Source organism: Streptomyces sp. NPDC006510 (assembly GCF_040611955.1).
GTDB lineage: Bacteria > Actinomycetota > Actinomycetes > Streptomycetales > Streptomycetaceae > Streptomyces.
The window spans coordinates 57,672-109,486 of record NZ_JBEXPH010000007.1 but is presented as its reverse complement, the minus strand read 5'-3'; the positions used below and the strand labels follow the sequence as shown (position 1 = coordinate 109,486).

General features: G+C 68.8%; 28 protein-coding genes and 1 pseudogene (1 of these 29 only partly in view). 11 read left to right on the top strand and 18 right to left on the bottom strand.

Features of this window, described 5'->3' with window-relative positions:
• Positions 1-2,744, bottom strand: a 2,744-nt coding sequence (locus ABZY11_RS04345) for a nitrate- and nitrite sensing domain-containing protein (protein WP_356477661.1), incomplete at its 3' end; no start/stop codon positions are given.
• Between the two features lie 282 nt (positions 2,745-3,026).
• Between ABZY11_RS04345 and ABZY11_RS04340 the strand changes: the two genes are divergently transcribed.
• Positions 3,027-3,854, top strand: a complete 828-nt coding sequence (locus ABZY11_RS04340) for a hypothetical protein (RefSeq protein ID WP_356477660.1) — start codon at positions 3,027-3,029, stop codon at positions 3,852-3,854.
• A 15-nt stretch (positions 3,855-3,869) separates the two neighbouring features.
• On the opposite strand, the gene ABZY11_RS04335 is transcribed toward ABZY11_RS04340, so the two are convergent.
• Positions 3,870-5,576 carry a TIGR04141 family sporadically distributed protein gene (locus ABZY11_RS04335; RefSeq protein WP_356477659.1) on the bottom strand — a complete coding sequence of 569 codons (1,707 nt, stop codon included), beginning with the start codon at positions 5,574-5,576 and terminating at the stop codon, positions 3,870-3,872.
• A 297-nt stretch (positions 5,577-5,873) separates the two neighbouring features.
• Between ABZY11_RS04335 and ABZY11_RS04330 the strand changes: the two genes are divergently transcribed.
• The gene (locus ABZY11_RS04330; RefSeq protein WP_356477658.1) at positions 5,874-7,529 is read left to right on the top strand and encodes an N-6 DNA methylase; all 1,656 of its coding nucleotides are present in this window, start codon (positions 5,874-5,876) and stop codon (positions 7,527-7,529) included.
• 56 nt (positions 7,530-7,585) lie between these two features.
• Here ABZY11_RS04330 and ABZY11_RS04325 read toward each other — a convergent pair whose 3' ends face one another.
• The 4 genes from ABZY11_RS04325 to ABZY11_RS04310 all read right to left on the bottom strand — a co-directional run bounded on the left by ABZY11_RS04325 (position 7,586) and on the right by ABZY11_RS04310 (position 13,410).
• Positions 7,586-9,721 carry a UvrD-helicase domain-containing protein gene (locus tag ABZY11_RS04325; protein WP_356477657.1) on the bottom strand — a complete coding sequence of 712 codons (2,136 nt, stop codon included), beginning with the start codon at positions 9,719-9,721 and terminating at the stop codon, positions 7,586-7,588.
• Positions 9,722-9,733: 12 nt separating this feature from the next.
• Positions 9,734-11,023, bottom strand: a complete 1,290-nt coding sequence (locus tag ABZY11_RS04320; RefSeq protein ID WP_356477656.1) for a restriction endonuclease — start codon at positions 11,021-11,023, stop codon at positions 9,734-9,736.
• Positions 11,020-12,828, bottom strand: a complete 1,809-nt coding sequence (locus ABZY11_RS04315; protein ID WP_356477655.1) for an AAA family ATPase — start codon at positions 12,826-12,828, stop codon at positions 11,020-11,022. The genes ABZY11_RS04320 and ABZY11_RS04315 overlap by 4 nt, the downstream gene beginning before the upstream one ends.
• A 132-nt stretch (positions 12,829-12,960) precedes the next feature.
• Positions 12,961-13,410: an ATP-binding protein gene (locus ABZY11_RS04310; RefSeq protein ID WP_356477654.1), complete on the bottom strand. Its 450-nt coding sequence runs from the start codon at positions 13,408-13,410 to the stop codon at positions 12,961-12,963.
• A 173-nt stretch (positions 13,411-13,583) separates the two neighbouring features.
• Between ABZY11_RS04310 and ABZY11_RS04305 the strand changes: the two genes are divergently transcribed.
• Together ABZY11_RS04305 and ABZY11_RS04300 are read left to right on the top strand one after the other, a co-directional pair.
• Entirely contained in the window at positions 13,584-14,465 is an 882-nt protein-coding gene (locus ABZY11_RS04305; protein WP_356477653.1) for a helix-turn-helix transcriptional regulator, read from the top strand.
• Positions 14,462-14,662 carry a DUF397 domain-containing protein gene (locus ABZY11_RS04300; RefSeq protein ID WP_356477652.1) on the top strand — a complete coding sequence of 67 codons (201 nt, stop codon included), beginning with the start codon at positions 14,462-14,464 and terminating at the stop codon, positions 14,660-14,662. Before ABZY11_RS04305 ends, ABZY11_RS04300 begins: the two co-directional genes overlap by 4 nt.
• A gap of 504 nt (positions 14,663-15,166) precedes the next feature.
• Here the strand turns inward: ABZY11_RS04300 and ABZY11_RS04295 are convergent.
• From ABZY11_RS04295 to ABZY11_RS04285, 3 genes are read right to left on the bottom strand one after another with little or no spacing between them, the layout of a single operon-like run.
• The gene (locus ABZY11_RS04295; protein ID WP_356477651.1) at positions 15,167-19,288 is read right to left on the bottom strand and encodes a DNA methyltransferase; all 4,122 of its coding nucleotides are present in this window, start codon (positions 19,286-19,288) and stop codon (positions 15,167-15,169) included.
• Complete coding sequence (locus ABZY11_RS04290; RefSeq protein ID WP_356477650.1) at positions 19,288-22,248, bottom strand: DEAD/DEAH box helicase; 2,961 nt, start codon at positions 22,246-22,248, stop codon at positions 19,288-19,290. The genes ABZY11_RS04295 and ABZY11_RS04290 overlap by 1 nt, the downstream gene beginning before the upstream one ends.
• Positions 22,249-22,304: 56 nt before the next feature.
• Entirely contained in the window at positions 22,305-28,658 is a 6,354-nt protein-coding gene (locus ABZY11_RS04285) for a protein kinase (RefSeq protein WP_356477649.1), read from the bottom strand.
• A gap of 266 nt (positions 28,659-28,924) precedes the next feature.
• On the opposite strand from ABZY11_RS04285, the gene ABZY11_RS04280 reads away from it, so the two are divergent.
• Genes ABZY11_RS04280 through ABZY11_RS04270 form a run of 3 tightly spaced genes read left to right on the top strand, consistent with a single transcriptional unit; the run spans position 28,925 to position 32,159 of the window.
• On the top strand, positions 28,925-30,091 hold the full coding sequence (locus ABZY11_RS04280; RefSeq protein WP_356477648.1) for a DUF262 domain-containing protein: 1,167 nt from the start codon (positions 28,925-28,927) through the stop codon (positions 30,089-30,091).
• A complete protein-coding gene (locus tag ABZY11_RS04275) occupies positions 30,092-31,204 on the top strand; it encodes a DUF3696 domain-containing protein (RefSeq protein WP_356477647.1) in 1,113 nt (370 codons plus the stop codon). It abuts the gene before it with no gap.
• Positions 31,182-32,159, top strand: coding sequence for a hypothetical protein (locus tag ABZY11_RS04270; protein ID WP_356477646.1), 978 nt, complete (start codon positions 31,182-31,184; stop codon positions 32,157-32,159). Before ABZY11_RS04275 ends, ABZY11_RS04270 begins: the two co-directional genes overlap by 23 nt.
• 544 nt (positions 32,160-32,703) lie before the next feature.
• On the opposite strand, the gene ABZY11_RS04265 is transcribed toward ABZY11_RS04270, so the two are convergent.
• From ABZY11_RS04265 to ABZY11_RS04240, 6 genes are all read right to left on the bottom strand, one after another.
• The gene (locus ABZY11_RS04265; protein ID WP_342279330.1) at positions 32,704-32,988 is read right to left on the bottom strand and encodes a hypothetical protein; all 285 of its coding nucleotides are present in this window, start codon (positions 32,986-32,988) and stop codon (positions 32,704-32,706) included.
• 299 nt (positions 32,989-33,287) lie between these two features.
• Positions 33,288-33,728: a winged helix-turn-helix domain-containing protein gene (locus ABZY11_RS04260; RefSeq protein WP_356477645.1), complete on the bottom strand. Its 441-nt coding sequence runs from the start codon at positions 33,726-33,728 to the stop codon at positions 33,288-33,290.
• A 141-nt stretch (positions 33,729-33,869) separates the two neighbouring features.
• Complete coding sequence (locus tag ABZY11_RS04255) at positions 33,870-34,436, bottom strand: polymorphic toxin type 28 domain-containing protein (RefSeq protein WP_356477644.1); 567 nt, start codon at positions 34,434-34,436, stop codon at positions 33,870-33,872.
• A 189-nt stretch (positions 34,437-34,625) separates the two neighbouring features.
• Positions 34,626-35,012 carry a hypothetical protein gene (locus tag ABZY11_RS04250; RefSeq protein ID WP_356477643.1) on the bottom strand — a complete coding sequence of 129 codons (387 nt, stop codon included), beginning with the start codon at positions 35,010-35,012 and terminating at the stop codon, positions 34,626-34,628.
• A gap of 55 nt (positions 35,013-35,067) precedes the next feature.
• Positions 35,068-41,505: an RHS repeat-associated core domain-containing protein gene (locus ABZY11_RS04245; protein WP_356477666.1), complete on the bottom strand. Its 6,438-nt coding sequence runs from the start codon at positions 41,503-41,505 to the stop codon at positions 35,068-35,070.
• A 252-nt stretch (positions 41,506-41,757) separates the two neighbouring features.
• The gene (locus ABZY11_RS04240; protein ID WP_356477665.1) at positions 41,758-45,288 is read right to left on the bottom strand and encodes a LamG domain-containing protein; all 3,531 of its coding nucleotides are present in this window, start codon (positions 45,286-45,288) and stop codon (positions 41,758-41,760) included.
• A gap of 342 nt (positions 45,289-45,630) precedes the next feature.
• Here ABZY11_RS04240 and ABZY11_RS04235 point away from each other — a divergent pair, with 342 nt between their 5' ends.
• The 3 genes from ABZY11_RS04235 (at position 45,631) to ABZY11_RS04225 (ending at position 48,353) form a co-directional block, all read left to right on the top strand.
• Positions 45,631-47,007: an IS1380 family transposase gene (locus tag ABZY11_RS04235; RefSeq protein WP_356477642.1), complete on the top strand. Its 1,377-nt coding sequence runs from the start codon at positions 45,631-45,633 to the stop codon at positions 47,005-47,007.
• A 661-nt stretch (positions 47,008-47,668) separates the two neighbouring features.
• Positions 47,669-48,073, top strand: coding sequence for a DUF6308 family protein (locus ABZY11_RS04230; RefSeq protein WP_356477641.1), 405 nt, complete (start codon positions 47,669-47,671; stop codon positions 48,071-48,073).
• Positions 48,036-48,353 carry a DUF6308 family protein gene (locus ABZY11_RS04225; protein WP_356477664.1) on the top strand — a complete coding sequence of 106 codons (318 nt, stop codon included), beginning with the start codon at positions 48,036-48,038 and terminating at the stop codon, positions 48,351-48,353. The genes ABZY11_RS04230 and ABZY11_RS04225 overlap by 38 nt, the downstream gene beginning before the upstream one ends.
• 237 nt (positions 48,354-48,590) lie before the next feature.
• On the opposite strand, the gene ABZY11_RS04220 is transcribed toward ABZY11_RS04225, so the two are convergent.
• The 3 genes and pseudogenes from ABZY11_RS04220 to ABZY11_RS04210 form a co-directional block, all read right to left on the bottom strand.
• Complete coding sequence (locus ABZY11_RS04220) at positions 48,591-50,120, bottom strand: UDP-N-acetylglucosamine 1-carboxyvinyltransferase (RefSeq protein ID WP_356477640.1); 1,530 nt, start codon at positions 50,118-50,120, stop codon at positions 48,591-48,593.
• A 203-nt stretch (positions 50,121-50,323) separates the two neighbouring features.
• Positions 50,324-50,545: pseudogene (locus ABZY11_RS04215) on the bottom strand (RraA family protein); the annotation flags it as partial.
• Between the two features lie 65 nt (positions 50,546-50,610).
• Complete coding sequence (locus tag ABZY11_RS04210) at positions 50,611-51,219, bottom strand: GNAT family N-acetyltransferase (protein WP_356477639.1); 609 nt, start codon at positions 51,217-51,219, stop codon at positions 50,611-50,613.
• A 374-nt stretch (positions 51,220-51,593) separates the two neighbouring features.
• Here ABZY11_RS04210 and acnA point away from each other — a divergent pair, with 374 nt between their 5' ends.
• On the top strand, positions 51,594-51,815 hold the start of the coding sequence (gene acnA / locus ABZY11_RS04205) for an aconitate hydratase AcnA (RefSeq protein WP_356477638.1). Its footprint extends 2,493 nt past the window's final position; the window shows 222 of its 2,715 coding nt (coding positions 1-222); the start codon lies at positions 51,594-51,596; its stop codon lies off the right edge, out of view.

Genomic DNA, 51,815 nt, shown 5'->3' with positions numbered 1-51,815 from the left:
CGCGGCTCCGGACGTGGCTGCGGGTTCTCCGGCCGGTTCGGCTGCTGCGGCGCGGCGGGCCGGGAGGCCGGGGCGATCCGCAGTTCGTCGGCCAGGCTGGCCTGCCGTACCCGGCGGGGCAACGGGGGTTCCGCGCCGGGGGCGGGGAGGGCGGGCCGGTCGGACCCGTGCTCCACGTCCTGCGCGCGGACGGCTCCCGGGTCCGGCGGGGCCGGGTGGTCGGGCTCGGACACCGGCAGCCGGGCGGGCGGGACGGTCTCCGGCTCGGACTGCCGGGGTGCGGGAATCGGCAGGGACGTGCCGTCCGCCCCGGTGCCGGAGGAGTACGGAGCGGCGTACGGCTGCTGCGGAGTGGCGTACGGCTCCTCGGGCGCCGGGTACGGAGGCCGGTCCACGGGGTACTGGCCGGCGGCCGTCATGTACGGCTGTTCGGCCGGGCCGTACGGGTTCTCCTGCGCGGCGTACGGCTGTTCCTGGCCCGCGAACGGGGTCTCGGCCGGCCGGTACGGCTGTTCCTGCTCCGTCCGGTACGGCTCCTGCCCCTGTTCCGGGGCCGGTGCCGGGGCCGTATAGGACTGTTCGGCGACCGTGTACGGCTGCTCGGTGGTGGCGTACGGGACGCCCGCCGTGTTCAGCGCGGTGACTCCGGCCAGCGCCTGACCCTGTACGCGGGTGGGCAGCGCCTCGTCGTCGGCGGGGGCCGCAGGCGCGGCGGGGGCGGCGGCAGCGGGGGAGGGCACGCCGACCGGACCGGTCCGCGGTTCGGGGACGGTGAGCTCGTCGGGGACGAGCAGGACCACGCGGGTACCGCCGTACGCCGAGGAGCGGAACTCCACCCGCAGGCCGTGCTGGTCCGCGAGCCGGGCGATCACATACAGACCGAGACGGATGTCGTCGGAGTGGGCGAGCACGTCCATCCGGGGCGGCCGGACCATCAGCTCGTTGGCCGCCGCCAGCTGCTCCTCCTCCATCCCGAGGCCGCGGTCCTCGACCTCGATGGCCAGACCGCGGCTCACCTTGGCGGCCCTGACCTCGACCGGGCTCGGCGGCCGGGAGAAGCTGAGCGCGTTCTCGATGAGCTCGGCCAGCACATGGGAGACCGGGCCGACAGCCCGCTCCGACAGCCAGGGGCTGCCGTCGAGGTCCAGCACCACACGCCGGTAGTCCTGCACCTCGCCCTGGGCGGAACGCATCACGTCCAGCAGCGGAACCGGCTTGCGCCAGCGCCGGTGCGGGGAACCGCCCGCGAGGATCACCAGGTTCTCCTCGTACCGCCGCAGCCGGGCGGTGAGGTGGTCGAGGTCGAAGAGACCGTCGAGCACCTCGGGGTCCTCGTGCTTGCGCTCCAGCTCGTCCAGCTTCTTCAGCTGCTGGCCGATCAACTGCTGGGTGCGGCGGGCGATGCGCTGGAGCAGCCGCTCGAAGCCGCGGTGCTGGTCGGCCTGTTTGACGGCCGCCGCCAGTGCACTGGTGCGCGCCAGGTTGAGCGCGTCGCCGAGCTGGGTCAGCTCGTCGCTCCTGCTGTCCTTGCTGTCGTGCTCGATGGCACGCGCCTCGGCCTCGACATCGATCCGCTCGCCCCGGCCGAGCCGCTCGACGACGTCCGGCAGGGCCTTCTCCAGCTCCTCGGCCCGCTCCTGCAGGCTGCCGATCCGGCGGCGGAGGTTACGGGTGAGGCGCCAGGTGGTCAAGATGACCGCGATCACGGCCGCCAGACCGATGACCGTGGTCAGCACCATCTTCAGCAACAGCGACATGACGCTGCCCTTGCCCTCCTCGACCACGAGGGCGGTGCGGTGCTCCAGCAGCTTCTCGATCTGCGGGTCGAGCTCGTCCATCGCTCCGCGCCAGGTCTTCTCCCGGGCCTTCAGGGCGACGAACCCGTCCGCGTCGGCGTCGGCCGGGCGCAGCACGTCGTTCTCCACCCGCGTCTTGGTCTTCCAGGCCGCGCTGCGGGTGATCTGCTCCCACATGGCCTTCTCGTCCGACGGCAGTTGGGGAACGACCTTGGTGGAGTACTGGAGTTCCTGGCCGGAAACAGCCTCCCGGACCTGCTTCAGGTCCTCGGCGCTGAGCTTCCCCTCGGACCAGCCGCGCGCCAGCAGGGCGTCCGAACGGGAGATCATCTCCTTGGTCCAGAACAGGTCGACCAGCGGCTGCGAGAGCGTGGTGATCCGGCCGTTGTCGACATGGCTGAGCGCCGCGAAGAGCTGGAGGTCGACCGCGATCAGGTCCGTGTAGTAGCCGTACACGGCCTCCTGCTGGTCGCTGCCGCCGTCGTCGACGAGGGCGCGCTGGGCAGGCAGCTGGTTGATGGCCTCGCGGGCCTTGCCGACCGCGTCACGGACCTCGGCGGGGGCGTCGTCGGTGGCCACGTCGGAGAGCGACTGGAAGCTCTGCACGGCCTCGTCGGTGCGCTTGCGCTGCTGCTGGAGTTCGTCGGTGGCGCCCTTGTGCCGGGCGAGCACCTCGGCGCTGAGCCGGCGCTCCTGCTGGAGGTTGTAGTACACGATGTTGGACGGCTGGCCGGCCTTCTGCGCCAACTGTCCCTGGGCGGCCTGGCGTTGGAAGTCCAGCAGGGTCTGACCACTGGTGACGGCCCAGAGGGCGGCCAGCGCGACGCCGGGAACGATGGCCAGAACGAGCAGGGCTGTCCGCAGCGACATGGTGGTCGACTCGGTCCGCCGTGAGGCGCGCGTGCGCAGGGCGTGCTCCTTGATGATGCCAGCCTCAGGACTGGTCAAATCCGTTGAGAACTTCGACAGATAGATATTAGTCACAGTGAAAAAATGAAAAGAAAGTGGGCTCACAAGTGCATTACCGATCACGCACAAGTCCGTCACCGTGATCCGTAGGCGCCCGGTCCACCCCGGTCCGCCCCGGTTCGAGCAGCGGCCCGGGGGACCAGGGGGCGCTTGACGGAGGAGAACTGAGACCCCGGAGTCTCCGGGCAACCGCCGCACGAAGCACGAATGCCCCGCACGGGCTCCCGCGCACGGCAGGCCCCCGCGACTAGCCTCCACACCATGCTGCGCATCACCGACACCCGCACCGGCCACCTCGTGGAAGTCCCCGCCTCCCCCCGTCGCCTGCTGCGCACCTGCGTCCACCTGCGCGACATCGGCACGGGCTCGGACACCGGCACCGGGCTCGGCGCGGTGCACCTGCGCGTCCCCCTGATCGGCGACGTGCTGGCACGCACTGCCGAGCTGAACGGCCTCCAGGTCGTCACGGTCCTCACCACCCCCGAGCTGACGCCCGACCGGTCCCGGGCCCTGGACCGGGTGATGGCGGTGCTCGGCATCCACCCCCCTGCCGTCATCGGCCCCCACCGCCCGGAGGCGGCCCTCGGCGGCCCGGCCGACGTGCATGTGACCGCCGCCGGTACCGACCCGGCCGACGCCGGGAGCGGCGCCCTGATCGGGGTGGGCCAGGTCGCCACCGCGCCACCGACGGAGGAAGTCCCCGACCTCGCCGACCTTTCGGACGCAACGATGCCGGAGACCGCCGACCCACTGGCAGTACGCCTGCTGCTGCTCGGCCACCCCTACGGAACCCCGGTCACGGTCACCGGCCCCGCGCTCGCCGGGGCCCGGCGGACCCTGCGCGACTGGCGGCGATCGGTCGCCGACTGGGCGCAGCAGCCGTCCAGACCGATCCCCACCGACCTGCTGCGGCGGTCACATGCGGCGCTCGCCGAGAATCTCGACGTCGCCGCCGTCCTGGCACTCCTGGCCGAGGTGGCGGAACGGTCCGACGTCCCGCCGGGCGCCAAGTTCGAGACCTTCGCCCACCTCGACCGCGTCCTCGGCCTGGACCTCGCCCGCGACGTCGGCCACCAGCGCCGCCCCTGAGGGGCCGACGGGCACTCAGCCGGGGACCCCCGCACCGACCCCCACCCGACACATGGGCAGGGGAACGGTGTCAACGCCGCCCTCCGGGATTCCGATGACCTCGACAGCCACCCCACGTGCTGCCAGGGCCTTCGAGGTCTGGGCAATGGTGATCTGGGAGAAGCCGAAGACGGACTCCGGGGTCAGACTCTCCCGGTTCTTGAGCAGCATGGCAAGGACGATCCGCTTGGGCGTGAAGTCGTCGGGAAGTACGTACCTGCCCCCGCTGAGCCGGTTGACCTTCGCAGTGAACTCTGCGCGGACCTGCGCGGACTCCTGGAGCAGTTCCACGGCCACCCTGGCCTGGCTGAACAGGTGGCTCAGTGGGCCGGAACCGCCTGCGCGCTTGACGAGGACCAGGGTGCCGTCGGGCGTGAGCAGGTCGCAGATCTCGACCTGGTCCCTGGGCCGGAGGGGATTGGTGACGTTCTTGGTGTCGAGACAGAGCCAGCCCGGCCGCTCCTCATCGGCCACCCTGTTGTTGTACGTGTTCTCGGACTCACCGTCGAGCCAGGCGGGCAGCGAGACGGAGGGAACGGGAGAGAACAGGGCCGCCACAGTGGCCCGGCTCTCCGCCACGTAGGCGGCCCCGCCCTCGTACCACTCGCCCTCCAGGAGGAAGAACCGCCTGGAGCCCAGCGAGGAGCCGACCTCCAGCCAGGCCAGTGCGCTGGTCACGGCGAGTGTGTCGACTGCACTTGCCCGGCGGTCCCTGGCGAGGGTCACTGTCCCCTCGCGCAGCACCTTGAGGCGCTGTCCGGGCGGTGCGAGCCGGGCCCGCATGAGTACGTAGCCGAGGTCGAAGTCGTCGGAGCGCCAGGCGTCGGTGCTGTTGATCCGCGTCATGTACACGGTGGCCTCCGTGCACGCGACATGGTGATCGGAGGGGGCGATGGAGGAGATCCGTCCGTCGGCGGGCCGACCGAGACAGTAGTCCAGCTCCCGGTCGAGGGCGTCGAGAACCGTCGGATCGGTGACCGGGACGATGTGGTCGACGAACTCCAGCTCCTGGTGCGGGATGTCCTCGCGGCAGATCCTCGCGATGGTCCGTAAGTCGGAGAGCAGGGCCTCCGGTTCGATCCCCAGCGCGATCCTCAATCCGCATCCGCCCTGGGCACTGACCGCCCTTCCACGCGTGTACCGCGAGCGGGTGAGCGGCAGGTCGTCGAGGTAGCCGCCCAGGCTGCGCACGACACGCGAGTGGTCACGGAGGCCGAGCAGCGGGACCGGGGCGCCGCTCGGAACCAGGGAGATGTCGGTGCGTGTCTGTCCGAGCGACCTTGAGACCGCCCCACGGATCATGTTCGGATCCATCTGCCGGATGGCGAAGGAGAGACCGAAGCGCTTGTCCTTGAGGCGGTCGGGGATCAGCCGGTACCCCTGGTCGCAGCCGATGGCGTACACCGTGCCGTCCACGGCGAGCAGCAGGACGGCGGCGGTGCGGCGGACGCTCTCGGCAACCGTGACGCCGGTGGTGCGTGCCATGGGTTCGCACCACGGGGCCTCGGTGTGCTCCATTCCGCAGGTGATGTACACAGCCGGAACGCCAAGCACGTCGGGGAAGTGCAGATCGGCACCGAGCCTGTCCAGAAGCTCCGGGTCGAGGGCCTCCAGCATGGCCTCCGGGGTGGGCGCGACACCGGTCAGCCGGTAGACGGTGCGTACTGCGGTGTTCGATGCCATGGCGAGCCTCCGTGGAGCAGTGGGCAAATTCTTGAAGGTGGGTGGGATGCACCGATGTCCTGCGCCGTTGTGGCTGTGACGGGGACTACGGGGCGGAGACAGGAAGGTGCCGCAGGCAGGTCCGGGCAGCCCTCCGCCGTGGGGCACGACGGGATGAGGCGGTCGCGGCGAGGACGCGCTGCACGCCGTACCCGCTCGGGACGGACCAGGTACACGGAGGATATTGACACCAGTCTGTGCGCACTGTCAACAGACTTCACTCTGGAGGAGGGGCAGTGGTCCGTGTACGCTGGATGTATGACGGACAACGCAGCTTCACCGGTCGGCCCCCTGGTCACCGGTGCCGAGATCGCTCGACTGGCCGGTGTCACCCGGGCTGCTGTCTCCAACTGGCGTCGGCGCTACGACGACTTCCCGGCACCGGCGGGAGGCGCCGCGAACAGTCCGCTCTTCGCGCTCGCCGAGGTCCAGGGATGGCTGGACAGGCAGCGCAAGGGTCAGGAGGTGTCACCCGAGGTCGAGTTGTGGCAGGCCCTGCGGGCCGCGTACGGGGAACAGATGGTCGCGGGCCTGGCGGAGGTGGCCGCAGCGCTGGCCGGACGGCCTGCGCCGGGACTGCCGGACGACATCGCCCCTCGGGTACGGAAGCTCGCCCGGACCGCGGCGCCCGCCGACCTCGTGAACGGACTGACCGAACGGTTCGTGGACTCCGCTCGGCGTGCGGGATCGGACCAGGTGACTCCCGAGCGCGTGGTGCGCGCCGTCCGTCACTTCGCTCCCGAACTCCCCTCCGACGCCACGGTCTTCGACCCGGCCTGTGGAATCGGGGTGCTGCTCCTGTCCGCCGCCTCCGGAGCGGCCACGCGTTGCCACGGTCAGGAAGTGGACGCCGACAGTGCCCGTTTCGCACAGCTCCGCGCCGACCTTCTGGGCCGATCAGGAGTCCGCATCGTGGCGGGGGACTCCCTGCGCGCGGACGAATGGGCGGATCTCAAGGCGGACCTCGTCGTCTGTGACCCGCCGGCCGGTGTGACCGAGTGGGGGCGGGAGGAACTGCTGCTCGACTCGCGCTGGGAGCTCGGTACCCCGTCCAAGGCCGAGGGCGAGCTTGCCTGGCTCCAGCACGCCTATGCGCACACCGGGCCGGGCGGCCAGGTCCTCATGGTCATGCCGGCCTCGGTCGCCTACCGCAAGGCGGGCCGCCGCATCCGAGCGGAACTCGTACGCCGGGGCATCCTGCGCCAAGTGGTCGCCCTGCCGCCGGGGACGGCGACATCTCACTCCCTGCCCGTCCACCTGTGGTGTCTGCAGCGGCCTGAAAACACCGCGAGCGCGGACACGAACCGTACGGTGCGCATGGTCGACCTGACCGGCAACAGCCCCGACGGCGGTCTGGACCCACGCTCCGACCAGATCGCCGACGTGCCGCTGATCGGGCTCCTCGACGACACCGTCGATCTCACCCCCGGCAGTCACCTCCGCTCCCGGCAGCGCGACTATCCCGGTGAGTACACGGCCCTGCGCCAGGAGATGGAGGAGCAGATCCGCCGACTCGCCGCCCTCCTGCCCGAGCTGACTGTCGGGCGCGGACCGGGCTCGCTGGACGGCGCGACCACCAGCGTCGCGGATCTCGCCCGCGCCGGACTCGTCACATACGAGGACTCGGAGCCGGTCTCCGCCAGCGAGCAACTCGACACGGACTATCTCCAGGGGTTCCTGCGGAGCTCCGTCAACACCCGCCGGTCCACGAGCGCCAGTGGGACGTACCGCCTCGACACCCGGGGGTCACGTATCCCCCGTATGGGCATCGACGAGCAGCGTCGTTACGGATCCGCCTTCCGGGCCGTGTCCGAGTTCGAGGAAGGCATGCGCAAGGTCGACGAGCTGAGCAGGCAGCTTGCCGAAGTCGCCCGTGACGGCCTCGCCACGGGCGCCCTGACGCCGGAGGAGTGAAGCACGGCGCGGGGCACCCCTCGGCGGGTGTCCCGCACCGTCCGTGTTCGAGTCGGTCAGGCCGGGCGTGGCAGGAACGGGCTCGGGGTCCCGCTCCATGTCACGCTCAGCGACTCGCGTGCACGTGTGCAGGCGACGAAGAGCAGGCAGCGCTCCCGGAGCAGATCGGCGTCGTGCTGGAGAGGGTCTGCCTCGCGTGGGGTGACCGCGCGGGCGAACGGTATGGCGCCCTCCTTGACGTCGAGGACGGACACCGCCCGGAATTCCAGCCCCTTCATCGCATGCATGGTCGCCAGCCGTACGCCCTGCGCCCCGGAGACGGACTGTCCCTTGACCCGGAGCACCGGAATACCGGAGGCCTTGAGCTTGTCCTCGGCCGCGTCCAGGGCGAGATTGAAGCGCGCGCACACGCCGATCTCGTGTGGTGCGAGGCCGTCGGCGAGCAGCGCCCGGACGCGCTCCACCAGGGCATCGGTCTCCTCCTGCCGGGTTCCGTACCCCTGGACCAAGGGGCGGCGCCCATGGAGCAGGGAGCGGTAGCCGGTCAACGAGTCCGTTCCCTCGCCCTCCAGCGCATCGACGGTGACGGGCGCGAGGAGCCGCGCCGACCAGGTGAGGATCTCCTCGGTGGACCGGTAGTTGACGCGCAACCGGAAGCTGCGGCCGGCTGTGGCGATGCCCAGGGAGCCGAGCGACACCCGGGAGTCGTAGATCCGCTGGTGCGGGTCACCGGTGACGAACAGGTCATCGGGACCGGGAGCCACGGCGGCACGCAGTACCCGCCACTGCGCGGGGTGCAGGTCCTGTGCCTCGTCGACGACGACATGGGCGTAGGGGGCCGGACCGCCGGCCAGGAAGTCCGCCGCGCGGATGCAGACCCGCAGATGTGTGGTCTCGCCGCGCTCGCGCAGGAACTGCTCGAACCGTTCGACGCCGCTCCACACCTCTCGGCGGCGTGCGGGCCCCATGCCGGTACCGCGGCCCCGGCGGCTCGCACCGAGGTAGGAGTCGAGATCGCGGAGATCCTGGCCGAGTACGACGTGCCGGTATTCCTGGGCGAGGAACTGGGCGGTGTACGGCAGGTCGAGCTGTTTGACGGCCCTTTCCCACAACTGCCGCTGTTCCTTGTCCCCGATCGGACGCGGCGCTGCCCCGGACTTCGCGCGCACGACTCCGTTGGCGCAGGCGTCGACCGTCGTCACATCGACCCGGGCCAGCAGCCCCTCGTCCTCGTCGAGGAGAAGGCCGAGCATCTCGCGCAGTCCGGAGGCGAGCGCGTTCGTGTACGTGGTCAGTAGGATCCGGCCGTCCTCGCTGCGGTCCAGCAGATGCTTGACCCGGTGCAGGGCGGCGACCGTCTTGCCCGTTCCCGGCCCGCCCGTGACCTGGACCGGACCCCCGTACGAGGTGCGGTAGGCGGCGCGTCGCTGGGAGGGGTGGAGAAAGACCCGCCAGGCTTCGAACGGCTTCTGCAACACCTCCTCCAGCTCCTGGGGCCCGGTGACCATGCGGATGCGCGCCGAGGTGTTGGCGATCACCGTGGCCAGGTCCTCGACCGGCTCGGCCGGTGCGTCGGCGGGCCGCCGGACGGCGACGACGTCCCGGTAGACCTCCTCCGGACTGAAGCCCTCGGCAAGGTACTGGAGCACCTCCAGCTGGTCCTCCGGCAGCAGCGTGGAGAACGCCTCCAGTTGGGCCTTGTCGACCAGGGAACGCGCGGCGCGCAGGACCTGGTCGTCGAGGCCGAGTTCGCGCAGGGCGCCGTCGGAGACCTCCGCGAACAGCAGCCTGGGTGCGTCCGCGGCGGCCGTCTCGTACAGCGGGGTCAGCTCGTCCAGGGCGACGGCGTCGCGTACCTCCAGGGCCCTGGTCGCCGTGTTCGCGCTGTACAGCCGCTTCGCCGCCCACGTATAGGCGTCGTCGTGCGGCAGGACGTTGACCAGCAGGAACACATCACTGCCGTCGTCGGGCGCGAGAACGACGCCCCGCCAGAAGTCGGTGATGCGGATGGTCCGCATCCGTGGGTCCCGGGCGTTGTTCACCGACTCCAGGTGCAGGCCCTTGTCCGCGTTGAGTTCGGCGGCGGTCAGGGCGTGGAACTTGCCCATGGCCTTGCGCACGCCGGCCCGCACCGGCTTCTCCAACGTGTCGTAGCCGTCCCAGAAGCTCTGGGCGAAGGCGAGCCGGGGCATGACGTCCCTTTCCTACTGCGTGGTGGTGTCCGACGATCGAGCATGTGGCGTGGCCGCGGCCAGTTTTCCGGCGAGTTCCCCGATCCTCGACAGGAGTTGTTCAGGCGTACGGGAGAGGTCGAGGCTGTGCTGGTACAGGCGCACTCCTCGCCGGTCCTGTCCGGTAGCCGTGCCGTGCACCTCGTGGAAGCGCTCCGGCTGTCGTCCCGCCGCGTACACGAGGTGGGCCTCGCGCAGGCCGAGCACGGTGGCGTACGCGAGGGCCTGGTACAGGTCGGCGTTGAGCAGCCCGTCGGCCTTCTCGATCTTGTACTTGGCGTCGACCACGGCCACGGGGGTGCGACCGTCCCCGGTGCGGACGACGAGATCGGGACGCATCCTCACCAGACCCGCGAGGTCGAGGTGGTGGGGGTCCTGGAGCCGCGCGGTCAGGCCGTGCTTGCGAAGAGCCTCGCGCAGTGCGACCGTGACGAAGTCCTCGAACAGCTTGTTCATGTCGAGCAGGAAGCCGTCCATGGCGAGTGGTTCGGCCCCGGCCGGCCGGTGCTCCGGCGAGGTGCCGCGCAGGACGGCCTCGGCGAGCCGCAAAGCGGGCTGATAGCGGGAGTTGAGACGCGAAGGCTGCCAGAGCGGTAGCTCCTGCCCTCGCACCAGCGGCCGGACGTCGGCGAGACGCAGACGCTGATGGGCGAGGCGCCGACGGACCGGACCGGGGACTCCGGGCAGCCGCAGCAACTGCTCGACGGCGGCGCGCAGTATGCGGTTCTCGGCGGTGTCGGTCGTGAACGCGTCGTACGCGATCTCCACGGGCGGTGTCCGGCCGAAGTGCCGCCGGATCTGTTCGGCCTCGCGTATCCGCCCGCGCACGACCAGCGCGGTTTCCTCCACTTCGCGGTAGCCCTGGAGAACCCCCTGCCGCAGAGCCGCGTCGATCTGCCGCTCCACGGCGTGCGCGAGCGCGGGTACGACGTCGTCGTGAGCACCGGTGTCGACGGTTCCTTCCCGGCTGTCGCGCCAGGCGCGTGCCGGGTCGAGAACGAAGCCGAGGAGGAAGAACAGTCGGCTCACCGGGGTCTTGGGCGTGATCCGCAGGACCGGACCACCGGGAGTGCGTACGGCGCCGACCCGGCTGCCCGCCCGCAGCAGCCAGTGCCCCTCCCGGCGGGGGTCCGGGGTCACGCTCTGCAGGATTTCGGCGGCGGCAAGGGCCCGCCCGGCCTCGGCTGTCAGTGGGACAGAGAGCGCGGGCCCGTACTCGCGCAGCGTCACATCCGGCACGGTCGCGGTTACGGTCGCGGTCACGGGTGCTGCTCGCGCAGCGAGTCGAGTCCGTAGCGGGCGGCGACGTCGAGCCCCTCGCCGTAGTGATGCTCCTCCAGCAGCGGGAGGATCTTCGTGCGCCAGGTGCGGTCGAGACCGCCCTCGCGGTACACGCCCGGCTTCATCAAGTAGGAGGGCCCGATGGCGAAGTCCGGGTCGTCTATACGGGCGTTGAGAGCGTCGAGAAGACGAGCGGGTTCCCCGTCCCTGCCCTCGCTCTCCAGCCACCGCGCGAGCAGCCCGGCGGTCGGCTCGGTACGGGGGGAAAGCTCCACGAACGCGAAACGGCGCCGCATCGCCGCGTCCACCAACGCGATCGACCGGTCGGCGGTGTTCATGGTGCCGATCACGAACAGGTTGGGAGGCAGCGCGAAATCGTCTCCGGAGTAGGTGAGACGGACGGACCGCGTCCGGTACTCCAGCAGGAAGTACAGCTCACCGAAGACCTTCGCGAGGTTGGCCCGGTTGATCTCGTCGATGATCAGGAAGTGCGGGACGTGCCGGTTGCCCTCGCGGGAGGCGAGATCGGCGAGTTCCCGCAGCGGCCCCGCCGTCAGCCGGAAGGCGACCTCCCGGGTCTCGTCGTCCTCCACGGGACGAAAACCCTCGAAGAAGTCCTCGTAGGCGTACGACGGGTGGAACTGCACGATCTTGACCTGCTCGGGACCGCCGCCGAAGTGCTCGGCCAGCTTCATCGCCAGATAGGTCTTGCCCGTGCCGGGCGGGCCGTAGAAAACCAACTGCCGCTCGTCGACGATCAGTTCGCGCACGTCGTCGAGCCATTCCTTCTCGTGGACGAGGAGGTCGGCGGCGAGGGCGTCGGTCACGTCCGGCAGGACCAGCTCCCGGGGCACGGGCCGCTCGGTGACGGGTTCCAGGGCGGGGCCGGCGGACGCGGCGGGGCCGACGAGTCCGTCCAGCGCCTCCAGGACACCGGTCAGGTCGACGACGTCGTGCTGCACGGACAGCTTCTGCTGCACGGCCTCCGGCAGTTCCTCGTACGGGTGGCTGCCGGACTCCCAGACGACCGCCCGCCGCAGATTGGACAGGCCACCGGGGGAGCCGGTCTGCACGGCCTCCCCGGTGATCCGTCCGAGATGGAGCCGGCCGTCGCCTATGGTGACCACCGTGTCGCCGACGCGCATCTGCGTCAGGAAGCCGTGCAACTCGTCGACGAGACCGCGCTTCTGGTTGTACGAGGCCGCGCCTTCGTACCCGTCCTCGACGAAGCGACGAAGCGTGCTCTTGGTCGGATCGCTCTCCTCCAGGGGCGGCAGATGCGCACCGGCGAGCGAGACGATCCCCTCCTTCAGCCACAGCTGCCGTACCAGGTTGTGTCCCGAGACGTTGTTGCCGCGCACCAGCCACGCCTTGCGCGGAGCGCGCCAGGCGGTGGACAGGTAGTCGGCGAGCGGATGGCCCTCGGCGGTCCGCCAGGACTCCGGCCCGGAGGCGTGGTAGCCGTACACCAGCGCGGCTGCGGAGGAGGAGGAGTTGCACGGGATGTCACGCGTCGCCACCCAACGCGGCGGCGCCCCGGGCCGGTCGGGTTCCACCGGGACGTCGATCAGCGCGCCGCTCGCCCGCAGTTCCGCACGGATTTGGCGTCGGTGCGCGTGGAGACTGGGCGATGCCTCCGCCACCACGAACGATCCCTCGTGCAGGAGGAACTTGTTCGTGCCGTTCCCGCCGAACTCGGTGAGCAGGTGCCCGTGCGCCTCTCCACCGTCATTGGGGAGCTTGAGCCGGAAGTCGGGCGCACCGGGGAGACGGTCGGGCTGTGACATGGGTGACCTTCCGTGCGGGGTGAGGTCTGCGTGAGTGTCGCACAGCCTACCTGTTGACACTGTCAATCGATTGTTGCGGTGCCACGCGCGATCGGACGGGGGCGGTTTCCGGACGGAGTCCTGCCGGTGGGCTCATCGGCGGCTCACGGCGGTCAGTTCGGCCCGGACGGTCTTGCCGCTGGGCGGATGGGGAAGTGTCTCCCAGCGGTCGGAGAGCGCGGCGACGAGTGCGAGGCCGCGGCCACCGGCGTGGAGCGCGCCGGACGCGGCGTCCTCATGCGGGAACCGGGGCGGGCGTTCCCCACGGGCGTCGGTGACGTCGACGCGAAGGCGGCCAGGCGAGGCGTCGAACCTGAGCGTCAGTCGAAAGCTCCGGCCGGGCACGAAGCCGTGGAGGACGGCGTTGGCGGCAAGCTCCGCGACTACAAGTTCGGCACGCTCCGTGAGGTCCTGCGGGGCGCCCCAGGACCGCAGTTGGGTCACGCCGAGAAGCCGGGCGAGCCGGGCGCCGCGCCGCGTGGACGACAGCAGCTGGGTGAAGACGTGCTGCGAAACGGCCAGTTGGGGAAGGGGTTGGTTCATGGCGTCATCGTGGCGGCCGGATATGGCCGGATGCGAGCGCCGCACCACGTACGCGGAGTCAGCGTACGGGCACATTCGGTAGGTGGTACGCGGGGTCGGCTGTCACGCTGGGTGGTGAACGTGACGGCGGCGAGGAGCTGCCGCGGGTGCGGGTGCGAAGAGAGGAGCGGCGGATGGACATCGTCGAAGGGGAGGCGGCCGGGGCTGCCGAAGCCGGGACGGCCCAGGCGGGGGAAGGGGAGCGGGAACCCCACCCGTCGGACAGTCTGCGTACGTTCGGCGCGGTCGTCCAGGCCCTGCGCGAACACGCGGGACTCAGCCGGGCGGAGCTCGGCGAGCTCGTCCAGTACTCCAAACACACCGTGGAGTCCGTCGAGCTGGGCCGTCGCATGCCGGACGAGGAGTTCGTCGAGCGCGCGGAGGGGGCGCTCGGCAACACAGGCGCGCTTCGCCGGGCCGCCTGCCACCTCAGCCGCGGCGAGGTCGGCCTTGCGGCATGGTTCAGGCGATGGGCCCGGCTGGAGCGGAAGGCGGTGAGCCTGTGCACGTACGAGTGCCGACTGGTGCCGGGGCTGTTGCAGTCGGAGGCGTATGCGCGGGCGGTGTTCGAGGGCACGATCCCGCTGCGGACCGACGACGAACTGGAGGACCAGCTCACCGCGCGGATGGAACGACAACGGATGATGCGGGAACGGCCCACGGTGCCGTTCAGCTTCATCGTCGAGGAGCACGTGTTCCGGCGGCGGTTCGGGGACGCGGAGGCGATGCGTGGGCTAGTGGACCACGTGCTGGAGCGGAGTGCTCCGCGCAATGTGACGCTTCAGGTGGTGCCGTTGGAGGCGGGGTTGCATACGTGCCTCGACGGGCCGGTGCGTCTCCTGGAGACCCCTGCGGGTCAGCGGCTCGGCTACTCGGAGGGCCAGCAGAACGGTCGGCTGATCTCGGACCGGAAAGAGGTGAGCCTGCTCTGCCAACGCTATGAAACACTGCGCTCGCAGGCCCTGAGTCCCAAGGAATCCCGGGACCTGCTGGAGCGACTGCGAGGAGAGCTATGAGTAGCGGTACGACGGAACTCGCCTGGTTCAAGTCCAGCTACAGCGGCAGCCAGGGCGACGACTGCGTGGAGATCGCAGTCGCCGAAGAGGCTGTTCACGTACGGGACTCCAAGGACCTGGCGCGCCCGGCCTTCGTTGTGGGGCGCGCGGAGTGGGCGCCCTTCGTGAGGTTCGTGTCGGGCGCCTCGGAGGTGTAACCGAGCGCGGCACGGTTGATGAAGCGGTCGCCGAGGTCGGGTTCCGGCCTCGGCGCCGCCATTTTGGGCGCGTCCTTTTTAGCTGCGGTCTTCTTGGGCATGGCTTTCTTCGTAGTGGGTTTCGCGGCCGCCTTCTTCGCGGCATTCTTGGCAGCCGTCGTGCCGCGCGCCTTGAACTTCTTCCGCAGTAGCGACAGTTGCTCTCTTTCCTGGACGGCCTGATCGGTGGGCAGGGCGTTGACGAGAACCCTGGCCCGGTCGAGCTCATAACGCGCCAGGGCCCAACGCTTGCCGTTGATCGCCATACGAATCACATCGAGGCACTGCTGCAACGCCTTGACCTTCCCCGCCTGCCGTCGAGGTATCGGGGACTCCGCCCCACTGCTCCGGCGCTGCCCGGCAGCACGCGTCCCCCATCCCGCGCCCGAGGTCAGAACGACCGACGTGCGCGGGTTACTGGTCTGGCTTCGGCGTACCACGGAGTGCTCGGCTCCTTGGGCGTGATCAGGCGTGGCGGGGGCCGTGGCCGGGGGCCGGGGTGAGGGTGGAGCGGTAGGTGCCGGACTCGCCCTCGGTGAGCGGGGTTTCCAGGGTGAGCCCGGCGGCGGCCATGCGGTCGTACTCGGCGAGGATCAGGTTCTTGGTGCGGTACTCGCCGTGCGCCTTGATGTCGTTGTCGCGGGTGACGTTGAAGGTGTCCAGGATGTACGCGGTGTCCTCACGGGTGATGCCGTAGAGGTGGAAGAAGAGAGCGTCCAGCTCGGCACGGATGACGGCGCGACGGTCGGTGTCCCAGCGGAAGGGGGCGCCGGTGTCGCCTAGGTCGCGGGCGAAGGAGGCCATGTCGGTTGCGGTGTAGGTGAGTTCGAGGAGGCGGGGGGTGATGAACTCTGTGTGGGGCGCGAGCTGGTCGGGGGTGGGGACGGGCGCCTGCTGGATGTACCCGTAGGTGAGGTGTGTGCCGCCGATCTTCTGGCGGACGGAGTAGTCGCAGACCATGGACGACCAGACAGCGGACAGCAGAGGGGCCCGGTCTGGAGAGGTAGGGAAAGCCAAGGGGTAGGGGTGGCCGAAGCCGTGGGCCGGAGCAGCCGCCGCGATCAGCGTGCGCTCATCGCTCGCTCGGCAGATGTCACGCCAGCCGAAGAGCCACTCTCGGTCCCATCCCTTGGCGGCCAGGCGGCTGCGGACACCCGACTCCATGGCGGGCTTTCCGCTCTTGTCGACTTCCCCGGTCGGAACATCCTGCTCCGGCACCCAGTAGCGAGGCAATGGTACGGCGGCGGCGACCTGGTGCTGTTCCATGGTGAAGCGCGGGAGGGTGCCCTTGTTGAGCTGCTTCTCCGTGGCGTTCTCGTACGTGGAGAAGTGGTGGTCGTAGTGGTGCAGCATTTTCGCCTCGTACAGCGGGAGCAGGCGCTCCTCGTCGCGCACGAGCACATTGCCGTCAAGGTTCCAACCGGTCTTGAGGAGGTCGTCGAAGGTCTCGTTGTCCTGGGCGGAGGGACGGAACAGGTGGGAGTCATTCGACATGTGGAACATGGTCATGAAGGAGATGTCCCAGGGGTTTCCGCCAGCCTTTTTGGTCTCGTTGATCAGGACCGGAATCCGGCGGTAGATCCCCAGAGTGATGTCTGCGTCCCGCTTGTGGCTGAACACAGGGCAGGTTCCGGTGTTCGGGTTCATGGCCAGGATGTCCTCAGCTGCCAGCAGGTAGCTCCGATCGGTGATCTGCTCGGGCTGCCGTACCTTGAACACCATCCGAATCGGTTCATCAAGGTTGCCTGAGCCGCGCAGCAAGAACAGGCAGAACCGCAGCTGGTTGTGGACCTCGGGGAAGACCTTGTCCTCGTTCTCGAAGTCGTAGACGGCGGCGAGCTGGCCCTTCGTGACGATGTCCTTGAAGAAGAACTGCGTCGTTGCGTCCGTAGCGATCCCCGTCGGCACAATCACGCCCGTCCGCCCGCGTGGCCCCGTCAGCGCCCGGTCCGTCTCCGTGAAGACGGCGTACGTGTTGATGTCGCCGCGCCCCGTCAACGGGAAGCGGGCGCTGACGCGCAGGAAGTGGCTCTCGCCCTCCGCGCGCCGCTTGGCGGCCTCGAACTCGGCGTACAGGTGCGCGCCGTCGCGGTCGTCACGCAGTTCGGAGATCAGGCGCTTGCGGGCGGCGGCGTTCTTGGCCTCAGCGATGCGTGGGTCACGCTGGGCGAAGAACTCCTGCTCCTGGAGCTTCACGCGCTCCCACGGCGGGTTCCCCACAACCGCGTCGAACCCGCCGGCCCACCCCGTACCGCCCTGCACACCAACACCCGACTCCGGGACGGCGAATACCTCCGGGAACTCCAGGTGCCAGTGGAAGAACCGGTACTGGTCCCGCAGCCGCAGGATCTCCTCGTGCGTCGCATCCGACACCGAGGACTGGTCCCGGCCCCGCAGCGCCCGGAACACCTGGTCGGTCGGGGCCTCCGGCGCACCCGCGTGCTTGGGCCACACGAACGCCGCGCACCAGGCGTCGGCGGCGTGGAGGTCCTGGACATACGCTGACGACTCCACGTACACCCGATACGCGGCCTCCTGGGCGTGCACGTCCTCCAGTGAATCGGCGGGGGCAGCGGTGATCCGGGCGAGCTCGACGGCGTACCGCTCGTTGCCCGGCAGGGGCTCCGTGTCGAAGAGGAGTTCGTCCTGGCCGCCGCGCTGGGCCTTGTTGCGCTTGACGAGGCCGGAGGCGTGCTTCTTGTCGTCGCCCTCGATCGGCTTGAAGGCGTCGTCGGGGACGCCGTCCGCCAGCAGCTTCGGTGTCGCGCCGATGAGGCCGTTGCCGTGCTTGACGTGGGCGTCGAGGAAGCCGAGCGCCTTGCCCGGTTCCATGGCCTCCAGCCACAGGGAGACCTTGGCCAGTTCCACGGCCATCGGGTTGAGGTCGACACCGTAGATGCAGCGGGCGACGACCTCGCGCAGGGCGTGGCGTACGGCGCCGTCCGTCGGCTCCGGGTTGTGCTCGCGCACCGAGGCCACCCGCTTGGCGATACGCCGTGCCGAGGCGACGAGGAAGTGGCCGGAGCCGCACGCCGGGTCGCAGACCGTCAGGGACAGCAACTCGGTGACGATGTCGTCGGCCGGGTCGGGGCGGCCGGCGGCGGTGGCCCGCTGGTCACCCCGCTTGAAGGCTTCGTCCAGCACCGGGTCGAGCGTCGTGTCGAGCAGGCACTCGATGAGCGAGGACGGGGTGTAGTAACTGCCGGTCGTCTTACGGCTGTTGCCCGCCACCTCCACCAGCTCGAAGGAGCGGTCCGCCGCGGAGTGCTTCGGCTCCAGCTCAAGCAGGGACTCGTAGACCGAGCCGAGCTCTTCAGCGTCCAGGTGGCGGTAGTCGACGGGCCGCCAGCGCCGGGCGCCGGGGTCACGGACCTGGGCGAGGTGGCGGACGGCGGAGAGCAGCGACTCGTTGGACAGCTTCAGGCCGTCGAGCGGCGTGTCGGTCTCGGTGTGGGAGAACAGGCCGCCGAGGCCGGGCAGGGCCAGTTCGGGGCGGCCACCTTCCTTGCCGAGGGCTTCGAGGACGATGCGCAGGGTCTCGTACTGATCGCCGTGGGCCGTGCCCTGGCGGCGGCGGGCGCGCTCGCGCAGCCGGGCGGAGGAGAAGTAGCGCTCGTACGCCTCCCGCCGGGAGTCGTCGGCCTCCGGGTCGAGCAGGGCGTCGCGGTCCTCGGCGACGAAGACGAACAGCAGCCGGTAGACGAGGCGCAGCAGGGCGTCCCGGAGGGCCTTCGGGTCGGTGTTCTCCCGCAGCGTGCCGTTGTCCGGGTGGCGCAGGAAGCCGGTGCCGAGGACGGTCAGGGCGTTCTGGACGCCCAGGCGGAGCTGGTCCAGGGCGCGGGTGCCGGAGGTGACGGCCTCGGCGCGCCACTTCTCCAGCCAGCACCCCGATGCCGCCGTCCCCTCCGCCACCGCGAACCGCGACGCGTGCAGCAGGCTGTACAGCAGCACGAATTCGCTGAACAGCTCGCCGTCGAAGAGGGCTTCCAGGTCGAAGTCGACGTAGGCCGCCGTGGAGAAGGACGACGAGTCGCGCAGCAGGCGCAGCCGGCGGCCGTTGGTGACGATCGCCCACAGGTGGGCCTCGGTGCGGTTCAGACAGTCCTGGACCATCGACTGGGGCGGGACCTGGCCGGGGGCCGGGCGCTTGTCGAGGTCCTGGTTCCAGGGGACCTGGTGGATGAGCGCCGGACCGTGGCGGTGCGAGACCGGGAAGCGCTTGTCCGGGTCGGAGTCCGCCGGAATCCCCGCCGCGCCGACCTCCGTCAGCGCGCCGAAGTCCAGCTTGCGGAAGAGCTGGGCGAGCCAGTCCGTGCCGGCGCGGCCCGTCGGGTCGGCGGCGGGTGCGCCGGTGGCCGGGTCCGAGGGCAGCGCGGCGCGCAGGTCGCGCCAGAGGGGCTTGAGGTACTCCCAGGCGCGCTCGGCCTCGTTGCGTACGGGCACCGAGGCGGGCAGGCCGTAGTCGGCGGGCTTGGTGCCCGGCAGGTTCCGGGCCTCCGCGATGCGCAGCAGCATGTCGGAGGGGAGCAGGCCGCCGACCGGGGTGACGGCGGTGAAGGCCAGGGCGGTGCGGGTGGCGGCGGACATCAGGCTTCGGCTCCGGACACGGTAGAGGCGGACGCGGCGGGGGCGGGCTGCTGCGGCAGGTAGACGTAGACGCCGAGGACGTCGGCGGGCTCCTGCGGGACGACCTTCAGGCCGCGGACGATCTCCTCGTTCGCCTTGCGGACCCGGCGGTGCGAGGCGTCGAGTTCGGCGGCCAGACGGGTGCCGTACTCGGTGAGGTGCGCGGCGAGGTCCGGCAGGCCGTTCAGGTCCTTGGTGATCTGGTTGCGGACCAGCTGCTCGTGGGTGTTGGCGGTGGCGCGGGCCGCGAGGAGGGCGGCGGTCGCGTCGTCGTCCAGCCAGCGCGCGCGCGACGGCATCCCCTCGTACGCGAGCAGACGGGCGTCCTCGGCGACCAGCTGCCGCTCGCCGCTGCGGGACGGGAGCGTGAGGTGGAAGCGGTAGCGGACCAGCAGGAGCGTGGTGCGTACGGTGACCGCGTCCGTGGTGACGACGCCGCAGCGGCGGGCCGGCCGGGGGCCAGGAGTGTTCGCGTCGAGGGCCGAGTCCAGGACGTACGAGGCGATGGCGCCGATCACCGGGTCGGTGCGCACCAGGGCGGCCTCGCCGCGCGCGATCGCGGGCGTGGCGCGGAAGGGGATCTCCCGGTCCTCCTCGACGAGCCGTCCGCCGAGCGTGGCGGCGAGCGCGTCGCGCAGGCCGGCCGGGGCGCCACCGGGCTGGGCCGTGAAGTCCCCGCTGCCGTCACGCGGGTCACGGACCAGCGTGTCCAGGCCGCCCAGCGCCTCCAGGGCGAAGTCGCGGACCTCCTCCGCGCCGCCGAGCGCGGCCCGTACGGCGGCGACCTCGCGCGCCACCTCCTCCGGGTGGATCGCGCGCTGGGCGTACTTGGAGCGGGACGTCTTCTCGCGTTCGGCGGCCGAGTTCCACTCGCGCTCGATGCGGTCGAACGACTCCTGGTGGCTGTCCAGTTCGAACAGGCTCTCCTGGCTGCCCTGCCGCCCGTGCAGCAGCAGCCACTCCACCACCGCGTCGGTGACGCCGGAGGCGGTCTCGTCGGGGACGGAGACGGAGATGCCCAGGTCCTTCATGATCTGCCGGTGCTTCATGAACAGCACCTCCAGGACCTTGCCGTCGATGCCGTTGTCCTCGCCGAACATGGTGATGACACGGACCTGGTCGCGCTTCTGCCCGTAGCGGTCGACACGGCCCTCGCGCTGGTCGTGGCGGGTGGGGTTCCAGGCCAGGTCGTAGTGGACGACGGCGTCGAAGTGGTGCTGGAGGTTGACGCCTTCGGAGAGGCAGTCGGTGGCGATCAGGACGCGGCGGACGGCCGGGTCACCGGCCTCCTCGGCGGTTTCGGCGGCGAGCTGCTCGATGCGCTCCAGGCGCTGCTGCGGGGACAGGGTGCCGGTCACCGCGGCGATCCTCGTCCTCTTGCCGAGCTTGCCCTCCAGCTGCGTGGCGAGGTACTCGGCGGTGGGGATGTAGCGGCAGAAGACGATCGGGTGATAGCCGTCGGCGATCAGGCTCTTCAGATGCCGGGTGAGCGCCTTCAGCTTCGCGTCCCCGGCCGGGCCGACGAGCTCGGCGGCCCGCTGGGAGAGTTCGAGCAGCCGGGCACCCGCCTCCTCCGACTCGGCGGCGCCCGGCGCGACGTCCATGCCTTCGAGCCGGTCGTTGTCGGCGGAATCGGCGGCCACCGGGAAGCCCAGCGCGTCCGCCTCCTGCGCGGTGCGGGCGGCGGCGGACTCGGAGCGGGTCTTCAGGGTCTGCGCGGCGGCAGCGGGCGAGGACACCATCGAGCGCAGCAGGGCGATCACCGACCACCAGGCGATCCGTGCCTCCCGCCTGCCCTGCTCGCCCGCGGTCGCGACGCGGTCGCGCGCGTACGCGATGGCGTCGTCGAGCAGCGCCCGGTAGGCGGGCGTCAGCTTGTACGGCTCGTCCTTCGTCCAGCGGTCGGACGGGAAGGCGGTCCGCTCGGCCAGGGAGTCGTCGGCGAGCCCGTCCTCCTTGGTGAGGTAATTGCGTACGTCGGCGCGCTTGCGGGCCACGAAGTGCTCGGCGAGCCTTGCCCGTCCCGCGGGGGACTCCAGGTCCAGCGTCGCGAGTTCGGGCCGCACCAGGCCGAGCAGGTTGCGGAACGCGGACTCCTTGCCGGAGTGCGGGGTCGCGGTCAGCAGCAGCAGATGCCGGCCCATGTCGGCGGAGACCTTGCGCAGCAGCTCGTAGCGGAGCTGGTTGGCGTGGGAGGCGGAGCCCTGAGTGGTGTCGTCGGCGGCCACGCAGGAGTGGGCCTCGTCGACGATCACCAGGTCGGGGCAGTTCCGTACGAAGTCCTCGCGGTGCCGGGTCGACTTGATGAAGTCCGTCGAGATGATCGTGTACGGGTATTTGTCGAACAGGGACTGGCCCAGCTCCAGGCCGCGTTCCAGGCGCGACACCGTGGAGGCCAGGACCAGTTCGGCGTCGATGGCGAACTTCTCCCGCAGCTCCGACTGCCACTGCTCGGCCAGCGCCGGGGAGCACAGCACCGCCAGCCGGGCCGCCTCGCCCTGTGCGAGCAGCTCCTTGGCGATCAGACCGGCCTCGACCGTCTTGCCGATGCCGACGTCGTCCGAGATCAGCAGCCGCACGGTGCGCTGCCGCAGCGCCATCAGCAGCGGGACCAGCTGATAGGCCCTCGGCTCCACGGCGATCGAGGCCAGCGAGCGGAACGGGCCCGCGCCCGAACGGAAGCCGATACGGAGCGCCGTGCGCAGCAGACCGGCGGACCGCTGGTCACCCAGGTCGTCCGGGCCCGGTGCCGCGAATTCGGCCGGGCGCACCTCCTCGAAGGAGGGGAAGACGGCCGCGATGTCGTCCTCGCTCCCGCCCAGGGGGCGCAGCACCAGCATGTCGGGGGCGCTCTCGGGCAGCACCACCCATTCCCGGCCACGGGCGGCGACCAGGGAGCCGGCTGTGTACATGAGGCTCATGAGATGTCCCAGTTCCTTGGATCGAGCGGGGGGTGAGGCGAGCGGGGGTGAGGCGATCAACGCAGGTGGAAGTAGGTGGTGTTGTGCTCGGTGATGGCGTCCCAGTCCGCGTCCGTCGGGAAGCGCAGGACGTCCCAGCCGGCCTCCTCCAGGCGGTAGCCGGCCTCGATGTCGCGGGTCGAATCGGCCGCCCGGCCGGGGACGTCGACGAACACGGCGAGGTTGGCACCATTCAGGCGGAAGACGAGATCCGGGCAGGCCCCCGCCTCCGGGACGAGGACCTTGACCTCGTCCGGCAGCCGGAAACCCTTCGCCCTGAGCCAGCCGAGCAGGTCGCCGCTCGCGACGAGGGCACCCAGATCCGTCTCCAGCGGGGTCGCCGCGGGCGCCGCGGCCCTGGGCGTTTCGGTGTCGCTGTTCGCTGCCGGGGCCAGCCTGCGGAAGCGTTCGCTGCGGGACTCGCCGCGGTCCTCCCGCTCGGTACGGGCGGTGGCCAGCCGCGCGAGCAGTGGCTGCGCGCTGTACCGGCTCAGATTGCGGTGGTGCGTCTGGTTGGCGTAGGTCAGCAGACAGGCGTAGCAGCCGCGGGCGCACTTCTCGCCCTCCGCCGGACCGCCCTCGTCCTCGCCCGTCTCCGGGTCGAAGTGGCAGATCTCCAGGGCGGTCCTGGCGGCCCTGGCGAGGGCGTCCTTGTCGTGCTGGATGCGCCGCAGCACACCGGCGCCGCCCTCGGCCGCCTCCGTGAACAGGATGCGACGCCGCGGGCCGTCGTCCGGAGGCAGCAGTTCGGCGGTCAGCTCGGAGCCCTCCAGCTCGAACGCGGCCTCGATACCCCGCTCCAGCGCGTACAGGAACGACCACGCCACCGGCTCGGGCTGCGGTTCGTCCAGGGTGACCACGAGGATGTTGCGGCGGTCCTCCACATAGGGCAGGACGCGCTTCTTGCGGCGCTTCTCGTTGCCGTCCTCGTCGACCACCGGCATGCCGGTGCCCTCGATGGCGTCCGCGGCGGCCCGGTCGTTGAGCCAGCGGCCGTCGCCGAGATCGAGCCAGTAACCGTCCGGCTCGCCCTCCTTGTCGCGGACCCGGCCGAGGTTGGTGATGCGGACGGTCGCCGAGTCGCCGTAGTCCAGATCGAGGACCGGCGCACCGTCGGTGTCGGTGACGTGCGAGGTGAGGCGTCCCTTGCGGGCGCCGTGGTCCTGGAACGCGTACGAGGTCTCCAGGCGGAAACCGGCCCGGCGGCGCTCCTCCTCGTCGGAGGAGATCCGCTCGCGCGGGGTGGTGTACACGGTGTGCAGGTGGAGCAGGCCGGTGCGCTTGGCCCCCAGGGTCTCCTTGCACATTGCGCACACGTCCACACCGGGCTCGACGACGTGGTGGTAACCACAGCCGTCGCAGCGCCGCGCCTCCGCCGTCGCCAGGTCGCCCGAGGCGTCCGGCGGCAGCTGGACACGGGTGACCTGGTAGCGGGCGCCCTCGTGGTAGATGAGCGCGCCGGGGCCGAACTCCCGGATCGCGAGGAACCGGGGACGCTGCAGATAGTCGCCGTCGGCGTTGCGACGGTTGCCGGAACGCGGGATGTACGCGGCCAGCGGAAGCCGCGGGAAGCTGTAGCCGGGCAGGAACCCCTCGGATGCCAGATAGCGGTACGGATTGAAGTCGCTCATCACCGACTTGCTGTCGGACGAGCGGTTCAGCAACAGGTTCGTCTGGGTCTCGGCCTCGCGGCGCCGGGTGCGTGCCCGGCTCTGCTCGCCCTGCGAGAGCGTGTGGTCGACGACCCGCTTGTTCTGCTCGTACTGATCGACGACGGAAGCCCGGAACAGCTCGCGCCACCGCTCGAAGGATTCGTCGAACCAGTGCGGCGCCCGATCGATCCGGTCCTCGATCCACTCGTCGTACCACCAGGTGGTGGCCGCGAAGTCCGCGATCAGCGGGGCGAGGACGGTACGGGCGGCGGCGACCGCGCGTCGGCGCGCGCCCTCGTCCAGGGACAGGTCGCGGATGTGGGGGAGGAGCGGCAGCGGCATCCGCGGATCGGGGCGGTCGCTGTCGTCGGGGTCGTAGGCCACGTCGACGACGTCAGGGATCGCGATGCCCAGCTTCATCCCGGTCTCCGCCAGCCAGATGCCCTGGAGGTGGGAGCGGACCAGATCCTCGTTCGCGAGGTCCAGACGCGGGGGCGCCACCTGCCCGGACACCATGTCCTGGGAACGGCGGAAGTAGTACTGGTCGTGGCTGTTGCCCGTGGCGCAGTACGTGGTCACCAGCGCGGGCTGACCGGAACGGCCGGCCCGGCCCGATCGCTGCGCGTAGTTCGCCGGGGTCGGCGGCACATTGCGCATCAGCACGGCGTTGAGCGAGGAGATGTCCACGCCCAGCTCCATCGTCGGAGAGCAGTACAGCAGGGGCAGTTCGGCCTTCCGGAACTCCTGCTCGCGCTCCAGCCGGTCCTCCGGGGTGACCTGCGCGGTGTGTTCCCGGGCGAACAGTCCGGCCAGCTCGGCCGCCGCCGTCCGGTACAGATCGCGGAAGAACGGGTTGACGCGCGGGCCCTCACCGCTGCTGTACGTGCGCGCCAGCGGGTCGACCGCACCCCGCTCACCGTCCCCGGCCCGCCAGACCAGGGCTGCGGCCGACACCCGGTAACCGGTGCGCTTCTCGGTCGCCCGGCGGCGGAAGGCGGGGCCGGAGTGCTCGGGGGCCGCCTCCACCTCGCGCACCAACTCCGCCTGGAGCAGCACCTTCAGCAGGTCCCCGATGACGCCCTGGACGTCGTCCAGCGACAGAGCACGCAGCTCGGGCATGTTTCGCCGGAGGTACTTGCCGAACTTGCCGCGGGCCGACAGGAACAGCGCGGAGCGCTCCATGCCCGGCCTCGAACCGTACGGGTACGCGGTGCCGACGGTGGGCTTGTCGCTCTCGCTCAGGACCCACGGCCCGACGAGGCGTTCCTCGCTCGCCCGCTGCAGGGTGTCGAAGTCGTCGCGGAAGTACTGGACGTCGATGGCGAGGGCCCGCCGCATGTGGTCGAGCAGCGTGCGGGCGACCTCCTCGCGCAGGGCGGGGTCGGCGTCGCGCAGGACGGCGTGCGCGGACTGCCAGCGGTCCGGCTGGGCGGCGATCCAGTCCAGGTCCTCGTAGTCGATCCGCAGCAGCCCCGTCTGTTCGAGGTTGGGCATCGTGATGCGCCAGCCGCGTTCCAGGTCCCGGTAGAGCCGGTACCCCACGACATCGCGGAAGGCCTTCGTCGCACGGCGTTCCATGGAGGGAGCAAGGGAGGCACCCCCGGCGTACTCACGGGGCGACAACCCCATCACCCCGGTCACCGCCTCGGCGAGGTCGTCGTGGCGCAGCCCCTCCTCACCCGCCTGCGCCGCGGCCTGGTACAGCGCGCCGCGCAACTGGGTCACCTGCGCGAAGTCGTTGAAGTGGCCGGCCTGGAGCGAGGCGTCCTGCCGGTTGTCGACGAAGGTGAGCAGCTTGCGCGCCTCCTTGCCCAGGCTCTCCTCGGGCACCGCGCGCAGGGACTTCACGATCGACGCGGAGATCAGGGAGGTGGCCGAGGAACGCCCCTCCTGGTCCAGGGTGGCCAGCTTGGCGAAGTCCCGACCGCGGGTCTGCTCGTAGGAGACCTGGCAGTGCACGCAGAACAGGAACGGCGCCGGGACGAATGCCGCCACCAGTCCCTCGCCCGACTCGTTTCCGAACGCGTCCACGACGACGCGCTTGGGCACCCGGGGACGGTAGGACTTCTTGACGACGGTCATGCCCTGCGCGTCCGGCTCCAGCCAGGACTCCGGCAACCGCCTGTCGTCCACGGCGCTCTGCGGATCGGCCGGCCACTCGTAGTCCTCCCCGGGCATGCCCAGGTACAGGTAGCCCTCGCCGTCGCGGCCGCCCGACGCGGAGGTGTTCCGACGCGGCTCGTACCGGTACGCGCCGTTCTCCTCGGAGCGCCAGACGGTCAGGTACTCCTGACCGCACTCACGGCAGAACGCCAGCGGGAACAGCGGCTTGCCGTCGCTGTCCGGCTGCTCCAGCTGGTAGGTGCGGGTGAGCGGCCGGGTGAGCGGGTCCTCCAGCGTGGTGTAGACGGTGTCGCCCTTGGAGAGGAACTGGTGCAGCCGGAAGGCGAACAGCGGCTGCTCCGTCACCGGATGCTTCGCCTGCGCACCCGCCTCCAGAGTGGTGCGGATCGCCTCGCGCACTCTCTCCTCGGGCACCCCGGACTGCTCGGTCAGCTCGGCCGCCGCGGCCTCGACGGTGCCCGGTGCGCAGCGACGGAGCCGACCCGTGCCCTCCTGGCGCTCCAGACCGAACCGGGACTCCACCCAGCGGGCCAGCGAGTCCTTCGTCAGCGCCTCGTACGAGCGGGGCGCCGCGGGCACCCTCAGCCGCTCGGCGGGCACGGTCGCCGGGGCCTCCTCGGTCGCCCGGACGAGGGTCTCGCCGATGACCCGCTTCGGCAGCACCGTCGTACCGAACAGCCGGCCGGCGACCCTGGCGACTTCGCGCTGCTGGTCCTCCCAGGAGCCCTCGGTGGACATGGTCGCCGAGGTGCCGATGCACTGCAGGGTCGCCGAGGCCCGGCAGGCCTCACGGACCCGGCGGATCAGGAACGCCACATCCGCGCCCTGCCTGCCCCGGTAGGTGTGCAACTCGTCGAAGACGAGGAACTGCAGACCGTCGGCCATACGGATCAGGCTGGACCGGTCGTCCGGCCGGGTCAGCATCAGCTCCAGCATCACGTAGTTCGTCAGCAGGATGTCCGGAGGGTTCTTGCGCAGCTCCCGCCGCTGTTCCTCGGACTCCTGACCGGTGTAGCGGGCGAAGGTGACCGGCTCGCGGCCGACCCCGAAACCGTGGCGCAGGTACTTCTCCAGCTCCATCAGCTGGGAGTTGGCCAGGGCGTTCATCGGATACACGACGATCGCGCGGACCCGGCCCCCCGCGCCCGGACCGGCCGCCTCGCGTTCCTTCAGGACGTGGTCCACGATCGGGACGATGTACGACAGGGACTTCCCGGAACCGGTGCCGGTGGTCAGTACATAGGAGTCGCCCGCCTGCGCGGCCTCGATCGCCTGCCGCTGGTGGAGATGGAAGGTGAGCGGACGGCCGTCCGGGCGCGGCGAGGTCTCCTTCTTGTCCGCCTGGAAGATCTCCGCGCACCGGGGGTGCAGCACGCCGTCCCGCACGAGGTCGGTGACCTGGCCGCCGTCGGCGAAGAACGGGTTCAACGACAGCCACGGGTCGGGCCACTGCGACTTCGCCGCCAGGTCGTCCTTGACGAAGCCGTCGATCCGGGCGTCCCGGAACACCGTCGCGCTCCGGGTGAAGTTCTCGTACTCACTGATCAGGTCGGCATGGATACCGAAGACGTCCATCGTCTCGGGCAGGCGCGGCTTCCTGCGCGGCACGGGCGCGGGTGCGGCCGGGGTGCGCTCCGGCAACAGAGCCCGCAGCCGCGCCACCGGGTCCATCACCTGCCAGTGCGGAGCCAGCAGTGCGGCGGTGTCGTCCGGCGCGAGCGCGAGCGGGACCAGCGCGTCACGGACCAGAGCGGCGTTCTCGGGCCGGAGCTCGGCGTCCTTCTCCAGAAGCCGGTCCACGAGCCGGACCAGCCCGGCGGGCAGGTCCGGGCGGACCAGGGTCAGCGACGGCGGCTGCTCGTGCTGGTGCTGCTCGGAGAGCTCGTACGGGGTTCTGGCGGAGAACGGCGGCTGCCCGACCAGCAGTTCGTACAGGATGCAGCCGAGCGCGTAGAGGTCGGCGAGGGCGGAGACGCGCTCGGCGCGGAACTGCTCGGGCGCCATGTAGCGGGCCGTGCCGACGCTGACACCCGTGCTGGTCAGGCGCGTCTGGTCGGGATCGTCGACGATCGAGCCCATGCCGAAGTCGAGGATCTTGACCGTGCCGTCCTGGGTCAGCATCACGTTGGCGGGCTTCAGGTCGCGGTGGACGACCCCGGCCGTGTGTGCGGCGGCGAGACCGGAGGCGATCTGCGCCCCGACGGCGGCGGCCCAGGAGACCGGGAGCTGGGGCTCTTCGCCGATGAGGTCCGCGAGAGTGTGCCCGTCCAGCAACTCCATGGCGAGGTAGGGCAGACCACTGCCGCCCGGCGCTCCGTCGACGCCGCCGTCGAACAGCCGGGTGAGGTTCGGGTGGCCCTGGGAGAGCATGCGCATGATCCGCACTTCCCGGCGGAAGCGGTCGATCTCCTTGTTGGATCCCGAGGTGTCGACGGCGATCCCGGTCCGGCCGCGCAGCACGGTCTTGACCGCGACCTCCCGGTGCGGGGAGTCCGGGGCGGCCCTAAGGTCTTCGGCCCGGTGTACTTCGCCCATGTTCCCGCGCCCCACGATTCCCGTGATCCGGAACCGCGCGTCGACCGTCTCCAGGCTCACTGGCCCTCCCCCCGTTCACCTGTCGCGTACATCCCGCAGGAGTGTACACCAGAATCCTATCGGACGAGGCTAAACAGATGTGTTGACAATGTCAACATGGTTCGGCGGGGTGTGTCCGGTGGTATGGCGGGATCGGGCAGGGGGTACCGCAATGGTGTGGTCGGTGAACGCGCAAGTGAGAATGACGAGGTGGGCTCCACAACCCCAGCTCTCTCTGGGCAGGTAAGGCCCCTGGCAGGCACCGACTGCCCGGCTACGATCGTCCCATGACGACCTCGGACACCCCCCAGCCGCCAAAGATCACGGAGGAGCACTTCCTCGACACGGGCACCGGAGTCGAGGCGGAGACGGAAACCGAGGACGCGCCCCCGGAGATCGAGCGGCCGTGGAACCCGGAGCAGATCCGGGTCAACACCAAACAGTTCTCGTTGCGCAACGTCTTGGACATGATCGAGGACGATTCGCTGGAACTGGCCCCGGACTTCCAGCGCGGCCAGGTGTGGAAGCCGGTGCAGAAGTCGAGGCTCATCGAGTCCGTACTCCTGCAGATCCCCCTCCCCGCCTTCTACTTCGCCGAGGACACGGACGGGCTCATGCGCGTGGTCGACGGCCTCCAGCGCCTGTCGACCATCCGCGACTTCGTGCGCGGGGGAGAGGAGCTGGGATTCGCGCTGAAGGGCCTGGAGTACCTGCAGAGCGCGGTGGAGGGGAAGCGCTTCGAGGACCTCCCTGCCCCATGGAAGAGGCGCATCTACAACACTCAGATCGTCACCAACGTCATCGACCCGACGACTCCGTCGGACGTCATGTACGACATCTTCAAGCGCATCAACACGGGCGGTACGCCCCTGAACGCTCAGGAGATCCGGCACTGCATGAGCAAGGACCGCAGCCGGACCATCCTGCGGGAGATGACCTCCACGGCGGAGTTCAACGCGGCGACCAACGACATGGGTGGTCATATCCGGATGAACGACCGGGAGATGGCCCTGCGCTTTGCCGCGTTCTGGCTGATGGGCGCGGACGGCTACGCGAAGTACGCTGCGATGGACCCCTTCCTCCAGCGCACCACCACCATGCTGGACAACGAGAAGGACGTCACCCGGGCCAGGGTCGAAGACCTCATGACGGCCTTCCGCAAGGCCATGGTGAATGCCCGTCTGGTCTTTGGTGACCAGGCGTTCCGCAAGTGGCCGCTGCGTCAGTCCGGCCGGAACCCGATCAACCGGGCACTCTTCGAGGCCTGGTCGATCACCCTCGCCGAGCACGAGGCCGCGGACCTTGAGCGGCGCCGCGAAGAGATCGTCGCCTTCGCACGCGAGCTGATGACACACGACTATCGTTACTTGGAGGCCATCACCTCCTCCACGGGCGATGTCCGCCGGGTGATGTACCGGTTCGAGGCCACTGCCCGGATCGCGGAGGGTCGGTAGATGATCACCGACCTGCGCGTCCGGTACTTCAAACGCTTCGCCGACGAGTCCTTCGGCCTGCGTCCCCTCACCGTGCTCACCGGACTCAACGGCACCGGAAAGAGCACCGCCATCCAGAGCCTGCTGCTGGCCCGGCAGCTCGTGGACGCACCGGCCGGCCAGGTGGTGCAGCTCAACGGCCCGTACGGACTCGCCCTGGGCGAGGCACACGAAGTCCTTCACCCGGACGCCCCCGACTCCACCATCGAGATCGAGATCGTCGGCGACCATGCGGAGTCGCCGAGCGTGCACCGATTCACGGTCCCCGACGAGCAGGCGCTCTACCTGCGGGTTGCCGACGAGGGCGGTCGGCCGCCGGCGGCACTGTGCGGCAGGGGAAGCGCGTTCACCTATCTGTGCGCCGAGCGTCTCGGGCCCCGTGATCAGCTGGGCGTCTCCGCCGAGCATCCCGATCTCCTCGGAGTTGGCGTGCAAGGGGAATACACCGCGCAAGTGCTCGCCCTGCATGAGACCCGGGCGGTGTCCGAGCCGCTGCTCCACCCATCGACCTGGAGCACGCACAACGTCACTACCCTGCGCACACAGGTGGAGACCTGGGCCTCCGACATCATCCGCCCCATCAAGATCACCGCACAGTGGCCGCCCGGGATCACGGCAAGCACCATCCGCTTCCAGGAGCCGGGCCTGCTGAGCGAGCCGATCCGCCCGGCCAACATGGGCTTCGGGTTCTCCTACGCCCTGCCTGTGATCGTCGCGGGTCTTCTCGCCGGTCCCGGGGACCTGTTGATTGTCGAGAACCCGGAGGCGCACCTCCACCCCGGCGGCCAGTCCAAGCTGGGCCGCTTCCTCGCCCGGGTCGCGGGGACCGGTGCCCAGGTGATCGTGGAGACGCACAGTGACCACGTCCTCAACGGCGCCCGGCTGGCCGTGGCGGAGGAGCAGAGCCTGCGGCCCGAGGACGCGGTCGTGCACTACTTCGGCGAGGAGGAAGCCGGTTCCGTGTCCATTGAGTTCACCGCCAAGGGCGAACTGACCGAGTGGCCGCGGGGCTTCTTCGACCAGATCGAGCAGGACCTGGGGAGGTTGGCACGTGCGAGGCGCAGGGGGCGGTGAGCCGTACCGGATCGTCGTGGACGAGTCGTCCTTCGACTTCCGGGGGCTGGCGGAGGAGCGGTTGACGGACCTGCTGGACGATTTCAGCGACACGCTGGAGGAGTTATCCGAAGAGCAGACGGTTGCCGTCTCGCCGTTCTGGTGGGATGTGGAGTGCGCGGACGACCGAGCGGTCTACGACGTGCTGTACGAGGGGGAGGCGCCGCGGGCCGGGCGGGACGCACGGTTGAGGATGGTCAGACTCATGGACCGCTGCCCCACCTGGGACACGGACCTCCCCGGCCTGCCCGACCGCGTCGAAGTGGCGGGCACCGACCGGGACCTCGCCTGGTCCCTCTGCTACGCCTGGTGGCAGGCGCGGCAGAAGCGCCACGTCGCATGCCTGGTCTTCCCCGCCGAAGACCGCCGCGGCTGGCTTCCGGTCTCCGCCGTCGGCGGGGCGACGGGTGAGCCGATGGCCGAGGAGGTATTCCACCTCGTCGAGGCCCCCGCACTTTCCGAGTTCTGGCGTTCCCTCTTCGAGCGGGAGAACATCACGGAGCAGAACTTCTTCGACCACGCCCGCCGGAGCTTCCCGGGGCTGGTCTTCGCCGACTCCCTCTCCTTCCGCAAGTTCGACGGCACCTATCCGGAGATGCGCGACTGGGTCGCACGGCTCCTGAGCGTGGTGCACGACCACTTCGCCGACGCCATGGCCCTGCACTCGGGGCAGCCGCACCAGGTGCAGGCGGAGCTGGGGCGCTTCGGCCTGGACCTGTCTCCCGAGAGCCCCAACACCCGGTCCAAACCCGCGATCATGAAGCAGCGGGACGTCGACCACGAGGGCGAGACCTACCACTGCGAGTGGCACGGCAAGAAAGAACGGCACCGCAACCGCGTCCACTTCAGTCTGCCCGAGCCCCGCCTCGGCGGTCGCATACTCATCGGTATCTTCGTGGATCACCTGGACACCTGAGCGCGGGGGCGGCCGCGGTGTGTCGTCGCACCTCGTTTCCTGCTTGCATTTCGGCAGGTTGATCAGGTGCGACGGCATTACAGCGCTGGGCTCTCAGATATCCCGGAAGAGACCAGGCGGCCCCGTGACCTGCCGCGATGGGTGGTTGTGGGGTGCTGACCTGCGGGGATGGTATTTTGGCTGTTTCACGGTCATGCCCGTTGATGAGGCCGGAAGTCCCAGAAAAGTCCCAGGGAACTCCCGCTACCTTTGGTCATTCTTTCGACTCTATACAGGGCGTGCGGGTGCGGTGTGGGCTGATGTTCGTGCATCGGCGATCTCTGCCTTGAGCGATCGGCAACGCGCATTTCTCGAACGGGTCGCCGCTGGTGAAGATCCCGCGGCCGGGATGCCGGGGAGAGGTGGTCGACCTATGCCCTGCGCGACCATGGCCTTCTGCATGTCAGGCGCGGTGGCGGGGGCACGCGGAGGCTACCGAGGCTGGCGGCACTGCGGTACCCGCGCCGACGGGTACCCCATGGATACGCCGCGTGTTCGAGATGGGCTACTCCCCGTGGGGGATGCGTGCGAAGCCGTCCTCCCAAGTGTCATCGTCCAGGAGGTAGGGGTCGATGATGAAGCACTTGAGCTCGTCCCGGAAGCCCGGTAGGAGGCGAGCGCGGACGATGCGTTCCTCGGCCTTCTCTTTCGCCGAGTAGATGCCCAGCAGCTTGACGTCGTCACTGTCCTGCTCATCGATGAAGACGCCGTCCTCGTCGATGTGTACGGTTACCCCGTCAGGCCCGGCTTCGTTCTGGCGGCCTACGTGCCACAGGGGATAGACGATCACGCGACCAGGCTAGCCAGAATGATCGGGTATCAGGCCCGCTCCGTCGACGCCAAGAGCTTGGAAGCGACGGCGCTTGGAAGGTCACGTCGCTGTTGACCTGCGCTTATGTGACTTAGCGGCAGCCCGCGAAAGCGCATTCGCACTGCTGTTGACTGTTGTTGTGCCCTTTTAAGGGCACGCTGTGGGCACGGCGCCGTCACGGAAGAGCAGGCAGCGGCGGGGTAGACCTCCAGGCCCGGGGTGCCGAGACCGAGCCGGCCGGGCCCGTAGCCCGACAGCCGGCACGCAACCAGCCGACCTCATCCAACCCCCCGCAACTCCACAGCTCCGTCGTCACGTTCGATCGCCCGGCGGGCCGGCTGCTGCCACGACCAGCCATGGCGCTTCAGCAGCCGCCATGTCCCCTCCACCGTGTAGCCGACGTGGAACAGCCGTCCGATCAGAGTCTTCACCCGGGCCAGTGTCCACCGCTGGTCAGCCCAGCCATGAGCGAGAGGGCCGCGCTCCAACTCCCGCTCCAGTTGGGCAATTTGGTCAGCCGAAAGCCTCGGACGCCCTGGCGATCCCTTCGACCGGACACCCTCTTCACCCCGCTCACGCCACTGACGGCGCCAGCGCTCCACCGACCGCTCGCTCACCCGCAGCGCGGCCGCGATCTCCCGGTTCTTCGCGCCGTTCTCGAAGCGACCGACCGCTTCCGGCCGGATCCGCTCTCTTGCAGCCCTCTTGGCATCGGTCAAACCGCCGCCCTGCGCGTATCTCACACCACACAGCTACCGACCCGACTCAGCCGATGTCAGGCGAACGGCCCGACATCGCCCAATCAAGTTCAGTATCATGCTCCACTCACTTGGTTCTGGGGACGAATTGCTCGGATAAATTCAGCATTCTGCTGGCGCGCCCAGGTCGGCGACGAAAAGGTTTCGCATGGCGGCATCCGTCCCAGGATGGGCCAGTTTCCTGTTGATGGCTGCGATTTGATTGAGTAGGAACCCCTGGGCGTTGTGAGCTTCGTCGACATGATCCCAGGGGACACCGCTCGCCTTCCGCTTAACTACCTCTCCCTTCAACTCCCGTGCCGCCCCAATGAGGTCCTTCATCGTCAAGCGCTCGGCGCAATTGTCGATCTTGGCGGAGAATGGCGAGGTGGGGATCTTGTTCGCGAGCTTGATTGCGTCGATTATGTTGTCGAGCTGCTTGGCCGCGTCGCCCGCGAGCGGAAGGCTGAGACAGAAACCGTCAAGTGTAGGCAGAGCGCAAAGAAAGAACCAACCTAGACCTGCGAAGGCCAGTTCCAGGATGACGGCAAGGATCCAGACGACAATTCCGAACCAGCCGTCGCGAGCGACTTGACGCCAGTCGGCCTTACATCCAGTGATGCCTCTATCTCGGAAGTAGCTCAGATATACGTGATCTAGCGTCCCACATTTGGCTCTGTCTACGTTCACCGAAGCCTCATTTGATCACGGGGACACTTGGGTCTATCCCCTTATCCCCCTCGGTTAGTTCGTCGCAGCAGATTCGATATGCGTAGAGCCCCTTCCTCTCCGGGATTCACGCCAACCAAAAGTATGGCCCCTCCAAAATATTGGAGAGGCCATACTGTGCCTTACGGATTCCCGGTTACCGGAGATTCTCTATGGTGTCGTATTCGAGCGTGAATAGATCTCTTCTGATTTCGGGAATTCTACCGCCGGTGACAGGCGCAGTTCCCCGGAATCCTCGTAACAATAGAGACCGAATTCGCCCGGCCCAGAGAACCCGCACTGCCCGGCCGCGAAGTTGACGGAAACCCACTTGTCGCCCCCTGCAGGCACGGTGTCCATGCCCCAGGAGAACTCGCACACATCCTTGGTGTCGGTTTTCTCCATCAGTTCGCTCAGCTGAAGCTGCGCCCCTGCGGAGATGGTTCCCTTCCCGCCCTTCTTGAAGTTGATCCAGTCTCCTCCGGGGTTGCTCCAGGAGCCGACGACCTCACCTTCCTTCGGGACGGGATACCCTTCCTCCTTTTCGCAGGCGGACACGCCGGTGACGAGGACGGTGGAGACGACGGCGGCGAAGAGTGCCCGTCGGCTTCGCCTAGTACGGCACATAGACTTCCTCGATCCAGTTGATCCTCACAGTGATGTCCTTCTGACCGTCGGGCCAGATCCGTTTGACGCCGTCAGAGCCTGCCTTCGCGATCGGGTTAGAGCTTCCGTTCTTGTACCCGTCGTCCGTCGGGTTGCGAAGAGCCGAGGCTACCGTCATGCGGTTGGACACCGATACCCGCACCTGGCCGACCCGTGCTCCGTGATCCCACTCCGAATCTGTCTTGGCCGGCTGGCAGGACACCCCGAGCAGTTCGTAGGAGAGGTTGTAGGAACCGAGCGCCATGCTCGCGGGGCTGCCGCCGTAGATTCCCTCGGTGAAAAACCCGGTGAAGTCCGTGAGCACCTCCCAGAGCTTCTCGCCGGTGGTCCGCTTCACGTGAGACTTGTCGAACCTCCCCTTTTGCGTGTAAACACCGTCTTTGATCAGGCCCCGAATCTTGCTGAGAAACGATCTGAAGTGGGTCTCCGTGCGAAGCTGCCTGACGAATTCGCCGTCCGGGGGAAGCGTGACCTCGGGCGGCCCGCCCATCGCCCAGAGCGTGACCAGTTCCTGGGCATTGAGGTCCAGGACCTTCTCCTTCCCCTCCTTGCGTTCCGGCTTGGGGTTTGGCCCCTTCTTGAAGGTGATCTTGGCCGTCGTGCTGTTCTGAGTCTGGGTGACTACCGCGGTGAAGGTGCCGCTTGAGCCCCCAGATGTGCCCTTGCTGGTGTAGGTCTGGGTGTAGCTCCAGTCCCAGCCCCCGTTGTCGTTGAGCGTCCAGGTTTCGGTGCCACCGCCGCAGGAGCTTGATGCGCCGCCACACGCTCCGTCTGGGCGGAGGCCGGTGGGGTCGGCCAGGGTGACGGGGGTGTTGTTGGCGTAGGCGTAGCCGTTGAGGGACTCATGGTCGTCGGGGGCAAGGACCGGGTCGACGGAGAGGAAACGTCCAGTGGCCGGGTCGTATTCGCGGGCGCCGACGTGGGTGAGTCCGGTGTCGGCGTCGGCGGGCTTGCCGAGGAATCCCTTGTCATCGGGCCAGGCCGACGGTGCGGTGCCACGGCTTTCGCCGAAGGGCTTGGTGTAGCGGCGGGTGACGGCCTGGGTGGTGGCGTCCACTGTCATCGAAGCGGTGCCGTGGTGGTCGTCGACCATCCAGGACAGGCTGGTCTCGGTGCGGACGGCGGTGGCATCACCGGCCGGGTAGTAACGCTGGGCGGTGAACTTCTTGGCGGCCGTGTCGTAGTGGAGTTCCTGACCTCCCAGATAGAGGACGGTCTTGACGGGGCCGCGGCGTATCAGGAGTTCGCCGTTGGCGTCGTAGAGGTAGTCGGTGCTCTTGGCGCCTTCGGTGAGTCGGGTGAGTTCTCCTTCGATGTCCCAGGTGAGACTCTGCGCGGTGCCAGTGGGGCCGTAGCGCTTTGTGGTGTTGCCCTGCTCGTCGTAGGTGTAGGTCTTGGCGGTGCCGCCGTTGACGGTGACGGAGGTCAGGGTGTGGGGCTGTCCGGTGCCGGAGGCGTTGACAGCGGGGTAGCCGTAGCCGGTATTGGTGTCGCCGGTGGCTTTGTGCTCGGTCTGGGTGTCGCGCAGGCCGCCGGGCTTGTAGGTCCAGCTGGTCCAGTACGGGGCCGGCCCGCCGAGGGCGGACGCCGCGCGGGCGGTGGTGCAGTCGTTGGAGGACGGCGTCCACGCTTCGGTCAGACGGCGGTAGCCGTCATAGGCGAAGCACTGGGTGTCCTTGCCGTTGGCGTTGTCGGTGATCGACTTGACGTTGCCAGAGGCGTCGTAGACGTAGTTGGCGTCGCTGGTGTAGCCGGTGTTGGTCTGGTCGACGGTGTGGGTGTTGGCCAGGCGGCGGGTGCCGTCCTCGTAGCGGTTGAGGATCTGGAGCTGCTTGGCATCGGTGGAGGTGCCCAGGCGGGTCTCCTCGATCTCGCCGTACGGGGAGTAGCCGATGTTCTGGACGTAGTCGGTCATGCCGTCGGTGCCGGTGAGCATGCCGAGGGCGTTGTAGCTGTTGGTCACGGTCTCGGCGGGAAGACCGGCTACCGCGGGGAGCGAGGTGGACTGGACGGTGCCGTCGATGTTGTAGGTGGTGGAGGTGGTGAACGTCTGTGGCGCGCCAGCAGTGTCCACCAGGGGGTCGGTGGCGGCGATGACGGTTTTGGTGCCCTTGGGGCGGCCGAGCGCGTCGTAGCCGGTTGCGACCTGGGAGTAGATCTTGCCGGTGGTGCCTCCGACGTAGCGGATCGACGCTGTCGGCTTGCCCTTGGCCAGGGAGTCGTAGGTGAACTTGGTCAGCTGGTGGGCGTTGTCCTTCACCCCGTCCCAGGTGCCGATCTTGCGGCCGAGCTCGTCGTAGTCGGTGATCAGGGTGCGGGGGACCTGGTTCAGGGTCGTGGTGGTGGTCACCGGCTGGTCGGCTTCGTTGTAGGTGGTGTAGACGGTGCCCTTGTCGGGGTCGGTGGAGGTGGTCTTGCGGCCGCGCAGGTCGTAGTCGTAGGACCAGACGGCGTTGTCCGGACCCGTCATCTTCGTCAGCCGGCTGGACGCGTCGTGCTCGAAGAGCGTGCGGGTGTAGTCGGTGCCGGTCGGGGCCGGGCCGCCGTACTCACGGCGCTCGATGAGCCGGCCGCGGGCGTCGGTGATATGCAGGGTGCCGGTGCCGCCCGCGGCGGCGGTGACGGCGGTGCGGTCGCCCTGGTACTCGGTCTTGGTGCGCCACTTCTCCTGGTCGTAGACCCGGAAGATCGATTCGGTGGCGCGGCCGGCGGCGTCGAAGACCGTCTCGGTGGAGGCCGGGGTGGAGCCGGGGTAGGTGTTGGCCAGGGTGCCTGAGGGGGCGTTGTTGTCGTGGATCTGGCTGTTGGAGATGTATGCCAGGCCGCGGTCGTCGTAGAGGGTTTCGGAAATCACCCGGCCGCCGTTGGGCGCGGGGACCTGCTTCTGGCGGGACCGCAGCAGGCTGTCGAGGATCTCGTAGGAGTTGTTGTAGGTCTTTCCGTCGGCCTTGAGGGCGTCGGTGCGGACCCAAGTCTCCTTGTCGTTGTTGATGCTGTAGGCGTAGACGATGCTGGCTGCGTCACCGAGCGCGTGGGAACGGTCCGGCTTCCAGACCGACCGCAGGCGGCCAAGCGCGTCGAAGGACCACTCGGTGACATTGAGGTTGGCGTCGGTGGTCTTGGTGGCCGTGCCCCAGGCCGGGTCCACCTCGGTGGTGGAGGTGTAGAGCTTGGGGTCGATGTCGGTCTTGGACGTCAGCGGGCCGTAACCGGTGTCATCGGGGACGTAGGTGGTTCTGACCGTGCGGTTGAGGGCGTTGGTCGCAGTGAGCGGGCGGCCCAGCTTGTCGTAGGTGGAGCCGGAGACCTGCTGGTAGACGGGCTTCTTGTCGACCGCACCGTAACTGGCCACGCGGTATGAGGCCGTGATCTCGCCCTTGGTGGGCGCCACACCGGCCGCCTGGTTGTCGTAGGCCGTGGTGACGTCGGAGATGACGTCCCCGGGGATCGCTGGAGTCTGCTCGCAGGAGGCGGAGTACACCTCGACGCGGCTGACAGCGGCCACCAGCCAGGCCGTCGTGTTGCGGGCGTAGTTGGTCCGCGTGCAAACCTCGTCGCCGGTCCTGGCGGTGTCGCCACTGTCCTCCACGGTCATCGGCATGCCGTACGTGGTGTCGTACGTGGTCTTCTGCTTGACCGTGCGGGTGCCGGTGGAGGTCTTGGTGCGGGTTGTGGTCTCGTCGGCCTGGACGATCCAGGAGTCGGTGGTGCCCCAGCTGTAGGCATGGCTGCCGGTCTTGTGGGACCAGGGGTTGTTGATGGTGCCGCTGACTTCTTCGGTGCCGTTGTAGGCGATGGTCTCGCGGACGAAGCCGGCGTACTGGCGGGAGTCGTCGATAGCGGTGCCGGTGGAGTCGGTGACCTTTTCCATGCGTGCGGTGCCGTCGAGTTTCTTCTCGCCGTTCAGGCCGCGCATGTAGAGCGTTACCTTCTTGCTGCGCGGGCCCTCGGAGTCGCCGGAGGTTTCCACGACCTTGCCATAGCCGCGCCACTGCGACCAGGTGCGGTTGGAGGCCTTCGTCAGGCCCTCGTCGTCGGCGTAGGCCCAGCCGGCGCCGCCCTGGTAGTCGTAGTACTTCTCGCCGGTGTCGCCGTGGCCGTATGGGTCGTCCTGGAAGACGGAGGTGACCACGTACTTGTGGAACCAGTCGGTGACCGGGGTTGCCCCGGACTGGGACCACTTGACCGGGAAGCAGCGGCGGATGTTCTTGTCGATGTCCGCTGGCATGCTCGAGCCCCAGATGCAGTCAGGGTCGGAGTAGTTGGCGGTGAGGGTGGAGCCGGTCTCGGACTTGATTTTGCGCACGCGCCATTTGATGTAGCGCAGGGTGTCCGGGCCGCTGCCCTCGACGTGGTTGGGCAGTTGCATGCCGTCGAAGGTGACCGGCGGCATGGCGGCTGCGGTGGTGTTGGCCTTGCCGGTGTTCTGGATGGACTTCAGCCACAGACTCGCCGAGGAGGCGTCGCCCGTGTCGGGAAAGTTTTGGTCCAGGTGCCAGGTGTCCACGTCCCGGCGGGTGGTGCCGGTGCCGGTCCACACGGAGGTGGTGATGTCGGTGAGGCGCTTGCGGGTGAAGAAGGCCGGGCCGATCTGGGTGGTGCACTTGGTGCCCGACGCGCAGATCATGTCAAATGGCACGTCGGGCCAGTTGGCCTTGGTGTCCGCCGTCAGGCTGGAGCAGCCACCCGAGGTGACGCAGCGTTCGGCGTAGGTGAAGCTGACCTGCTGGGCGGCGGGCTTGGAGTAGATCAGGTCGCTGCGCAGGCCGTAGTCGATGCGGTCGAGGTAGCCGCCTCGGGTGTAGCCGGTGCCGTTGACAGTGGTGTCGGCGTTCTTGGAGTAGTAGTTCGTCTCCTTGCTGTACCAGTAGGTGGAGGCGTTGTCGTGGGTGTCCACGACGTAGTCCAGGTTCCAGCGCCATGCCTGGTTGCAGGAGGAGTCGGCGAAGCCGGTGGACTTGTAGCAGGGCTCTCCGGAGTCGTCGCCGAAGACCGGGACGGTCCACACGGAGTTGGTGACGGGGTCGTCGTCGGTAGTGGCGGTGGTGCCCTTGTCGCTCCAGCCGGGCATCCGGTGCTTACCGAAGAAGTACTGGGTGCCGGACGCGTCCGTGACCTTCCAGTACTCGGTGTTGTCGTCGCCGTTACCGGTGGCGCCAGTCAGGTGCTCGACGCGGGTGCCGTCCTCGTTCTTCGCCTTCCAGGTGCCGCCGGACGCCTGGGACAGGGCTGCGGTGTCGCAGGACGCCTTGTCGGCGCAGGGGTTGACCAGTTCGACGGCCTTGCCGTTGAGGACCAGGGTGGCGTTGGCGTACTTCCAGCACAGGTCGCCCTTGCCAGCCTGGCCGTCGTCCTTGCAGGAGCCGTACTTGCGCTCAATGTAGGACTCGGTGATCGAGAAGCCCTCGCCGACCACCGAGGTCTGATTGTTCTCCCCGGCCGTGCGGCCGTCCACCGAGGCCGAGTTGTAAGAGATGGACAGGTTCGGGGACGGGCCGGCCGTCGCCGGGGGAACCCGCAGCGGGTAGTTCCAGGTGAAGTCACCCGTACTGCCACCGGCCTCCCAGGTCGCTGTCGGGGACAGCGGGGTGGAGGCGTAGTCGCCTCCGCCGCCCGAACTGTCTGCCGCCGCCGCCAGCAGCACCGGGGCGCCGACTGCGAGGGTGCGGGCGGAGACAGTGCCCGTCAGGGTCTGGGACTCTGCGTCGTTGTCCGCGTTTGCGACTGGGGTCTGGGTGCGGCAGGACTTCCTCTCCGGGGTGGTGAGCGCACACGCCGGGAGCTTCACCAGGCGTAGACGGGGGCCGTAGTTGCCGCCGTAGACGTCGTTGAAGGTGGAGTAGTCCAGGGAGATCCGGAGATTGTCGGTGTCGCGGGCGGGGTCTCCGGATGCGGTTTCCGCCGGGTCGATGGTGAGCAGGACGCCGTTGACGCCCGCCTTCTTCGCGGCCGACTGGGAGTGGACGCTGAGCGCCACCTCGTCGGCCGGACCGGTGGCCTTCGCCTTCGTCTTGCTCTTCGCCAGTTTGGGTGCCGGGGCTGCGGGTTCCTGGGCCAGCTCCACGTCGAGCCCGCCGACGGTGACAGGGGCCTTGCCGGTCGCCTCGACCTCGGCGGTGGCTTTCCCGGCCTTCGGCCATGCGGTTTTCTTCAGCCGTTCACGGGTCTTGTCCGAGGCGGAGGCGGCCTTGTTCTTCGGGGCCTTGGACGCGCCGGGCTTGAACCTGCCTACCTTGTCGATCTTCGCCTTAGGCCGGTCCTCCAACTGCTTTCGGGCTGTCGCGGTCTGGGCCTGGGCGGCGAAGTCGTACCCCGAGGGGATCACAACTTGCGGAAGGACAGAGAGGGAGACGACGAGGGCTCCGCGGCCGAGCCAGCGGCGTATGACGGCCCCTGGCAAGCGCTTACGGAAGGGGGGCGAGGACACAGTTACTCTCCGTGTTCAATGGTGGGCGGGAAACGCTCCGGCAATGGCATCGGCGCCGCGAGCGCTGCCTTTGGCGCGCGCCCGTCAAGACGCGCGTGCTACGGGAGCTTGGAGAAGTGCGAGACGGCCCGGGCGCCGGTATCAGCAGCACCCGGGCCTGAACTGGTCGAAGATCGCGCAGTAGCGCGAGCACTCCGACCGTCCCCGCTTCTACCGCTGCTCGATGTTGTGCCGGTTGGCGATGGTGTCGGTGGAGGTGGCTCCGGCCCAGACGCGGACGCTGTCGATCTTTCCGGGGAAGTAGCGCGCGGCGGCGCCGTTGATCTTCGCCCGGCCGATCTCGAACGTTCCGGCGCCCTGCCAGGCAGTGGAGTACGGCACGCCGTCCTCGTCGCCCATCAGGGCGCTGTCGACGTACAGCCTGAGCGCGCCGAGTTTGGAGGTGTCCTCGGGGTCGGCTGCGGTCTGGGCGTCGTAGACGACTGTCAGCATGACGGGCACTCCCAGCTGAGCGGTGGTGAATGCGGTGGATTCGCTCTCGGTCCAGGCGGCTCCGGTGCCGTCCTTGTCGGGGCGGCCGAACGTCCACCGTCCCTGGGTGCTTCCGGCCGGCTGCTCGTACCAGACACCCCAAGAGGACTGGCTCGTCCCCGACTGGCCGAACACCTGCACCGCGTAGGACTTGGTGGTGTCGGCGAGCTTGGCCGGGTCCAGCGTGACCCAGGCGGTCGCGGTGAACGAACCGGAGTCGTCGAGGAGCGGGCCGGCGGCGGTGGCATAGGCGCTGGTGCCGTTCAGCGTCATCGACTGCGTGGTCGTGACCTCTTCGCCGATATCCGGGTCTCCGGTGGTGAACTGGGTGAGCGCGGCCCCGTTGAGTGTCAAGTTCCGGCCGAAGCCGCTGGTGTCCTTCACCGTGGTGCCGGCGGCGTTGGCCATGTCGGTGGCGTCCCACTTGGCGACGAGCGCCGGGACCGGGTCACCGGCGGTGCCGTCGCTGATGTCCTCGTCCTCCAGCCAGGCGTCATGGGCGACCTCGGTGTCCGCCAGCGTGCGAGACCACACCTTGACCTCGTCGATGGTGCCGGCGAAATTCTCCTTGCCGGTCGCCGAGGCCCACAGGCGGCCGACCTGCAGTCCGCCGGACGCCTTCCACGGGGTCACCGTGAACGGCACCGGCTCGCCCTGCGGGACGCCGTTGACGTAGAGCTGGATCGTCTGCGACGCCGCGTTGTAGACGCCGGCAAGATGGGTCCAGGCATTCAGAACCGGCGGTTTCGCTCCGATCGAGCGAGTGATCTCCGGACTTGAGACGTCTGTCTGGTGCCGGTTGAAGATCCAGGCGTTGGCGGCCGTGGAGTAGTACAGCTGGAACCCGGAGGCGTTCGTTCCCGCCTGGGACAGAACGGTGTAGTTGACGTCCTTCTTCTCCAGGCGCGCCCAGGCCGAGACGGTGAAGGACTTGGTGGTGTCGAGCACCGCGCCGGGGGTGGAGAGGTAGGCGCTTGTGCCGTTGAGCTTCGCCGCGCCGGAGCCGCTGCGGGCCAGGGTGTCCCAGGTGGCCCCCGAGGAGGTCAACGGGTGCTGGGTGGCGGTGGTGGCGTCGGTGAGGGCGTTGTCCAGGTGCCAGATCCCCGCAGGCTTCTCGGCGCCCTTCACCAGGAAGCTGTAATAGCCGGTGAGCGAGCTGTGTCCGGCCGCGTCGAAGCCCCAGACCTGGATGGTGTTCTCACCAGCCTGGTTCGGTGTGATCGTCTGGGTGGTGGCGGCGCCCTTGGCGACGGTGATCGGGGCGGAGACTACGCCGCTGTTCAGCTTCCACTTGTAGCTGACGACGTCCGACTGGATGCCGGGCGTGGTGGGGTTGGTGTCCGCGGGAGTGAAGGTGAACTTGCCGGACGTGCCTACCCCGCCGGCGGCCGGATCGGTCTCGGCCGGCTTGTAGACGCCGTCCGCGCTGGTCACCACCGGAGGTGGCGGCGAATCGGTGTCGACCCGGAAGTAGCACCAGGACGACCAGGACGAATCCAGGACACCGGTGGCTCCCCGGTCCGTCTTGTAGTACGCCTGCGTCTTGACCCGCATCCGGTAGTCCGTCTGTGCCGGCAGCGCGCTGGAGGTCGCGTCGCGGGGGGCGTTGTCGGCAACCCAGGCGCCGTCCGGCGAGGCCGCGTACCAGGCACGGCTGGAGCCGTCGGCCTTCCACACCTCGAACAGGGCGCGCACCTGAGCGTTGGCGCCGTCCGCCGACTGCACCGTGGCCAGCATCTTCGGCGTGGTGTCGCTGGTGGCGAAGGGCAGCGTGGAGGCGTTGCAGGCCCGCCCGGTGGTGCCCTGCTGGACGCCGTACGAGGTCGGCTTGTCCGGGTAGGAGACGTAGGTCACCGACAGCTTCGCGTCGTTGCGGAACCGCGCCCAGGCGGCGGCGTCGGACTCGTCGTGTGCGGTCAGCGAGAAGGTGATCTGCGCCGACTTGTTGGCGGCGTGGGACGCGAGGGTCGTCGTCAGATTCTCGTTCGTCTCCTCGCCCACGTTGTCGCTGAAGCGCACCCAGTTCGCCGGCTGCGACGGGTCGCACAGGCTGCCCCGGCCGTAGGCCACGTTCCGGTCGCCCATCAGGTCGTCCGCGGCGGGGCGGGTCGACCAGGTGGTGCTGGAGGAAATGCCCTTGTTGACGTGGCTCAGGTCGTACCAGTGCGGATCACAGGTGAACGTCCACAGCTGATATACCTCCAGCGTCGCGTCCAGGATCTTCTTGCCGTGGATCGACGAGAGCGGGTACTCGAAGTACATGCGCTGGGTGTACGGGCTGCTAGAGCAGAGGTAGAGGGCGTAATTGGAGCAGCGCCCCACGCCCTTGTCCCCGTCGAACTCCCAGTACTTGGTGCCGTTGGAAGCCAGGGCCGTCCAGTCGCCCAGCGCGATGCCCTTGGTCGGCGGATCGATGTAGAGCGGGAAGACGGTGTCCTCGCCGCGGAGCAGGGCCGGATCAGGGGTGATCTCCAGAGTGGTGCCGACGACCTTGAGCGGGAGCTCGGCCGCCGCGTCACCGCTGCCGGGGCCCTCCGAAGGCCCAGGCTCACCCCCGGCGGCAGGCAATGGGCCTGCCTCCTTCGCCTGCGATTCGCCCTTGGGCTCTGCTGAAACGGTGCGGTCGAGTTGCGTGGTGATGCCCGCTGCCGGGGTGTCACCGGCCGAGTCCCACATCCGCCCTGCCGGGCTCTCGAAGACCGGGGAGCCATCGCCGTCGCGGGCGACGAAACCGCCATCGGCTGTCGGGGCGATGTCCAGACCAGTGCCGGAGACGCTCATTCTGATCGTCTCGAGCGCCGGATTCTTTGCAGCCTCCGCGGTCTTGACCACGAGCACCGAGGTGTAGCCGGAGCTCAGCGCAGTCAGTTTCAGATCGACGTCCGGGAGGACTCCGGCATACGTGACGGCGTCGCCGTCGAGTTGGGGCTCCGGGAGCGCAGTGGGCCAGCCGAGCCGCAGCTCGTGTCCCTTGTCCTTCAGCGTGACCAGTCCATCCCCGCTGCCGCCGCCGGAGAAAGTGAGACCAGCTGTCGTGTTCTTCGCCCGCACAGAGCCGTTGGTCTCGCGAACGAGGGTGGTGTCGATGGGTGCCCAGGTACCGTCGTCCCTCCGGGCACGGACCGGAGCCGCGTTCATTTCCTGCGTGAAGGTGCCGTCCGGGTTGGCGAAGACCTGGGTCGATTCGGTAGTCGCCCCATCCACAGCCACTCGCTGACCGGTCTCCCCCGCGAGAACACTGGCCTTCGACTCAAGAGTCCCGTCGACCGCTGTCGGGGCCACTCCGTCATGGGCTGTTGCCGGAGTCGCTCCGACCCCGACCACCGGAATCGCACTCCCCAGAAGTGCGACGGCTACGGCCCAACTTCGCACCGCCTGACGCCAGCTGTGCCCCCGTCCCTGAGTAAACACGCCCCACCCATCCCCTTAGCCTCGGGCTTTCATAAGGCCAGCTGTCCGACAGGTGGTCAGAAAAGCAGAAAGGGCCTCTGACCAGCGAGAATGAGGATTGTCTAGGTCCCTGTTCCCGCCCCGGTCGGAGGCACTTTCCAGGTGAGTAAGCGTAGCGGGTCGTACCCGCGTGTCCGCGTCGAGGGCGGTGGTCGCGGGGTGGTTTCGCAGTCCGGCGCCGTGCTGCTGGTCGAGACCGCCCGCAAGAGTGGGCTCGAGGTGGCGATGTCGACGGCTCTGGGGCCGTGGCGCAAGGCGCGCGCGGTCCATGACCCGGGCAAGATCCTGCTGGACGTCGCGCTTGCGGTGGCCCTGGGCGGGGACTGCCTGTCCGATGTCGCGATGCTGCGGGCCGAGCCCGCCGTGTTCGGACCGGTGGCCTCCGACCCGACGGTCTCCCGTCTGGTCGACACCCTCGCCTCGGCCGGACCCCGTGCACTGGCGGCGATCCGCCGGGCACGAGCCGACGTCCGCTGTCGGGTCTGGAAGTTGGCCGGCGAGGCGGCCCCGGACGCGGGCGGCGAGGTGATCGTGGACATCGACGGAGTGCTGGTCCTCGCGCACTCCGAGAAGGAGCACGCCGCCAAGACCTGGAAGAAGACGTTCGGCCACCACCCGCTGTTCGCGTTCGTCGACCACGGCCCCGGCGGCTCCGGAGAACCGGTCGCCGGCCTGCTGCGGCCGGGCAACGCGGGCAGCAATACCGCCGCCGACCACATCGAGGCCGCCCGCGTGGCCCTGGCCCAGCTGCCGAAGAAGTACCGGCGCGGACGCCGCACCCTGATCCGCACCGACTCCGCCGGCGGCACCCACGACTTCCTCAACTGGCTGACCGCACGCGGACGATGGCTGTCCTACTCGGTCGGGATGACCATCACCGATGCCATCCACGCCGCCGTGCTGAAGATCCCGGCCCCGGCCTGGACCCCGGCCGTCGAACCCGGCGGCGAGATCCGCGAGGGCGCCTGGGTTGCCGAGCTCGCTGGCGACGTCCTCAGTGGCTGGCCGACGGGGATGCGGCTGATCGTCCGCAAGGAACGACCGCACCCTGGCGCCCAGTTGCGCTTCACCGACGCCGACGGCATGCGGCTGACCTGCTTCACCACCAACACCAAGCACACGCCGATCGCCGCCCTGGAGCTGCGGCACCGCCAGCGGGCCCGCGCCGAGGACCGCGTCCGCGCCGCCCGCGACACCGGCCTGCGCAACCTGCCGCTCCACGACGCCGCCCAGAACCAGGTCTGGCTGGAGATCGTCCAGCTCGCGCTCGACCTGCTCGCCTGGATGCCCATGCTCGCGCTGACCGGGTCCGCTCGCCGGTGGGAACCCAAGCGCCTGCGGCTGCGGCTGTTCTCCGCCGCCGCCCAAGTCGTCACCACCGGCCGCCGCAGCTACCTCCGCCTGGCCCGCCACTGGCCCTGGACCGACGTGATCACCAGCGCGTTCACGCGCCTACACACCCTGCCGAACCCCGGCTGACCAGCGACATCGCCCCATCCCGACGAGCAGTCGACCACTTCCGGAGCCGTGGAATCCGGCGCCCACCCGACGCGACAGCCGGGCCCTCGCCACACCTATCGGCAGAAGACCCGACCCGCACAAGCAGAAACGGCCCGTCAGCCAAGCTGACGAGCCGTCATGCAAGACCGAGGTTAGTTTTTCTTTAAAAGAATCTGTGTGGATCATGTGTTGATCAAGCACGGTGGTCAACCATGTCGTGCATCACATTGATCTATTTCGGCCAGCAGGGACCGCGACGAACTGGACGAGACATCCCCGGGCTTGGTGCAGGCAGGGAAGGCAAGGCCGAGGCATCCGGGTGGAAATCGGAGCAGAACCGGACCGTCCGGCGGGAGTAACTCCTACGCGGCCAGGGACGCGCTGCACCAACTCCGTGCGACGGCCCTCTCGCTGCCCAACAAGTCGGTCTCAGTACTAGCCGGGAAGACCGACGGATTCATCCAGTATGGCGAATACGCCTGCGGGATCTCACAGTTCGAGGCCAAGCGGTTCGATAGGGCCCGGCTGATGCTGACGGAGTTCGCCGCCACGTACAAGAGGGGCAGACGCAGGGCGCGGGCCCGAGCTCGGGCCCGCCATCGCGACACATCGCTGGTGGAGATGGAGCTGAGGCCTTCGGGTGATCGAGTTGAAGATCCCAGAGATCTACTGGGGCGTCGAGAAGGCCGTGAGCCTGCTGGGTGAGCACTTCACCCGACGACGCTCATGCGGCGACCTGTTCTATTCCGGCGCGTCCTTCGAGCGCCTGGGCGGGGGCGGGGACGCCGAGCACGTCGAGGACCGCTTCGACAGCAACGACCTGGTGGCCATCACCACGCTCAGTGTCTTCCTGGAGCCGCATGGGGCGATCAACTTGCTGACCGACTCCGACGGGCACTGGGCGCGCCTGCTGTCGCTCATCTCTCGTGACGCACGTTTGGAGGACCCCCGAAGTGATGCACTCATAGCGGAGGGCGGACCGGCGTGGGAATTCTGGGAACGCCTGGCTGGCACCAAGCAGTACCCCCGGCAAGCTCGACGGTAGCGGCCCGGTTGTAGCAGGCAAACTGCTGGCACGCAAGCGTCCCCACCTCATCCCCATCTACGACATCCGCATCAAGCAGCTCTTTGAGCGACCGAAGACAGACCACTCCTTCTGGGCAGCGCTGCCTGCAGCTCTGCGGGCGGACAATGGTGCCTTCTACGATCAGTTGGCCCGTCTCCGCAACAAGGCGGGGATCGGTGAGGACATCGGCGTCCTGCGTGTGTTCGACGTCATCGCCTGGATGCATCAAGGACGGCAGGGGCAGGTCCCGACGAGCTGAGCTCTCGGGTGGAGTGCGGCGGGGAGGCGTAGGCGGAGGCCACCGAGCTGGCAGTCTGATCGGCTGCCCCCAAATTTGATGTGCTGCCGATGACTCATCATGTGGAGAGGGCGGTGTTCGTAAGCCGTCGTTCCTGGTTCAAAGTCCCAGAAAAGTCCCAGGGACTCCGTCACGCCCCTCCTCGCCTTGCATTTGTGCAGGTCAGGAGGGGTGTGACGGTGTTTCTTCTGCAGGCTTTCAGATATCCCGGAAGATCTCGATCTGCGCGCCCACGGAGTTGAGGCGCTCCGCGAGCTCCTCGTAACCGCGGTTGATCACATACACGTTGCGCAGTACGGACGTGCCCTCGGCCGCCATCATGGCGAGCAGCACCACCACGGCGGGACGCAGCGCGGGCGGGCACATCATCTCGGCGGCGCGCCACCGGGTCGGTCCCTCGACCAGTACCCGGTGCGGGTCCAGGAGTTGGAGTCTGCCGCCGAGGCGGTTCAGGTCGGTGAGGTAGATGGCCCGGTTGTCGTAGACCCAGTCGTGTATGAGGGTCTGGCCCTGGGCCGAGGCGGCTATCGCCGCGAAGAAGGGCACATTGTCGATGTTGAGCCCGGGGAACGGCATGGGGTGGATCTTGTCGATCGGCGCCTCCAGTTTGGAGGGCCGGACGGTGAGGTCGACCAGGCGGGTACGGCCGTTGTCGGCGGCGTACTCCGTCGTACGGTCGCAGTCGACGCCCATCTCCTCAAGCACCGCGAGCTCGATCTCCAGGAACTCGATCGGTACCCGGCGGATCGTCAGTTCGGACTCCGTCACCACGGCGGCGGCCAGGAGGCTCATCGCCTCGACCGGGTCCTCGGACGGGGAGTAGTCGACGTCCACGTCGATGTGCGGAACTCCGTGCACGGTCAGCGTGGTCGTGCCGATGCCTTCCACGGATATGCCCAGCGCCTCCAGGAAGAAGCAGAGGTCCTGGACCATGTAGTTGGACGACGCGTTGCGGATGACGGTGGTGCCGTCGTGGCGGGCGGCGGCCAGCAGCGCGTTCTCGGTCACGGTGTCGCCGCGCTCGGTCAGCACGATGGGGCGGCCGGGGGTGACCGAGTGGTCGACCTGGGCGTGGTAGATCCCCTCGGTCGCGGCGATCTCCAGACCGAAGCGGCGCAGCGCGATCATGTGCGGCTCGATGGTTCGCGTACCGAGGTCGCAGCCGCCCGCGTACGGGAGCTTGAACCGGTCCATGCGGTGCAGCAGCGGACCGAGGAACATGATGATGGAACGGGTCCGGCGGGCGGCGTCCGCGTCGATGGCGTCCATGTCGAGCCGGGTCGGCGGGACGATCTCCAGATCGGTTCCCTCGTTGATCCACCGGGTCCGCACGCCTATGGAGTTCAGCACCTCCAGGAGGCGGTAGACCTCTTCGATCCGAGCCACCCGGCGCAGTACCGTACGGCCCTTGTTGAGCAGCGAGGCGCAGAGCAGTGCCACGCACGCGTTCTTGCTCGTCTTGACGTCGATGGAGCCCGAGAGTCGGCGACCGCCGACCACCCGCAGGTGCATGGGCCCGGCGTAGCCGAGCGACACGATCTCGCTGTCGAGTGCCTCACCGATGCGCGCGATCATCTCAAGACTGATGTTTTGGTTGCCGCGCTCGATGCGATTCACGGCGCTCTGGCTGGTGGCGAGCGCCTCGGCGAGCTGACTCTGTGTCCAGCCCCGATGCTGACGGGCGTCACGGATGAGCTTGCCGATGCGTACGAGGTAATCGTCTGACATGGCGAAAGGTTATCTCAGATATGAGATGAGACCTGTGCCGGGGTGTGGTGTTCGGGTGACGCCCGGGCGTGTCGGCACGTCAGTTGCGGGCCGGACCCGCAAGAAATGCGTGGGTCCGGTGTGCACCGTGCGTTCCATGGTCCACCCGGTTCGCCGCGACCGCGCGCGGTGTGCGTCCGTACGGGGAGCGACCGCGATGCCCCCTCGTCTGCCACCACGAAGTCGCCGGCGTCCACATCCGCACCGCCGCACCGCGCGGGGCCGTTGTGCGGTCCGACGGCCTTCTTGGCTCCCGGGACGGGGGTGAGGGCCCTGGCGAAGACGGGGAATCCCGTCTCGCGCACCTCGGCGAGGTCGCGGATGACCCTGTCGGTCACGAATGCCGCTGTTCCCCGGCGTTGGGCGACGGCACAGACGTTGCCGCCGCACTCCGTCCCGCGGGGCGCAGAAGCCGGGGCGGTCGCGGAGGGGCCCCGCCCCGGCCGGCGGTCTAGGCGTTGACCGGATGGTTCGGCTCGCGCCACATGGCCCACAGCGTCGGCCCGCCTCCCGGCAGTTGCAGCTCATTGCGCACGATGAAGCCGAAGTGCTCGTAGAAGGGCAGGTTGGACGCCTTGGAGGACTCCAGATAGGCGGGCAGGCCCGCCGCATCGGCCTTGGCCAGCCCCGAACGCAGCAGGGCGGCTCCCTGTCCGGTGCCCTGGGCGGCGGGGTCGGCGCCGATCAATGCCAGGTACCAGTGCGGTTCCTCGGGCGTGTGCTTGGCGGCCGTCTCGACGGTGTCCTTGAACAGCCCGGCCCGGTCGCCGAGGATGTTCAGCAGCTCCTGGATGGTCTCCGTGTCGGGGACGGCCTTGGCCTGCGCCTCCGGCGGCACCCAGAAGGCCGCCGCGGACTCGGTGCGCTCGCACACGCTGCTGTGGACGTACTGCCGGGTGAAGATCGTGGTGAAGTAGCTGGTCAGTGACGCCTGGCGCGAGGCGTCGTCCGGGAAGAACGAGCGCATCATCGGGTCGTCGTCGAAGGCGCGGGCCAGGGAACGACTGATTTGTGCGGCATCATCGATTGCTGCCGTTTTCGGCGTGTTTGTTATCGGCATACGGGCATTCTGCATCCGGTGATCTTGAAGGGTCGGGCGGGGTGGTGATTCGGCAGACGCGCCCCGGCCATGAGCTGCGCCGCTCGGCATTCCTGATGGCTTGTCTCGGTTGTCCCGTTTCACCGAGGGGGTGGCTCGATCGAATGAGGGTGGTCACAGGCGGCGCCCCCGCATGACCGCCCGGCGGTGATGTACTAGAGTTATCTCGACATCGAGATATATGCCGAAGGCGCACCGCAGTCCGCCACCCGGTAAGGGTTACCTAACTAAGCCTTACCTTAGCGGATGGTCGAGGGGCCGTAGGCGGCACCACGCGGCGCCCGGCCTGATGAGGCGCGGCGCGGAGTACGCGCACATTGATGAAGGAGACTGTCGTGTCGGCGAACAGCTTCGACGCCCGCAGCACGCTGCGCGTGGGCGACGAGTCGTACGAGATCTTCAAGCTGGACAAGGTCGAGGGCTCCGCGCGCCTCCCCTACAGCCTGAAGGTGCTGCTGGAGAACCTGCTCCGCACCGAGGACGGCGCGAACATCACCGCCGACCACATCCGGGCGCTCGGCGGCTGGGACTCCCAGGCGCAGCCCAGCCAGGAGATC

Coding starts and splice junctions, on each gene's coding strand:
- ABZY11_RS04280 (WP_356477648.1), top strand. CDS start 28,925: ATGACGACCTCGGACACCCCCCAGCCGCCAAAGATCACGGAGGAGCAC.
- ABZY11_RS04325 (WP_356477657.1), bottom strand. CDS start 9,721: ATGCCCCGGCTCGCCTTCGCCCAGAGCTTCTGGGACGGCTACGACACG.
- ABZY11_RS04295 (WP_356477651.1), bottom strand. CDS start 19,288: ATGTCCGCCGCCACCCGCACCGCCCTGGCCTTCACCGCCGTCACCCCG.
- ABZY11_RS04305 (WP_356477653.1), top strand. CDS start 13,584: ATGGACATCGTCGAAGGGGAGGCGGCCGGGGCTGCCGAAGCCGGGACG.
- ABZY11_RS04310 (WP_356477654.1), bottom strand. CDS start 13,410: ATGAACCAACCCCTTCCCCAACTGGCCGTTTCGCAGCACGTCTTCACC.
- ABZY11_RS04220 (WP_356477640.1), bottom strand. CDS start 50,120: ATGTCAGACGATTACCTCGTACGCATCGGCAAGCTCATCCGTGACGCC.
- ABZY11_RS04330 (WP_356477658.1), top strand. CDS start 5,874: ATGACGGACAACGCAGCTTCACCGGTCGGCCCCCTGGTCACCGGTGCC.
- ABZY11_RS04340 (WP_356477660.1), top strand. CDS start 3,027: ATGCTGCGCATCACCGACACCCGCACCGGCCACCTCGTGGAAGTCCCC.
- ABZY11_RS04335 (WP_356477659.1), bottom strand. CDS start 5,576: ATGGCATCGAACACCGCAGTACGCACCGTCTACCGGCTGACCGGTGTC.
- ABZY11_RS04290 (WP_356477650.1), bottom strand. CDS start 22,248: ATGAGCCTCATGTACACAGCCGGCTCCCTGGTCGCCGCCCGTGGCCGG.
- ABZY11_RS04210 (WP_356477639.1), bottom strand. CDS start 51,219: ATGCCGATAACAAACACGCCGAAAACGGCAGCAATCGATGATGCCGCA.
- ABZY11_RS04300 (WP_356477652.1), top strand. CDS start 14,462: ATGAGTAGCGGTACGACGGAACTCGCCTGGTTCAAGTCCAGCTACAGC.
- ABZY11_RS04315 (WP_356477655.1), bottom strand. CDS start 12,828: ATGTCACAGCCCGACCGTCTCCCCGGTGCGCCCGACTTCCGGCTCAAG.
- ABZY11_RS04275 (WP_356477647.1), top strand. CDS start 30,092: ATGATCACCGACCTGCGCGTCCGGTACTTCAAACGCTTCGCCGACGAG.